This is a genomic window from Vibrio diazotrophicus (genome assembly GCF_038452265.1).
GTDB classification, from domain to species: Bacteria; Pseudomonadota; Gammaproteobacteria; order Enterobacterales; family Vibrionaceae; genus Vibrio; species Vibrio diazotrophicus.
Map to the genome: position 1 here is coordinate 749,731 of NZ_CP151842.1, position 57,671 is coordinate 807,401.

Sequence of the window (57,671 nt, forward strand, 5' to 3'; positions counted from 1 at the left end):
CGCAATGAATTGGTCGGGCACCTTAAAACGGCTTGGCAAGAAGCGATAGAAAAGCACTACAGCGGCGAAGCGCGGTCATTGGTGTTTCTCAATGACCGAGGCAATTATGGGGTGGGGACTCGTTGTCGTAGCAAAGACGTCAACATAAAGAACACTGTCTTCCACCGCATGAGCAGTCTTGCTGAAGCGTGGGAAGAAAAGCGTTACTGCTTTGGCTCTAGCTTGGAATAGACCGACTGCATTTTTTTACAATGGCGGCTTATCACATGGGTATATACAAAGCAGGAGACGATTCCCAGTGAAAATGAAATTTCTACGACTTAAAGACGTGATGTCACTAACAGGGCTAGGCCGCTCCACTATCTACAAGTTCATGGCTGATGAAACCGATTTTCCGAAGAGTGTCCCACTCGGTGGACGTGCCGTGGCTTGGGTCGAAAGTGAAATCGAGGAATGGATGGAGCAACGTCTAGCACTGCGAGACAACCAAGAATCCTTTCAGTAACACAAACATCAATGGGGCGCTGGCTAAGCAAAGTCATGAGCCCTTTTGCAATTAGAGAGAGATAAAAAATGAGTTATTCAATTTACGTAGACGGCGCGGCACCAAACAACCAACACGTCTGTATGCGAGGTGGCATCGGGCTGGTGGTGATGGATGAAGACAATGAGATTGTTCATGAAGAAGGTATCACTATTGACCGCAAAACTGACAGTGCTGAGCTGGAACTACTGGCCTTAGTTGAGGCGTTGGAGTACGCAGAAGATGGGGACGTGATTTACTCAGATAGTGATTACTGTGTAAAAGGTTTCAACATCTGGATGGACGATTGGAAAGACCGAGGTTGGCGCCGTGCGGATAAGAAACCCGTCAAAAATCGTCACTTGTGGCAACAAGTAGATGAGCTGAGTTCTAGGAAGTATGTTGAAGTTGAAAAGGTAAAAGCACACTCCGGTGTTGAAGGGAATGAGAGAGCAGACTTGTTAGCGGTTGAAGCCGCGGCAATATAAGGTCAGTGGCACGCAGCTTGTGGGATGTACACCACAAGCTGTTATTCTTATTTATCATTGGTATTGATGGTTTCGACAGTTTCTCTTAACGTGCGGGTATTGTCTGAGGAACTAGTTATCTCTAATGATCAACGAAAAGTTTAGAATGCCCGTTATCAAGTTGCGCAACCCATTTCTACCTTCGCCTGATGAAGTCTCAGAGTTTTTGGGACTCCCTGTTTCTCCAAGAGAAAAAATAAAGTGGTTAAATGCATCAGTGGTAAAGAGCAAGCTGCCGACAGACCGCGCGCTGGATAATACTAGCAAGGAGAGAATACGATGGAAATCGATACGTCAGTTTGCTTGGCAATTGGCGAAAGTGTTTGCTATACCAAGAGCGTTTAAGTTGTATGACTAGCGAAGCGCTGATGTTTGCTATTTCATCTTAAGTTGGGAGCTTGCTAGGTCAATCTCCGGGCGTTCGCCTGTAAATAGCGTTCAAAGTCACATAGCGATAAAGGCGGACTATAGTAATAGCCTTGGTGCGTATCACATCCGTGCTCTCGAAGAAAGGTTTCTTGAACTTGTGTCTCAACGCCTTCAGCGATGACATCGATACCCAATGCTTTGGCCATGGCAATGGTCGCGGTGACAATGGATTGGTCGTTAGGGTTATCTTCAAGATCTGAGACAAAGGAGCGATCGATTTTAATCTGACTTATAGGCAGACGCTTGAGATACTGCAAAGAGGAATAGCCCGTACCAAAATCGTCTAATGAAAAAATGATGCCACGCACTTTTAAGGCCTGCATGTGGGCGATAGTCAGTTCAATGTCATCGACTAGCAGGGTTTCAGTGAGCTCGAGCTTTAACGTGCCAGGTAAAATCGGATAACGTTCAAGAACCGATTCAACTTTCGCCACGAAATCCGAGTGCGTGAACTGTTTGTAGCTCACATTGACAGACAAAGTCAGATATTGGAAGTCAGATTGCCAACGCGAGAGTTGAAGGCAAGCTTGTTCTAGTACCCAATCCCCAATACTAATGATCAGTCCCGTTTCTTCCGCAAGTGGAATGAAGTCATCAGGTGCGATAAGTCCATGCTCTGGATGGAACCACCGAATCAGGGCCTCCGCGCCGACGGTCAGATGGGTGCCATGGACTTGAGGTTGATAATACAATGCCAGTTGATTGAGTTCGACGGCTTGGCGCAGTGACGACTCGAGATGGAGGCGTTGCAATACCTTGTCTTGTATCGTGCTATGGTACAAATGTGACGCATTTTTTCCGTCGAGCTTGGCGTGCGTTAACGCCATCCCAGCGCGATTAATGAGCTCCTCTGCGCCAACGGCATTATCATTAAAAAGCACCATCCCGATACTGGCACTGTTGACAAACTTATGCTCGTCGATGGTATGAGGTTGTGCCAACGTCTCTAGTAACTGAGTGCTCCATTGGCTGACTTGTTCGAGCGCTTGAGGATACTCTTCAGGTAAGCCACAGAGTATCAACATGAATTCGTCATGTCCGATGCGCGCTAACGTATCCTGGGGGCGAAGAAGCGCACAGATACGCTGTGCGATGAGTATCAGCAATGTATCACCACACGGGTGACCATGAAGGTCAATGATTTTTTTAAAGTCATCGATGTCAATATAGAGAATCGCACAGTAAGATCGACGATGTGCGAGAGAGTCACATTGCTGGGTTAACTTATCTAATAACCAACGCCGGTTTGGTAGTGACGTCAGTGGGTCAAAGTAGGCGAGTTGGGTAATGGTTTCCTCGCTCTCTTTACGACTCGTGATATCTTGAATGAATCCGGACAGTCGCTCAGGCTTGCCGGACTTGAGGTAATGCACCTGTCCACGACACTCTATCCACCGGCGCTCCCCATCGCTGAGGCGAGTGACTGGGCACTCTAGGAAGAAGTCTTCGCCAGTCTCAAAGCTGTGCTGCCGAGCGGCAATGAAGTCGGGCATGACGTCTTCATCGATGACGGATTTTAGGGTATCAAGGCCTGGGGGGCAGGACCTTTCTAATCCGAGCAAGTCATAAATTTGCGGTGACCACTGAGAACGAGTGCCCTCATAAGGGGATGACCAGTGCCCGATTTGAGCGTAATCCATGGCATCGTGAAGCCGGCGTTCACTGTCTCTAAGTCGCTCGAAGGCATGCTGGTGTGAATGCGGCTCACTGAGCATTAGGACCGCGACGTCGGCGAGGCGTTGTGAAGCGAATACCACTAACGATGTCATGGGCTCGGTTGGTGTAGACGGCTTTTGCGACGCAGAAAGCCAGCGAATCCATAAAGCGAGCGCCGCCAACAGTTGCTGTTGCTCGGTGTTCTTTTCTATAAAGGCGTTAAAGGCACGTAACGTGGAGCGGAAATCTTGATAAGCGTTGGGGGTGAGTGCCATCGCCTGCTCAGCATGCCTAAAAAAGTGGGTTAGTGCGTTTAAGAGCCGGTCATCGCGTTGCGCTTCGATAAGGCACCGAGCTACGTCATCAAAAGGGCGCGTTTGAGGTATCGTGGGGTAATCTTCAGCAGTAAGTCTGCCTTGTTGGCCCTCAAAACTTAACGAACGGTTACGATGGGACTTCGTCATAACTGCGGGGAAAACCTCTCTTGCTTCATGTCTAACATCGCTCGTATTTATGTCAATCATACTCAGGTTGTGTTGATAGTCAACGCGTCACAGGTACACACCGATTGATATCACCTTATATTGGGTAAGTTTTATGCACGACGTTTCATTTTTTGAGAGGTAGTAGTTTTATTAATCGATAGCGGTGTTAGATGATTGTCGAATGTAATTTGACCGCCTACGGTTTGTCGAAAGTAGTCAGTTTGGTACACCAAGCTAACATCGCTCGAACACATCGCAAGTTTGCGCCAGTTCTGCATCGCCAAGTACAGTCAGATTGGCATCGCATTAGTGTCGTTGATTCGCCAACGAATCGCTCTTACTAAGCGTAGACCATATTTGACAATATTACGGGCGGTCCACCTTTACTTGGTTTCGTCCGTTACGTTTTGCTTCATAGAGCGCGCGATCGGCTCTCTTCAGAACATCGGAGACTTGTGTGTCGTCAGTGTCTAGACTGGTGACGCCGATGCTGATGGTAACGGACTTCGTAACGTCTAGTGCTAGATTCGCGATGCGTGATCTCAAGGTGTTGGCGAGGTGCGAGGCACCGGTAAGGTCAGTGGACGGGCAGACAATTAAAAACTCCTCCCCACCCCAACGGCCTAACACGTCAGTTTGGCGTAGGGTGTCACGAAGTGTGTTGGCAATGGCTCGCAATGTGTTGTCGCCCACATCATGTCCATACGTATCATTGATGACCTTGAAGTGATCGATGTCGATGAGGATAACCGAAAATGGGTGCCCATAACGTTGCCCTTTTTGAAATTCTTGGTTGAGTACACGATCGAGTTCCCGACGGTTATAGATATCGGTCAGTGGATCGGTCACCGACAGCTGTCTTAACTTAGCTTCGAGTATGACTCGATCGGTAACATCCTCGATGACGGCTTGAACAGCTGGCTCTCCATCCCATTCAATCAGGTTGTCGTAGACGCGAAAGTAACGAATCTCTCCATCAAAACATCGATTTTTCACAACCGTTTTGGCCCCGGATAAACGGCCACTAATGAGTGATTGATAACGTGACTGAGCGTTGGCGTGCTCCTCCTCAGGTAGTAAAGTGAGTAAGTTGACATCACGGAGTACGGCGTCGATGGAGGGGACGCGCATCAAGTCAACCCAAGCTTGATTGACAAATATGGGTTTAAAGTCTCGGTGGACGCTAATGCCTTGCCCTGAATTGGTGATCAGCTGTTTAAATTTTTGCTCATTTTCCTGAAGTTGCTGTTGGGCTCGTTCTTGTGCTGAGAGATCGATAACCGTGACTTGTAAAGCGGGTTTTCCGTTCCACTCAATCACGTGATCGATGGCAAACACTGAGAATTCCCGACCGTGGCGATGGCGATTACGAAAGGTTCTCCCTCGGGGAAGAACGTCACCTTTGAGCGTTTGATAATAGTTGTCGATCGCTTTGGGATGGTCAGAGGGATCAATCAAGTCAAGAAAGGAGTCTATTGAGTTGAGGAGTTCTGAGGCGCTAGAGTAGCCATACAGGTGCGCGTAGTATTCATTGACGAATACGGTCTCTAAATCTTGGATAATGATGATACCCAATATGGATATGTATGGTACCAGCTTCAATAACCCCCCTCTGTATTGACTGGTGCTTGATATAGTTAACTCGCTTTTTACTGATAACATATACCTTCAAATAGATGCGTTAAGGCAAAAAAAGAATTGGGAGCAATCACGCTCTCCACTGTCGTTTTTTACTGCTGCTGTTGGCATTAACATTACTTTTTTTTATGATTTCACTGCCTTCGGGCATTGTGATGGCTGGAAAAGAAAGGCTGGCGTAGAGCCGATAAAGCAGATTAAGAATCGACGCTTATGGCAGGCAGTCGATGAGCTGCGTTCTGGCAAGTATGTCGAAGTCGAAAAGGTTAGAGCGCATTCTGGTGTCAGAGGGAATGAGATAGCGGATTCGCTAGCTGTTGATGCAGCTAGATGTGATATAGATTCATGTAACAGTGCGGCTTGTAGGTTCAATCCAACAAGCCGCTAGTATTCGTTATTTGCGTTTTTCTTAATAACATATAACTGAAGACGGATACGATAAAGATAAAAATTAGGATTCAACGTTGCCTTCTATTAAGCGGTTACCTATAGAGTTATTAAGTGGGGTTGTAACGTAAACATTTGATTTTATATCATATTTCCCTATTACAATAAAAGCCAATTGTAGATTAGGTCTATGCTATACATTGTGCTCTGTACCTGATAGTCCTTAAAACTTTAGATGCATGCAAAATTGGCAGTAATAGGACGTAATGAAAAAATAGACGCTTCATATTGCATCTTTTGGGGAGAGAAGAATTTTGCCCAGCGTTTTAGCCATCAGGGTAGAAGACGTATCCGACTTTTGTCTATGGCGGGAATGTAGATGAAATGTTTCTCGATACTCCGTCACAATCATCAAGTAACGCTCAAGGCAAAATGCGATGATAGTTAGTCTGTTATACAGTTAGTCGCATTTGTTCATGAGTACGGTATAGTTACATCGTAATGCTTGCTATTACATATTTTTTAGTTCATTTAGAATGATTATTCTTCTCTTAAAAATAGGTACAGTAATTTGTCCAGAGTGGTTGATAAGTTGAATTTGAGAAAGTTGATACTTTTTTTATGCATGTTCAGTGTAGCTATTACTTTATTGAATGCCTTTTACACGGTTTATCGCGTTCAAAAAGAATTGATTCTTAGCAATACGATGGAATCCAATTGGGTTTATGCCGAAAAAATGGCGGACATGACCGATGCTTTTATTGATACCGCGATGTCTCAGTTGAACTTCAGTGCGAATATATTGAGTAAAAAGATTGGCGATACTCAAGTGTTAGACAATGAAGTGGAACGTTTAAGATTACAGACGAATGCATTCAATTCAGTGGTAGTCGTGGATTCTAAAGGCACTATCATTGCAATATCACCTGAAACATTGGCATTGAAAGGCGTTACATTAAAGCAAGACGCCGCTCGTCAATCTTTAAACGCAAGAGCGCCTCTCATTACGGACCCTTTTGTATCACCTTCTGGCAACTATATTACGAGTATCTCCCATCCGATTTATTCTGAAGCTGGCGAATATTTAGGGTATGTCAGTGGTACTTTGTATTTGGAACGCCAAAATATTTTGACAAGACTTTTGGGTAAACATAGTCATCAAGATGGTTCGTATATGTATGTCGTCGACCGTAATAAAACCATCATTTATCATCCCGATAAGAGGAGAGTCGGGCAAGTGATACTCAATAATGAGGCTATCAACGCGGTTGTTAACCGTGAAGATGGATATGGTGACATTGTCAATTCGCAAGGTGTTGATATGTTGGCTGGTTACGCTCCAGTAAAGAACTCCGGATGGGGCGTGATAGTCCAAAAGCCAAAGAATAATGCTTTAAACAGCCTTAATGATTTAATGTTTCTTGTCTTTTGGAAAGGTTTCCCGATAGGTGTGCTGACATTGATGTTTATTTGGGGGGCATCTATTTTGATATCTCGGCCACTTTGGCAGCTCGCCAGTGCTGCTACTAAAATTGGTAATTACAAGTCGACGATATCGGATTTAAACCGTATTCATGCATGGTACTTTGAAGCGTTGCACTTAAGGCGGAGTTTTTTGAATGCTATGGGTGTCGTGTCAAATACCATTGATAAACTCCATTCAGATACGTTGACGGATGCGCTTACTGGTGCTTTAAATCGAAGAGGATTAGATAAGACGATTGAACAGTTTCAAGAGCAAAATAGACCATTTTCATTGTTGGCTTTGGACATTGACCACTTCAAGAGGGTTAATGATACATTTGGTCATCATATCGGAGACGAACTAATAAAAAGTTTATCCAAGATAATGAAAGAAGAAGCTCGAGCACAAGATGTTGTGTGCCGCTCTGGTGGTGAGGAATTTATTATTTTTCTTGCCAACACTAACCCGACTAGAGCATATGATGTAGCAGAGCGAATTCGCCGCTCAATAGAAGCCTATCATTTTGATACTGTCGGTAATGTAACAATTTCAATTGGTGTATCGCACTGGAAAGGACAAGAGGACTCTATACATGAGGCAATCAAAAATGCAGATAATGCGCTGTATAAAGCTAAGCGTAATGGGCGAAATCGCACTGAACTGTAATAGAAGGTCTTAGGTCATGGTTAGCCTCTCTTGTCAGACTATAAACTCTGGGGGAGGTAAGTTCTGTCTGGTAGACTGGCTCTGTAAGATTTCTAATAGCTCAAATGATTAAAGTTTCGATTACGCCTAGTTTAGCTACTTTGTTGTATCGAGAATCGCTACCTTCAGGGTTATTTAGCTATATACTAGGCAAGTGAACTATAGGTGACATAGGGTTCGTGAGAGTGGTTAATACAAATCTTAAAGAATATGATGATTTAGTAGATAAGTACTCAGGTGTTCTACTATCTGAATTAACAGAAGAGTTCGGAGATGAACAGACTGCACTATATGTAACAGTTTTGACTTTTGAAACTCTCTGGTTATTTCTGAAAAGTAATGCACCCCCTCACAACATTCTCAGGTGGCTACACATTCGCGCAAAATACATACAGTCGGCGAAAATTAATAGCCATTAACCCCTAGTCATTTGATTGTTCAAAGGCTCTATTAAAAAGAATTGATGTCATATTTGGACAAAGTCCCTCCACCTTCCCTTAAGGTGTTAAGTAGAGTTGTTAAGTTAAGTAATGTATGGCAATAAGTGAACGCTGAGTTTCTGTGTAAGTGCATCATAATCAAAGACACAAAAAGTCAGCAATTTTTTGGATTGCTGACTTTGCACACCCTATTTAGCACGAGGGAGCCGTCGTACTCCCATTTAGATTCATAGAGCTAGGGAACTATACTTTGAAACGTTCAACCAAAGAGGATAACTCTTTAACCTTGATATTTAAGTCTTCGCTACCACGCTTACTGTCCTGAGCGAGCTTGGAAGCATCATCGCTTTGTTCTGATATAACCACGACCCTCTGAGATATTTCTTGTCCAACTACACTTTGTTGGCTGGTCGCAGTGGCAATTAGAGCGTTCATGTCTAAAATGTCTTGCACAGATTCTTGGATTTTACGAAGAGCGGAAGTCGCTGAGTTAGCTTGAGATACAGTATCGATACTGCGTTTATGACTCTTGTCCATTACGGTAACAGCATCATCTGAAGCAGCTTTCAGCCGCTGTATGATATCGTGAATGTCTCCAGTACTGTCCTGCGTACGACTTGCTAGTTTACGGACTTCATCTGCCACTACAGCAAAGCCACGACCTTGATCTCCAGCTCGCGCAGCTTCGATGGCTGCATTCAGTGCTAACAAGTTAGTTTGCTCAGCGATCTCCTGAATAATATCAAGTGATGATGAAATGTTCTTTACATCGCCCTCAAGCTTGGATATCACAATACTTGCTTGAGCTACCTCTTCTGATAAAGCTGATACAGAACTTGCTGTAGCCACAACGACTTGATGCGCAACACTAACATTATCTTCTGCTTCCCGTGCAGAATCAGCAGCTTGACCAGCATTATTCGATATCTCTGCCGCTGTCGCTGTCATTTCTGTCATCGCTGTCGCTACTTGTTCTGTCTCTTTTTGCTGACCAGCAGAAAGTTGAGCTGAATCCGAAGCTCTCTGATTCATCGCTTTGCTCTCTTGAACAACTTGCTGACTTACATTTCTAACTTGGTTGATAATCTCTTGAAGACTCGCTACAAATGTATTGAAATCTTCACTAAGAACATTAAATTCCCTTGCTTTAAAGCTTTCCATGCGAGCTGTCAAATCAGCATCACCACTAGCGAAAGAACGGATAGAGTTACTAAAGAGTTCAAGTGGTCTCATAACGCTTCTATTCACTAGATATGCCATGAAAGCAACGCTCAGCATAACGACGACGCTAATTAGAATCAGTGTCCAAAGACTTTGATCTAATCTATCTAAAGCACTTTTTTCCATATGCATCAGTTCTTGTTCTACATCGTCGGTGTAGATACCGGCACCTAAAGTCAGATCCCATTGTGGAATATAAATAGAGTAACTAAGCTTGGGCAGTGGTGATGAACTGCCAGGTTTAGGGAAGTAATACGTTGTGAATTTTTCAGCCTTTGCATTCTTAATTAATTCTTGAACAAAATAGCTGCCATTCGAGTCCTTGAGATTATAAAAGCTTTGACCAATACCTACGTTACTTTTTCCTAGAAGTAGTCTTATGCCTTTTGAGTCATACCCAAATAGATACCCTGAATCACCGAACTTAACATTTCTCAAAAGAGAAATGGCATCTTCACGAGACGCTTTTGTTTGTTTTAGTGGAGCTAAGGCACTATCTGCGATTTCTAGGTAGGTTCGTAGCTCAGCCTTCTTCATTTCTATCATCGCTTCGTGGGCGCTAGCAATTTGATCTGAGCTTAAACGTCTGGCTTCAATTGAGGCCTCTAACATCATTGCGATAGATACAATGATCACTGGTAAGAAAGACAAAACATAAAGTCGATGTCTAATGGTCAAATTCATGACGTATTCCTTTCATTATTTGTATTCGTGCATACTAGATGAAAAGCTAACGGACATTAAAGCACTACTTGTAATGGCCGCAGTATAAAACAATGTGGTTACATGATTGGAAGCTTACAATACATGAAATATTCCGTGCAATTTAAGCTACTGACAATCTATCGCGTTAAATAAAGATCAACTCATTTTTGCTATATCTTCTCAAACATAAATTTTAAATAAGTGACGGTTAATTGTTGGTAAGAGAGACCTATGCCTGAAATTGAGTTGCTCTAACGGTTGACTTCATATGGGGCATTATTAGGAAGAACTTGTTAAGGCTGGTTATCTTGTGGTGATTTGTGATGTGCCGTTTTAAACCTAGAACAAATAGATAGCTCGACTTACCTTGCTTATCATTAGGCCCGTTTGTTGCGATTGTAGTCCTTTAACTCAAAGGCTAAACAGAATGATTATGGCGCTAAGATTCAGCTTTCTAAGGTATTGTAAAAAATTGAGCACGTGAGGTCAGTGACGCAAAAGTGAGTGGTGAGCACTAGTCACATCACCTCCCTCACGGTATTAAGCATAACTCAATTTGTATAAATAACCTACTTCACTATATTTGATTATCCAGCATCTGAATTATCAACCCTTGTCCAGATAACACGTTGATGGACCGACAGAAGCAAAAAAATGGGGAGCGTAATTGCTCCCCATTGTCGTTTTTTATCGTTGTTGGTGGTATTACTTTTCTGTGATGGCTTCACAGCCTTCAGGAACGGTGATGCTCGCTACGTCCTTACCTTCCTGCTGCGCCGCTTTTACATCCATTTTGTATTGAGTGCATTTGCCTACACTGGTATTTACGGCTCCCGAATCTGCGGATGGGTTGCCGCCCAGTGTTCCACCAGCAAAGGCGGAAGAGGTAGAGAAAACTAACGCTGTAGTGATAAGTAGAGATGACTTTTTCATAGTTTATCCTTACGAGTTGGTTGAGTGTGTTATTGAGGAATTAGGAGTTAGAAGGTGTAGACAAAGGTGCCAGCGCTGGAGGTGACTTCGATTTCTTTCACGCTGTCTACGGTGCAGTTGTTGCTGTATCCGGTGTAGGTTTGGCCGAACTGCAATGAAACGTTTCTTGATAGCTCTGAGGTTGTGCCTGCGGGTAATCGGCAGTTGCCTCGGTTAATCACCACATCGCTTATTACGGTGTTGTCGGTGATGGCTTGCAGGTCAAAGACCAATGTTCCCCAGTGAGGATTAGTTGATATCGACACTTCGATATCTGCTGTTGCTGCTTGAGTCTCTTCTTGGTCGCCACAAGCGGTGAGCCCGATAAACAGGATGGTCATAGCGGCGTATCGGAGTAGGGTGTTGATTAATGTCATAACGGTGCTCTCCTTATCGGTGAGTGAAATTCAGGACGCACTGATTCCATCGTGTTCACGCATGAACCGTTCAAGGTTGAAATCAGTCGGATAGGTAAAAGAAAACGTCGATACACTGGCCTCATCAATCAAAGGCAAAGCTAGGGTGCGTATCGTGTGTTGACCGGATAATCGAAAGAGCAGCAAGAGCGCGTCACACTGAACCGAGAGTCCCAGTGGCTCAATGAGCGCCTTCTCTTGCTGCAATACTTGGCTAGATATCTTGAGCATACGGTTGTGCAGTAATGCCGTGTGTACCGCATTCAACACTTGCCGTTGTTCGTCACTCCACTCGCGAATAGTGGGCAATGCCACATGTACTTTGGCTAACCATTCTTGCTCTTTTGAATGTGCTGAACCCTTGTGGGACAAGGGTTTGTCTCTCTCCGAGGAGGACCCTTGCCCATAATTCAGTGCATCAGGAACTAGCGGTAGTAAGTACTTGTTGGTCAGTTGCCAATAGAGCATTTCCTGCTTGTTGAGCTTCAGTAATTGCTCTGAGGTTTTGCGATAAACATGGGGCATGCTCATCGAATCACACTCCACGTTAAACACCTCCACAATGACTTCATCGAGGTAGCGTTTAATGCTGCGAGTGGTGCGGTGGATATCGAGTAGGGCTAACTGCTGCTGCAACTCCCTAACGGTAATCCATCGGTGTTGAGGAATAAGCATCAGCGTGTGCAGCAAAGCGGATAGCCCTTCAATGCTGGTTTTATTGCTCATGACTACGCTCTCAATACATCAAAGCTCCACACCGGAGTCGGACATTTAATGTCGGGAGAATAGAGGCGGGTCAGACACATAATGTCCAACGGTTAAAATGCAATCAATTCGTTTCATAAAAGTGTGAATTAATTAACATTAACGAGGTTTGTGCTTGTCACTGAGCTCGGCAATGGCTGCCAATAATCCAATCAACAGCACCACTAGAAACCCTAAGCTGGATAGGGTTCCAATAGCGCCGAAGAACGGCGAAAGGGAGAGCAGCGTAATGAGGGCAGTAACAAGTTTGATGATTTGTAGAAGAAGGGAAGTCATGATCTATTGCGGGGTGACGGCTATCTCGTTGTAAGCGTCCATATCGACATAGGCAAGAAAGTTATTCTCCCATAGCCGATACAGCTCTTTGGCATCACGGCTACCTTGCATTGGTAGCCAGCCACGATAGGCGACAAAGAACTGCCCGGCCCGAAAATCAAAATCTAAGTTGCGCTCTAGCTCTGGATAGTAATTCCCCATATAAGCAAAGTCGGTGATGTACTCAATGCTCCACGCTCCTGTTGAGGTTTGGCAAATCGCAATCTCAACCGGATGGAAACCACCTTCTTCCGCACTGTAACTTTTATCACGAAAGTTAAACACCAGATAACGACTGGTGGTCAGTGCTTCATTACCCAGCAAATGAGCGGTGAGTTGCTCACTTAACAGCTTATGCAGTTTCTTTGAAACAGGTAGTGTGGATGCCGTAAAGATTAATTTGGACATAGTGAGTCCTCCTTGTTTCAGGATTCAAATAAGAAATGAAAGATTAGGATTTAGTTGAACGTGCCGACCATCGTCAGTTGCACGTCATCAAAGACGTTTCTAAAAAGGTGACGAGCAAAGGCTTTCATCCAGACTGAGAGCAGCTCTTGTACCTCTGGGTGGGATAAATCCGTGCTCCCCGCATCGGGTTGATAGCACCAGCGATTAGCCAGATGAAAGTACAACTCAGGCTCAACGGTTGTACTGGTGTCATCGGGATAAGAGAAGCTGGCAAAGAACACCACCAGCCAAGGGCTTGATACAGACTTTCGCTTTAGTTGCACCTCTACCGGATGTAAACCTTGTCGATGTCGGTAGTAACTCATTTGGCGGCAGTTCAGCACGAGTCTCTCGGCATTCTCTGGGAGAGTGTACCGATTCATGAGTGCTTCTAGTGACTTTTGTAATGCATCATCAATAGAAAGCTCACCATAATGTTGTTCAATCATAACCACCCCCTTTCAGCAAACGAGGTGCAGGTATCGCCTGTCACGATGTGGTCAAGAACGCGGACATCCACCAGCGCTAAAGCGTCTTTGAGTCTTTCGGTTATGCGTCTATCGGCTTGAGACGGTGTTGAGTCTCCAGATGGATGGTTGTGCGCAAATATCACCGCTGCCGCATTCACTTCTAATACCGCTTTCACCACTTCACGTGGATAGACACTGGCCGCATCCACAGTTCCTTGAAACAGCTCTTTAAATTCAATCAGACGGTTTTGGTTATCTAGTAGTAATAAGGCAAACACTTCACGCTCATAGCTGCCTAACTTGCAGCGCACATACTCTTTGGTTGCATCAGGGTTGATTAGAGCATCACCACGCACGTAGCGCGTAGCCAGTATCTCCGCCGCATGCTCAAGGATTTCATTTTCCTGATAGCGTTGCTGTTTTTGGTAATCGGAAGTTTTGGTATTCATTTCAGGCTCCTGTCGGAATCAATGATGGGGTTTCACATTGATGACATATGCCTGAATATTTTTGGATTTAGGGACTGACTAGACTGAGAATGGCGATGTGGTATGACAAGAATAAAATAGAGAAGTGGCCCCCAATTGTGGGCGAATAAGCACCCTTGTTTTTTTGTTAAGGTGTTGATTTTTAATTGAGTTGGTAATTGAAAAACAGCATTATGTGAGAGTCAAAGGTGGCTGTTCGCCATCTAATTAGCGTTATACGTTTTTGGAGGATTAGACATTGGAAAAACTAGTTCAGAAATTAGCTTCAATTGATGAATTGGAAACTTGGAAGCAACATTGCCAAGGTTATAGTTCCCAAGATAAGAAGGCTGCGTTCGAGCGCGCTCAATCGTTGTGGATTGCTAGAAAAGTATCCGAAAATACTCTCTATCTTCATCCCGAAGTTATCTCAGATCTTCAAAAGCAAAACTGGATTCCAAATGATCTTCAAAAGCGCATGATATGGGCAAGTGTGTTGGCTTCTGGTGAGGGAAGCGATAGTAGACAACGTTTCAAGTCAATCAAAGCAAGCTTACTTAAGAAGCATGGTAGAGATTGGTGGGAAGACGTCTTTCAACGTCAAAAGTCTGCGTTTGCAGCTAAAGAGCGTATTCGCAATCAAACTGCTTCAAATGGTGCTGCTGTTAATATGTTGATGGCAGAAACTCACTTATTCGGTGATATTGCCAGAGATCAAATACATAGTGCATTGAGTATGGTTCCTAAGTGGTAAAAACGAATTACACATTTAAATGTAAAGCTTCACATACTTGTTCATTCGTATTGAGCTAGGTTCTTACTCAGTGACTAGTAGATAACTCCGAACAAAAAAATTGCACCACATAGAGCTAAAGAGGGGCGATCAATTCGCCTCTCTTTTTTACTAGCGTATCGCGATCTCACCTAAGGGTACGTAACGTGCTTTATTATCCTCTCTGTAAAAGTTTCTCTTTTTGACTTGCCATCCGTAACGAATGTACTTGGTATCAGTAAGGTAATAACCTTCTCCCATGGCAAAGCGCTCACGGTGTTCCACGCTTTTTTCTGGATCGTTAAGAAAAGCCGTTTCAGAGTGATTAAGACATGCTTTGCGCAGTTCTGGGAATAGGTTTCGAGAGTGTTTCGACCAAGCAAGAATGATGGTCTTTAACGTTTTGGTGTGAAACTCCCCTGCATACGACTCACTGCTTTCAGCGTCATAGTCAGTCAATGTTGCAACGATCACTCCCTTTGCCCATTGTGGTACTACTAAGGTCTCTTGAAACGTCTCCTCCGCTTGTCGATGTTCACGCCATACTTGTTCTAGCGCTTGTTCTTTTGCCTTTTCTTTCGCGGCTTCCTCGGCTTTAGCTTGCTCCTCGACTTGTTTTACCTGTAAACGTCCTAGGTCGACAAATGAGAGATCTAATTCATAAGTGTGGATGAGTTCAATTAACAGCTGGTGGTGCTTATCGTAAAGCCAAGGTTTATCGACATCCCCTTTATGTTGGCGGTAATAACGAGCCATACTTAAGCAGTGCTCAGCAAAGCCGTGGTCATTACCATCACATCCTAAATCTAGGCGGCATTCATGCTGATGCTCATTATCAAAGGTCACGGTTACTTTTGTTTTATCGTATCCGCCTAATGGGTTGCTTTTAGCCACCGCCAGAGCTTTCTTTTCAAATTCACTAAAATCATAAAGTGTTTCTTCTGTGAACTCGCGGGATTCAGACCAGTGGACAAGAACCGTGAGTGGTTTGATTTTTTTTGTCTCTAGCGTAAGTAATGAATCTGACCGGTCTATAGATGAGCTGTTTGGGTTATCTTGATGTGTTGTTTGCATAGGTTGTTCCTTTTTACGAATGAAATAAAAAGACCACCTTGTTATCAAGGTGGCCTCTAGAGTGGTGGGTGAACGTGCTTCTTGGTCGTTAAGCTGGTGGAGTAGTCGTTCCTTTTTCGATTAATGGGGTAATGCATAGTGATGAAATATATTTGAAAAAATTTGGATTCGAATTGATGGTGGGGGCATAAGGGCGAGATGCTGAATGGTGAGTTTTTTGGCTAAAACAAAAAAATCACATATGAAACCGGAGCGCGGAAAGTTTGGTTTTGCGCATTGTTGATTCTTCAATTCTCCCGTATTCTCCGTGTTTCAGAATGGATAAAGAGTTCGCGAGAGCACAATTCGGTGGTTGCTCAAATAGTTGCGGTTAAAAAAGCAGCGACATAGTTAAAGCCAGCTTAGAAAAACACTTAGGGGTTTGCCTTTTAAAAATAGGTTCCCATCTGCTTTACCGTCGGTGGTTTTTGGCGTTTAGGCGTTTAATAGTGACGTTCTCCATGCGTGGGTACAAGAGCAAGAAACTCAGCTGAACTGAGTCCCTGAACACAATATTACGAACATGTGCCGACTGTTTTCACGATGTCGGTCAATAGTTGAAATGAATTGAGTGGAATATGAATAAGCAACAATTAGCGGCAAAAATCTGGGAATCAGCAAACCAGATGCGTTCAAAGATCGAAGCAAACGAATACAAAGACTACATCTTAGGTTTCATATTTTATAAGTATCTCAGCGATCAACAGGTGGAGTTCGTCACCAAAGAAGGGATGACGCCCGATGAAATCAGAGCGCTAACAGAAGAAGATGCTGACATAGTTAAATACATTCAAGACAATCTAGGTTATTTCATCGCTTACGATAATTTGTTTTCAACATGGGTTGATCCAAAGTCTGACTTTGACGAATCTAACGTACGTGATGCGCTTTCTGCTTTTAGCCGTTTGATTTCTCCTACTTACAAAAAGTTGTTTGAAGGCATCTTTACTACTCTCGAAACAGGGTTAAGCAAACTCGGAGAAAGTGCGGGTAAGCGAACTAAAGCTATCAGCGACTTGTTGCACTTAATCAAAAGTATCCCAATGAACTCTAAGCAAGGCTATGATGTTCTGGGTTATATTTACGAGTACCTGATTGAAAAGTTTGCGGCAAATGCGGGTAAAAAAGCTGGGGAGTTTTACACGCCTCATGAGGTCTCGGTTCTCATGTCGCACATCGTTGCTCATGAACTCAAAAATAAAGATACCATTGAGATTTACGATCCAACGTCCGGCTCTGGCTCACTCCTTATCAATATCGGTGAGGCTGTTGAAAAGTACGCTAAAAACAAAGACAGCATTACCTATTATGCCCAAGAGTTAAAAGCGAACACCTATAACCTAACCCGTATGAATTTGATCATGCGTGGTATTAAAGCCAGCAACATTAAAACTCGTAATGGCGATACTTTAGAAGACGATTGGCCGTACTTCGATGAGAACGATCCACAAGGCACTTACGATGCTCTATACGTGGACGCCGTTGTTTCTAACCCACCTTATTCACAACAATGGGACCCTAGCTATAAAGATAGCGATCCTCGTTATTCGCGTTTTGGTCTCGCCCCAAAAACCAAAGCTGATTTTGCCTTTTTATTACACGATCTCTATCACCTAAAACCTGATGGCATTATGACCATTGTTTTACCTCATGGTGTGTTGTTCCGTGGTGGTGAAGAGGGGGAGATCCGCAAGCAGCTTATTGAGCAGAACCACATTGATGCCATTATTGGTTTGCCGAGTAATATCTTTTTTGGTACGGGTATTCCAACTGTGATTTTAGTACTTAAGCAAAAGCGTCAGAATACCGATGTATTGGTTGTTGATGCGTCTAAGCACTTTATTAAAGAAGGTAAAAACAACAAGCTACAAGCGAGTGATATTAAGCGTATCGTTGATGTTGTTATCAATCGTGAAAGTATCGATAAATTCTCACAAGTCGTGAGTAAAGAAACTCTGCGCAGCAATGGCTACAACTTAAACATACCACGCTATGTAGATTCTTCAGCAGCGGCTGAAAGTTGGGACTTACACGCTACCATGTTAGGCGGTATTCCTAACCGTGAAATTGATGAACTCAATGCATACTGGATTGCCTTCCCACAGCTACGCAGCGTTTTGTTTGCGGCTAAATCTTCTGCGTACAGTGAGTTAGCTATTGCTAAAGACGCTGTCAATACAAGTATTAGCAGTCATCCACAAGTAGTTGAGTTTATCGCGACTTATAAACAGGCTTTTGCTGGGTTTGATGACGACTTAAACACCAAGCTTATTAAAGGTTGGCAAGGGGTTAACCGCAATCAACAAGAGGCTTCATTAAGTGCTGATCTCTTTAACCGATTAAGTCCCATTACTTTAATCGACAAATACCAAGCCTATCAGCTTCTAAATAACCAATGGCAAATCATTAGCGCTGATTTAGAAATGATGCAAACGGAAGGTTTTGACGCAACGAAGCAAGTTGATGCAAATATCGTTATCAAAAAGAAAAACGGTAAAGATACTGAAGTACAAGATGGCTGGAAAGGTCACATCTTACCTTTTGGTTTAGTACAAAAGACTCTCTTAAGCGATGACCTAGCAGCACTGGCTAAACAAGAGAATCGTTTGGCTGAAATTGCCAGCACTCTTGAAGAGATTTTGGAGTCCCTCAGCGAAGAAGAAAAAGAGCAAGATACGGTCAAAGAAAGCAAAGACGCCTTTGCCAATGCGGAAGTCGCAAAAGCAGCTAAGGTCTTCTTAAAAGAACAAAAAGACAGCAAGGTTAAATTTGCCGAAGACAGCTTGGAGCCAGACGTCAGTTATAAGGCCAAGATTATTCGTGCGAACAAACTGATTGATGAAGAAAAAGCCTTGAAAAAAGCAGTTAAAGAAGCGGCTACTCAACTACACCTAAAAACGAAGTCAACCATCGAGGGCTTGAGCGACGAGCAAGTGAATAACTTGCTGCACCTAAAATGGATTGCACCATTAAGCAGCGAGCTTGCTGCTATACCAAATAGTGTGATTATCGAGCTCACCAGCAAGGTGCAAGCCCTTGCCGATAAATACACTGTGACTTATTCGCAAGTATCGAATGAGATTAAAACTACCGAGCAAGAACTGGCAGAAATGATGGGTGAACTCACCGGCAATGAGTTTGACCTACAAGGTTTGAGTGAGCTCACTAGATTATTGAAGGGCGCATGATATGAGTATTGAAAAGAATGTGCCTGAGATTCGGTTTGAAGGTTTCAAAGGACAATGGAGCGAGTTTTCATTAGGTGAGCTTGGTTCAGTAGCAACCAATAAGCGCATTTTTATGCACCAAACCTCATCAATCGGTGAAGTACCTTTCTTTAAGATTGGTACATTCGGCAAAGAACCACAGTTATTTATTTCTCTGGATTTGTTTGAAGATTACAAGAAGCGATTTCCTTTTCCTAATAAAGGGGATCTATTGTTTTCCGTTATAGGTAGTATCGGTAGAGTTGTCGAATACACTGGCGAAAACCAATATTTTCAAGATTCAAACATAGTGTGGCTTAAGCATGATGGAACAATTGTTAATAGCTTTCTCAAACAATTTTACTCAATTGTGGAGTGGTCTGGGCTAGAAGGAAGCACAATTAAGCATTTGTATAATAGAAATATTCTTGAAACCAAGATCAAAATGCCTTCACCGAAAGAACAGACCCAAATCGGGAACTACTTCCAAAAGCTCGACAGCCTAATCAACCAACACCAACAAAAGCATGACAAGCTCAGTAACATCAAAAAAGCCATGTTGGAAAAGATGTTCCCCAAACAAGGCGAAACCATCCCAGAAATTCGCTTTAAAGGGTTTAGTGGGGACTGGGAGGAGAAAGAACTGGGTACTGATGTTGCTGATATCATTGGTGGAGGCACTCCTAGTACCTCTATATCTGAATTTTGGAACGGTGATATCGATTGGTACTCGCCTACTGAAATTGGTGACAATGTGTATGCTGAAGGTAGCCAGAAAAAAATTACGGCTCTAGGCCTTAAAAGTTCGTCTGCAAAGATACTTCCGGCTGGTAGGACGGTTCTTTTTACTAGTAGAGCTGGTATTGGGGATATGGCTATTCTTGCTAGGTCAGGAGCCACTAATCAGGGCTTTCAATCTTTTGTTGTGAAAGACGGTTTTTCACCGTATTTCATTTATTCTATCGGTAAACAGATTAAAGAGTTTGCACTCAAACATGCATCAGGTTCGACGTTTTTAGAGATTTCGGGTAAGCAACTTGGACGTATGACGATTCTGATACCTTGTGAAAAAGAGCAAGCGGCTATTGGCAACTACTTCCAAAAGCTCGATACATTGATCGATCAATACCAACAACAGATCACTAAACTCAATAACATCAAGCAGGCCTGCTTGAGCAAAATGTTTGTCTAGCAGGGAGCGTGTATGACTATCTTTAAAACCGAAGCACAATTTGAGCAGGCTTTTATTGAAGTTCTCACCCAAAAAGGGTGGGAACCAGAAGTGCTCAAAAACAAAACGGAAGCGGAGTTGCTGCAAAACTGGGCAAACATTTTGTTTGAAAACAATCGCCAGCAAGATCGCTTAAACGATGTGCCACTGACTGCAACGGAAATGCAGCAGATTATTGAGCAGATCAAAGAGCTGAAAACACCGCTTAAACTTAATGGTTTAATCAACGGCAAAACCGTGGCCATTAAGCGAGATAACCCCGCTGATAGCTTACATCTTGGCAAAGAAGTCAGTCTAAAAATCTATGACCGCCAAGAAATCGCCGCTGGCCAAAGCCGTTACCAAATTGTGCAACAGCCTAAATTTGAACGTGGTAGCCCGTTGCGTAATGACAGACGTGGTGATGTGTTGTTACTGATTAACGGGATGCCCGTTATTCATATTGAACTAAAACGTAGTGGCGTTCCGGTAAGTCAAGCTGTCAATCAAATTGAAAAGTACTCAAAAGAAGGTATTTTTAACGGTCTGTTTTCGCTCATCCAAGTCTTTGTTGCTATGGAACCAAATGAGGCTAAATACTTTGCTAACCCCGGACTAGATGGCAAGTTTAACCCTGACTACCAATTCAATTGGGCCGATTTTAATAACGAGCCTGTGAACCATTGGAAAGATATTGCCTCGACGTTGTTATCCATCCCAATGGCGCACCAGTTGATTGGTTTTTACACCGTTGCCGATGATACTGATGGCGTGCTGAAGGTAATGCGCAGTTATCAGTACTACGCTGCGAATGCAATATCGGACCGAGTGGCAAAAACTAGCTGGAAGCAGTTAGGGGGCGTAAACAATAAAGACAGGCTTGGTGGTTATGTATGGCATACCACTGGATCTGGTAAAACTATGACCAGCTTTAAGTCAGCGCAGTTGATTGCTCAATCAAAAGACGCCGATAAAGTGATTTTCTTAATGGATCGCATAGAGCTTGGTACTCAGTCTCTAATTGAATATCAAGGGTTTGCCAGTGATGGCGAAGTGGTACAAGCCACCGAAAATACACATGTACTGGTGACCAAGCTAAAGAGCACTGCGCCAGCTGATACCTTAATTGTTAGTTCTATTCAAAAAATGAGCAATATTTTTGAAGAAACGGATAATGAGGGAGTTGCAACAAACTCGGCTGATATTGAAAAGATTCGCGCTAAGCGCTTGGTATTTATTATTGATGAGGCACACCGCTCAACGATGAGTGGAGGCAAAGAAGATAAAGAAGGCATGCTGGTAAGGGTAAAAAAAACCTTCCCTAAAGCACTTTTCTTTGGTTTTACTGGTACGCCCATTCATGAAGAAAACCAAGTCAACAGTAATACGACTACTGATGTGTTTGGGAACGAGTTGCATCGCTACAGTATTGCTGATGGTATCCGTGATGGAAACGTGTTGGGTTTTGATCCTTACAAAGTTTCCACCTTTAAGGATGGTGAACTAAGAGAAAAGATCGCCTTACAGCAAGCTAAGGCTAGCTCAGTTATTGATGCGATGGCGGAACCAGCCAAAAAGAAAAAGTTTAATCACTTTATGAATGATGTGCCGATGGCAGGTTATAAAGATGCCACAGGCAAATATCATAAAGGCATTGAAGACTATGTTCCTAAAAGCCAGTATTTGACGGATGCTCACCAAGAAAAAGTCGTCGCTGACATCTTGGATAAATGGGATGTGCTTAGCCAAGGCAGTAAATTCCACGCCATTTTTGCCACGAATAGTATCGCTGAAGCGATTGATTATTATCACCGTTTAAAAGCAGAAAAACCTGAGCTAAAAATATCAGCCCTATTTGACCCTAACATTGATAACGATGGTAGTGGCGAACGAGGCCCAACATTTAAAGGTGATGGGCTAGAAGAGATTATGGCCGATTATAACGCCCGCTATGGCCTAGAGTTTGATTTTGCCCGTCATTCGGCCTTTAAAAAAGATATCGCAGCGCGGCTTGCTCATAAAGAGCAATACAAGAATATTCACAAAGAACCTTCAAAGCAGCTGGACTTACTGATCGTGGTCGATCAAATGCTGACTGGATTTGATTCCAAGTGGGTGAATACTTTGTATTTAGATAAGGTGATCAAGTACCAGAATATCATTCAGGCTTTCTCGCGCACCAATCGTTTGTTTGGTCCCGATAAACCTCACGGTATTATTCGTTATTATCGCTATCCACATACCATGGAGCAGCACATTAACGATGCAGTCAAACTTTACTCCGGCGATAAACCTATTGGACTGTTTGTTGATAGGCTGGTAAGTAACATTGAACTTATGAATCGGTTGTCAGCGGATATCTCTGAACTGTTTGCTAGTGCGGGTATTGAAAATTTTGAAACACTGCCAGACGATGTAGAACTCTGTGCTAAGTTTACCGAATTATTTAATACCTTTAACAAGCACCTAGAAGCAGCCAAAGTACAAGGTCTGAATTGGGAGCAGCCTACCTATACTGACTCATTAGAAGGCGAGAGCGGTGTTGAGCGTGAGGTCACTCTGGCTATAGATGAACTCACTTACATGAGCTTAGTTCAGCGTTATAAAGAGCTTGCTGGTAAAAGGGACGGCAATGGTGACGGTTCAGGTAGTGATGTTCCTTTTGATATCAGTGGTTATTTAACTGAAATAGACACCGGTAAAATCGACGCCGATTACATGAATAGCCGCTTTGATAAATATCTAAAAGAGCTTAATCAACACCAAGACTCTACTAGCGTTGAAGTCACACTCAATGAGTTACATAAGACATTTGCGTCATTGAGCCAAAGCGAACAAAAGTATGCCAAGCTCTTTTTACACGATTTACAACGTGGAGATGCAAAGTTAATTGAAGGACATACTTTTAGAGACTACATCAATGACTATCAAAATCAGAAAGAACAGTTACGAATAGCCGCTATTGTTGAGGCTCTTGGTTTAGATAAGGATTTACTTCTTCAGTTGATGACTGGTGATGTGAATGAGCAGAACATTAACCGCTTTGGTCGCTTTGATACACTTAAATCAACGGTCGATAGAAGTAAGGCAAAAGTCTACTTTGAGCGTATTGAAGGCGCGACGATCCCCCCGTTCAAACTGAACATGCGCATTGATAAATACCTTCAAGAGTTTATCTTTGGGCAAGTGGAGGAATTTCTGGGAGATAGTCAAATAGACACTCATGAAGAGAGTCAAAACGTTTCCCCTAAGCCGCTTGTTTTTGGTGATATTAAGCTCTATCAAGCAAACCAAGTTCTAGAGCTTGAAAACGCTGTTGAGTTGGGTTCAGTTACCTTTAAAACAGATACCTTGTATGAAGACAATCCCGCTTCGTTATTATCCACAGGCTGCTACAGTGAGCTAAAGCAACTTGGGGTGGTGTCTTCTCATGTTTTAGATACGACTCTTACCGCACTTCTCGAACTCGAACAGGTGACAAAAGATCTTGATCTTCCCCTTTATCAAGAAGGTCAGAGTGGCATTGTTTGGGCTCTCAAAGAGGCGCGAGAAGGAAGTGTCGTTGATGAGTTCATTGCGGTTGCCATTCAATATGCAGGTGATGAAAGTTATAAACCATTTATTGATAACATAATTTACGATGGTGCCAAAAGTGCTCTGTTTGCCAGCTTTGTTGTATTGCCCAAAATGGCATACAGCAAACTAAAAGCTAAGCATGAACAACAAAAAGAGCGTAATGCTGAAAAGGCTGCAATTGAAAGTTCGCCAAACGTAATTGATTTCAAAATGAATAAGAAACTAGCTGAAAAATGGAAAGGCACTCAGCACTAGAATTGAAAATAATCGAGCACGTGCTGAATGCGTAAACCTAGGATGTTTTATTGATTGAATTAAATGACTTTCAGTTGTTTGGTACCAGTAACAGAAAGGCTGCCTTTGGCGGCCTCTTCTATATGCCCGCTCCACCAGCTCATCATAGGGCGGCGGCGTTCAAGGTAGTCTGTCCGGTTATAGGCGCTACGCACTTGGTTATCATCAACGTGTGCCAGTGACGCTTCGATCAAGTCACGGTCAAAACCTTGTTCATTGAGTGTAGTACTTGCGAGAGACCGCAGGCCGTGGCTAACCAATCTTCCTGCAAAACCCATACGTTTTAGAGCCATATTTGCCGTTTGGCTGTTACATGGTTTCTTCGGATCGCGATCTGAAGGAAATATGTATTCACGGTGGCCGCTTATCGGCTTAATTACTTCTAATAGCGCCAGCATCTGCTCTGTGAGCGGGATGCGGTGCTCTCTTCTTTTTTTCATTCTTTCGGCTGGAATGGTCCATATCTTTTCTTCCCACTCAATCTCATCCCATCTAGTGCCTGCGGCTTCAGAAGGACGAGTCATAGTGTGTAGTTGCCACTCGATTAAACAACGAGTAGTACGCTTTATACTGGCATTGGCGATAGCTCCCATGAGCTCTGGTAACTCATTTGGTGCTAGTGCAGCCATGTTTTCTTTTTTGGGCTTTTTGAAAGCGGCTCGAATACCTGTTAATGGATTAGCTTTTACAAGACCACAGTTTGCCGCGTAGTTCATTATTTCGTTTAAGCGTTGAGATAAGCGTTTAACCGTCTCTAGGCTGCCTTTTGCTTCGATAGGTCTAAGTAGATCAATAACGAGTGGGGCATCGATATCTTTTACTGGCGTATTCGCTATTTGCGGAAATACATGAAGTTCTAGTGAGCGCCAGATATCGACAGCATAGTCTGGAGTGACTTCGTGCTTTTTGAGGTTGAACCAATCTTCAGAGACTTTAGCAAAGGTATGTTCGTAGATTTCTTTGTGAACGAGTTCTTGGCGTTTTCGTTCTTCTTGAGGATCAATCCCCTGAGCTAGTAGCTCTCTGGCTGCCATTGCATTTTTACGAGCATTGGCAAGAGATAAGTCTGGGTATTTACCTAGGCTAAGGTTTGCTCGTTTTCCTGTAATCGGTTTGTAGTAGTTAAAGATCCACTGTTTTGAACCGTTAGGCTTGATACGTAATCGAAGGCCATCACCATCAAACAAGTTGTATTCTTTATCCTTGGGCTTCGCTGATTTGATATCTTTGTCTGTTAGTCGAGTAGTTATTTTTGCCATGTTGGGTACACCAGATTAACTCATTAAAACCAGTGTACCCTGTTGTGTACCCAAAGATCAAAGAAGTAGTGAGACGTCCTTGGATGCTAATGGATGCTAAGTTATTGATTTTTGGTTATTGTAAGCAAGAAAAAAGACGCCCTAGGACGTCTTTAAACTATGAATTGGTGGAGCTGGCGGGATTTGAACCCGCGTCCGAAAATCATTCACCATTGGTACTACATGCTTAGTCGATCTTTAATTTCACCACCCACCTGCGAACCGACACGCTAATGAATGACTATCCTGAATTATAATTCGCTGTTCATCTCTCAGGCGGGAGAATCCGAGCTAGCTTGTTTGGGTTTGACTCTTTGTTATTCCCCGTCTTACGAGCGGAAGCTAGGGCAAAGAGGCTCTTAGCAGGGTATTAAGCTGCTAGTGCGTAGTTTTCGTCGTTTGCGACTATTTTTTTGCGGTTTGTTAACGAGGCCTACCGCACCTCGGCATGCACCTCAGACTTCAAAATTCCCGTCGAATCCAGAATCAGCCCCAAGGTTGTTGATGCATAGTACCAGAAAAGCATTGCCTGTCTAGCGCTGTGCGTCTGTTTGGTCAAGATTAACGCAATGAGCTCTTCATTACGCGTGCTTTCTCTCTCGCCCAATCTTTTTCTTTTAAATCATCACGTTTATCGTGAAGTTTTTTACCTTTCGAAACGCCAACTTTGAGTTTTACCCAAGAGCGAGACCAGTAAAGAGACAATGCTGTTAAAGTCATACCTTCACGGTTAATTCGACCGAATAGGTTGTCGAGTTCACGACGACTTAATAGCAGTTTACGAACGCGAGTAGGGTTAGCAACAACATGCGTTGAGGCTTGTTGTAGCGGAGTAATAGTCATACCAGAAACAAAAGCTTCTCCGTCTCGCATGAAAACGTAGCTTTCAGCGATATTTGCTTTGCCTTGACGAAGAGATTTTACTTCCCAGCCTTGTAGCTCCAGCCCTGCTTCTACTTCATCTTCAATAAAGTATTCATGGCGAGCTTTTTTGTTAAGCGCGATAGTGTTGCTACCCGCTTTTGTCTTTGAATTTTTCTTTACCATAGTGGGCGCATTATACGGATTTGGTGAATAGATAGGAAATGCTTTTCTTTGCGTAGCATAAGGTTAACTGCGTTGCCTAACAAGTAGCAATGTGCGTTTACTTGAGGTGACATAAGTATGACAGTACAATCAGCGCTAACCGATATGTCCGGGCAATGATGAGGAGTAAAGATGAAACAAATTAGTCGTTCTGCGTTGGTATCGTTTAGTGCAGAGCAGATGTTTCATTTAGTTAATGATGTCGCTCGCTACCCTGAATTCTTGCCGGGTTGCTCAGGTACTCGTGTATTGGAATCATCGCCGGAGGCAATGATAGCATCTGTTGATGTGTCTAAAGCCGGTATAAGCAAAACATTTACTACATCAAACGAGTTGCGTCATGCTGAATCTATCATGATGAATTTGGTTGATGGTCCGTTTAAAACCTTACGTGGTGGCTGGCATTTTACGCCACTAGACGATCAGGCTTGTAAGGTCGAACTGAAGTTGGAGTTCGAGTTTTCGAGCAAAATGATTGAATTGGCGTTTGGTAAAATTTTTAATGAGCTGACCAGCAACATGGTTAATGCTTTCACGAAACGCGCAAAGCAGGTGTACGCATAATGAGTATTGAATCGGATATTATTCATGTTGATGTTGTTTATGCTTTGCCACATGAACAACGAGTGCTGAATCTTGTGGTAAACAAAGACATGACGGTAGAAGAGATCATTCAGACGTCTGGTATTTTGTCCATGTATCCAGAGATTGACTTGAAAGTAAACAAAGTGGGTGTGTTTAGCCGCAACGTGAAGCTTGACTCAACAGTGCGTGACAGAGACAGAATTGAAATTTACCGCCCGTTGTTGGCTGACCCGAAAGAAATTCGCCGTAAGCGAGTAGAGCAGCAAAGAGCTCAAGCAGCCAGTTCGAAATAATGTATGTGAATAAAAAAGAGCTTGTATGAAACAAGCTCTTTTTTTGCATTTAAGGTCTGAAATTCTGTAGAGAAACCTTATAAGGTAATTACTCTAATTGATGCCTTCGAAAAACGAATCACCCGCTGGAAAATCACCCGAAACGTTGGTCAACGTACCTGCTGGGTTGAAATTGACGATAAGGTTCTTTTGCTCGGAATCTTTGTGCCCTTCAGTATGGTGATAGATGTAGTACCAAGTGTCAGGGTAACCATTTTCTATCAGCATTGGTGATCCAAGAACGAAACGTACCTGCTCTTTGCTCATACCAAATTTCAATTTATTTACGGATTCTTGTTCAACATAGTTGCCTTGGTTGATGTCGATTCGATAAACCAATTTTTCTAGTAATGAGCAGCCAGACAAGGTAGTCACTGCTAGGGGAATGGCAATAAGCCATTTGGTAAACTGCATATTCAAACTTCTATAAACCGTAAAATAAAACTCGCAAGATAATAAACAAGCTCACAGCGAATGTAAAAACATCAAATCACTATGAGCTAGTTGAGACTACGAATTTTGAATTTGGTTGCAAAGCTTAGACAAAAAATCGCTAGTTTTGTGTGCTATGCAGCAATTAGCAGCTCTTTTGCGTTGGCTAGTGTCGATTCAGTAATCTGACTACCACCGAGCAGACGTGCTAATTCAGAGACTCGTTGCTCGTTGTTGAGTTTCACCATCTGTGTTTCGGTTTTACCGCCTTTGGTTTGTTTTGCAACAAACATTTGGTTATGACCGCAACCCGCAACTTGAGGTAAGTGAGTGACACAAAGAACCTGAGTAGATTCGCCCAGTTTTCTCAGCATTTTGCCAACCACAGCCGCCGTTGGACCTGAAATACCCACATCCACTTCATCGAAGATCAAGCTAGGTGTATCGACTTTCTGTGCGGTGATCACTTGGATAGCGAGTGATATACGTGATAGCTCACCACCTGATGCCACTTTCGCAATAGGTTGCAGCGGTTGACCTGCGTTGGTTGACACCAAGAAGGTCACTGAGTCGATACCTAATGGAGTTGGGTGACCCACTTGGCTATTAATATCAATTTTGAACTGGGCTTTCTCCATGCTCAATTCATGCATGCTTTGACTAATCAGTTTATCCAGCTCTTTAGCGTAGCGAATGCGAGATTTATTTAACTTCTCAGCTTGAGCAAGAAACTCTTGATACTGTTTTGCTACGTCAGCTTCCAGTTCAGCGAGCTTTTCATCAGAGCTATCAAGTTGCTCAATTTGTTTGAGTAGATCTTGATGATGCTGATACAACTCTTCAGGGAGAACGTGATGCTTACGCGAAAGCGACATGATTTTCGAGTAGCGTTCTTCTACATAAGCCATGCGCTCCGGGTCTACATCAATATGATCGAGGTATGAGCGAAGTTCGTTGTTTGCTTCTTCCAACTGAATAATCGCTTCTGCAATCATATTTGGTAGCGCCGAAAGTGAGCTGTCCATTTCTGCCAGTTCTATTAAGGTATGGCTGGTGGACTGTAATAAGCTTAGTGCGTTAACTTCTTCGCCTTCATCGATTAACGTGATTGCTTTTTGGCAATTCATAGCAAGATCGCCACTGTTAGATAAGCGCTTATGCTCTTGTTCTATTTCGCTATATTCTTCTTCACCAATTGAAAGTTCATTCAGCTCTTTAATTTGGTATTCCAAAAGTTGTAGCTGCGCTTGGTTTTGTAAGCGGTTTTCTTTGAGCTGTTTCAGTTGGCTATTCGACTGTCGCCAATTTTGGTAGCTGATACGAGTACTTTCCAACAGGCTTGTATGGTTAGCATATTGATCCAACATCGCCAGTTGTTGCTCTGGTTTCATCAGTTGTTGATGCGCATGTTGACCATGGATATTAATTAGTAACTGACCTAGCGCTTTGAGTTGAGATCCCGGAACAGGGCTGCCGTTGATAAATGCACGTGAACGACCATCTTTAGTAATGGTTCTGCGCAGTATGCAGTCTTTTCCGTCAAGCAAGTCGTTATCTTCCAGCCAACGGGTAGCGTTAATATTGTTGTCTAGGATGAATGAAGCGCTGACTTCGGTTTTATCTTCACCTTGTCGAACCATGCTCGCTTCTGAACGCCCACCAAGACATAAGCTTAGGGCGTCAATAGCAATAGATTTACCAGCGCCTGTTTCGCCAGTAATGGTCGTCATTCCTTGTGAAAGCTCAAGCTGCAAAGATTTCACGATTGCAAAGTTGTTTACGCTTAAATGAGCCAGCATTTCTCGTCACCTGTACAATTAAACAATACTGTATTTTTGAACAGTATATACTGTTTCTTTATACAGTAAAGATGGCAGTGTGAAAATTTATAGAGTTGGAAATGGTGCTGTGTTTAGTGCATTTAATGGGACTCAAGTTGAGTTGCTTGATAGCACTAGCTTTCTAGCAATATGCCTTTTGAACAATGTGAGAATCGGTTTTGAATTGATTACTAAATGTTCATTAAATAGTTTGACGAGGTTCACAAAAAAGATAGAATACGCAACCTGTATACAATGTGACAAGGTGTAGAAAATCATGAACTCAGCACTTCTTTCGCTATTAGAAAAGAAAAGCACTTCGGAAAAAAGTAAATCGCAATCGACATTGGCTGACAAACTATCAAGTGTCATGATGTTTGGCGCGACACTTGCTGTAGTTGGTGTATTAGGGCTAACGTACATTGCATAAATTCAAATAAAAAAGACGCTTTAAGCGTCTTTTTTATTATCTAGCGAATAGCGCTTACTTGGTCGCTATCACTTCAATTTCCACTTTCGCATCCATAGGCAGGCGAGCGACTTCTACGCATGAGCGTGCTGGAAAAGAGGCTTTGTGGCTTTCAAAGAACTCGCCATAGACTCTGTTTACTACTGGAAAGTCATTTAAATCTTTGACGAAAACCGTAGTCTTAACAATGTTGCTTGCACTTAAACCAGCTTCTTCAATGATAGCCAAAGCATTATTGAGTGATTGCAAGGTTTGAGCTGCAACATCTTCAGGCATCTGTTTCGTCTCTGGATTAATTGGTAATTGCCCCGAGGTAATGACCATTCCCCCCAGATTGACACCTTGTACATAAGGTCCAATTGCCAGTGGTGCTTTTGTTGTATTGAGTATTTCTGCCATCGTATATCTCGTAATTAGTGGGTTGTCATTGGTGTAGCAAATCTGACTTAACCGCTGAATGTAGGTAATAGGTTCATCATTGACATAAAGTGGAACACTGCGGTTGCGATACCAAATAAGATCAGCATGCCGATCATGGCGTTGCCACCCGGTGCCATGAATCCTTCTTGTCCACCTTCTAAAGTGCGTGATTTACGAGCCAATAAAGCTGGAATTAAACACGCCCAGATTGTTGCTGCTGCACCGGCATAGCCAATCGCCAGAACAAAGCCGAAAGGGAATAATAAAGAAAGGACGAGTGGTGGAATAAATGTTACGACCCACGTTTTAGTGCGGCCTTGTTTGTTGTCTTCAAATTTGAACAGGTCTGCCAGAAAATCAAAAACACCTAAGCCTACACCGATGAACGACGAAAGAATGGCTGCCATTGAGAAGGTGTTGATTGCGTGCGATACCTTGTCTGAATCGATCACAGAACTTAATGCAGCTAGCAGAACTTCAACGTTACCGCCTTGCTCAATCACTGGGCCGAAATTGCTGCGTGGTAGGTTACCGTAAATACTGACCATCCATAGGAAGTACAGACACAGCGCGATAACAGTACCACCGAGAATGGCGTATTTTGCGCGATGCTCACATCCGTAGTAAGAACGCATACTGGCTACTGAGTGATGATAGCCAAACGAAGTTAACGCCACAGGAAGCATAGCCATAGCGTATGGAGCGTAATTGGATTCTTCGCTGATGCGGTCGAACAGTACACTCGCATCGATGTTGACGGCTAAACCCGAAACACCAAAAACAAAACTCAGTACCATAAAGGCAATAAGAACAATTGAGATCCTGTCGACTGCTCGAGTAGAGTGCCAAACGAAAAGAGAGAAAACAGCAACAAACAGGACTGACGCGATTTTATTATTAATGCCTAAAACACCTTCCAGAATTAAACCTGAAGAAGTGATGTACGCATAAAGTAAGATACCGCCAACAAAATACACCGCTAAATTATTAATTCGGTTGACGTTATCGCCGAGAATATCTTTGGTTACAGTGTTAAAAGACACTTTAAGATCATAGCGTTTGAATGCTTCCAATAGCATCCAGCCTGAGAGTGTCATCATGATCATGGTGAAGGTAATTGCGATAAGAGACCAAGTAGTCCAAGCGCCTGCTCCTGCGCTCGGTAAACCTAACATTCCAGCCCCTACACAGACGCTTGCTATGATACAAGCTCCGCCTACTAAAGATGGATTATTGTTCATAATCGTTACTCTTGTTTAAGTTTCATGTTGAGGAAAAAAGCCCGCTAAATTTATAGATTTTGTTTTGCTCGATTTAGAGGGAAATAGCGCGCCAATTAGGCGCGCTTGATTTAGTTATTATTCAACTTCTTTTAGACGAGCGGTGAAGTGGCGTAGCACTGGTGGCTCGTAAGTGAAATCGAGTCCCTTCACGTTGTGAGCATTCTCTTTTACTTTCCCAAATGCTTCGATAACGAAGTCCATATGTGTTTGAGTGTAAGTCGCACGAGGAATGGTTAAACGTAACAACTCAGCAGGACAAGGGTGTTGTTTACCGGTTGCAGGGTCACGACCCAATAGTAGTGAACCGATTTCTACAGCACGAATGCCCGCTACTTTGTAGAGTTCACAAGCTAAAGCATGAGCTGGGAACTGATGAGAAGGGATGTGAGGTAATAGCTTTCCTGCGTCAACGAATGCAGCGTGGCCGCCAGCCTGCTGACACACAACCCCAATCGCTTCTAGGCCATCAACAAGGTACTGAACCTGACCAATTCGGTACTCTAGCCAGTCTTGACGCATACCATCGTAAAGACCGACAGCAAGGCGCTCCATTGCACCGCCTTCAAGACCACCATAGGTAGGGAAACCTTCCTGAACCACACAAAGCGTACGACACTCAGTGTAAACGTCCATCATTGATTCATCTTTGAAACACAACAGACCGCCCATTTGAACCATCGCATCTTTCTTAGCAGACATCGCTAAGCCATCTGCATATTTGTAGGTTTCACGAGTGATTTCTTCGATGGTCCAATCTTGGTAACCCGGCTCACGTCGTTGGATAAAGTAAGCATTCTCGGCAAAACGAGCTGAGTCCATGATGACTGGGATATCGTAGCGTTGAGCAATTTCGTATACCGCTTTTAAGTTAGCGATAGAGACAGGCTGACCACCTGCAGAGTTACAAGTAATCGTGCTGACAATGTAAGGTACGTTCGCAGGTCCTGCTTCTTCAATCGCCATTTCCAGTTTCGCGATATCAAAGTTACCTTTGAAATCTGCATTGACAGATGTATCGAACGCTTCTTCGGTGTAGACGTTTTTCGCTACACAGCAGTTAACCTGAGTGTGTCCCTGAGTGGTGTCGAAGAAGTAGTTAGACAACGCCACCATTTTTGAACGGTCTAGGCCTTTTTCTTTTTCACGTTTTTTAATCAGTACAGGAATATAGATTTGCTCAGCACCACGCCCTTGGTGAGTTGGGATAGTTAACTCATAACCGAAGATATCTTTCACAGCATTCGCAAGTGCATAGTAGCTGCGGCTGCCACTGTATGCTTCGTCACCCATGAGCATTGCTGCTTGCATTCTTTGTGTAATAGAACCGGTACCACTATCTGTTAAAAGGTCGATAAACACATCATCACTGTCTAGCAGGAATGGGTTCATACCCGCTTTAAGAATGGCTTCTTCACGATATTCACGAGTTGTACGTTTTACTGGCTCAACAACACGAATGCGGAATGGTTCTGGTAAGTGTTTAAAGTTTTCCATGATAATACCTTTGAATATTTTAATTTTTGTCAGGCGATATTATTCGACACCCGTTATATTTTTAGGGTGCAAAATATCGCGCTAAATAATTAGCGATAAAATTCGAGTTAAATAAATCTATTTAAGAATGACCAAGCAATAACTTTAAATTAATAAAGAGAATGCAAGTATCGAAAAACGATATAAATAGATTTAGTGTTGATGCTGATTGTTTAAAAGATTCGGAAGAATGCAGAAACAACCTAGCAGACTAGGCGTGTGCAAAAGAAGGTAAGATTGAGATTTGATAGTCGTGCGTGTACCAAGCTAGGGAGCTTGACCATAACTTATTTTGAATTTTTAGATTTTTACTCATATCTAAATCCGCTTTGAGTTATAGCTGGTTGACTGATGGATGGATTCTTAACCAAGTTTATTGGTAAGTAAATTGACGGAAATAATAATTGTGACCGAAGTCCTTAACTTGAATGTGGAATAAATCATGGCTCACAAATAAGTAGCAAGGGCTAAATAAATTTATGATGGAAAACAAATTAAAACTAAAAAAATCTATTAAATATTAATATTTTTCTATAAAAAGACCTCGGTATTATTAACCGAGGTCGATAGTGACTAGAAAGTGAAGTGGTTGGTTTAAAACAATTTACTCGACCAGCCCAACTTGCTTCTCAATACACTGTAGTAACTGTAATCCTTCGGGTGGATTAACTTGAGTACATTGGGGCTTTGATAAATGATCACTTCATCACCCGGAGATACTGGTAGTGATATTTGACCATCGCAACTGACTTCCTGAGTACCTCGGTTGTCTGGTGACACCACCAATTTAATACGGCGCTTACCATCAACCACTAATGGACGACAAGAAAGTGTGTGCGGGAACATTGGTACCAGCGTAATTGCATTGAGGCTAGGGGAGACAATAGGACCGCCACCAGAAAGAGAATAGGCTGTGGAACCTGTTGGGGTAGAGATGATCAGACCGTCTGAACGCTGAGAGAAAGCGAACTTGTCATCAATGTACACCTCGAACTCGATCATATGAGCAATTTTGCCAGGGTGAAGCACAGCTTCGTTCAAAGCCGCATTGTGGCTTTTGATTTGCCCGTGGCGGTGAACTTCCGCTTCCAGTAAGAAGCGTTCTTCTTCCATGTATTCACCTTGCAAGACCGCTTGTAGGTGTGTTTGGAAATCTTCTGGGTTCAAATCGGTCAGAAAGCCTAAGTTGCCACGATTAACACCGATCACAGAGATATCAAAGCGAGACAGGACGCGAGCGGCACCCAACATATTGCCGTCACCACCGACAACAATCGCGAGATCTGCTTGCTTGCCAAGTTCGATTAAACTTGAGAAGTGGTCTTGAGGAATATCCGTTAAAATTTCTTTGAGCCTGTCGTCAATAAATACGGAATAACCTAGAGTTGTAAGCCACTGATACAATTCTTTGTGAGTCTGAATTGCTTGTTGATCTCTAGGCTTGCCAATGATGGCGATGACTTCAAATGGTTTTTTCATAAGTTTCCAACTGAATTAGGCTTGAATCAAAATTCTTCATCCCCATAATAAGGGCAAGTTACGCTTTTATGCGAATTTTTGTGTCAAGAACGTAAAAGAGAATTCAGTTCCTTAGCGGTTATTACGTAAAAGAGATAACTGAAGGAATGCAGGAGATATCATGAGCAACGAAGAAAACAAAGTTAAAGATGAAGAGCTGAAGCCAGAAGCGGTTGAAGTTGAAGCTGAAGCTGTCGGCACTGATGCTGATATCGATTGGAATCAAGATGACGCGCAAGAAGGCGAAGTGCTTGATGAGCAAGAAGCAAAAATTGCTCAACTAGAAGCGGCATTGCTTTCGACTGAACAGCGTTTGAAAGATCAGCAAGACAGCGTATTACGCGCTAAAGCTGAAGTTGAGAACATGCGTCGTCGTTCTGAGCAAGAAATTGATAAAGCACGTAAATTTGCTTTGAACCGTTTTGCTGAAGAATTGTTGCCTGTTATCGATAACCTAGAGCGTGCGATTCAAGCGGCTGACATGGAAAACGAAGCAATTAAACCTGTGATTGAAGGTGTTGAACTAACACACAAAACGTTCATTGGTGTAATTGAGAAGTTCGGTTTGAAAGAAATCAATCCAGAAGGTGAAGCTTTCAATCCTGAATTCCATCAAGCGATGTCAATTCAAGAAAGCCCAGACCACGAGTCAAACACGGTTATGTTCGTAATGCAAAAAGGTTACGAGTTAAACGGCCGTGTAGTTCGACCAGCGATGGTAATGGTTGCTAAGTAATCTTACTGAAAAAGAACGAAAACGGGAGGCAAGAGCCTCCCGTTTACTTTGTCGAAAGACAATCGTTATCGGGTGAAACCAGGTGGTAGAGCGCTGAGTTTTTATCCAGCATCAAAAAAAACACTCGAAAAGCCGATAATTTTTATTTTTTTTCATTTTTCCCCTTGAAATGCTTTTTGGCGCCCTTATCTATGGGGCATACAAGAAGCAAACATACATGTTTAGCTTTGTAGCCCGATAAGGGCATAACAAACGAACAGAGAATTTATTTCGGAGATAGCCTGATGGGTAGAATCATTGGTATTGACTTAGGTACGACTAACTCATGTGTTGCTGTACTAGACGGCGACAAACCTCGCGTAATTGAAAACGCAGAAGGTGAGCGTACCACCCCTTCTATTATTGCATATACAGACGGCGAAACATTGGTCGGTCAACCTGCAAAACGTCAAGCTGTAACGAACCCAGAAAACACGCTATTTGCTATTAAGCGTCTTATCGGTCGTCGTTTCGAAGACGAAGAAGTTCAGCGCGATATCGAAATCATGCCATACAAAATTGTACGTGCTGATAACGGTGATGCATGGGTTGAAGCGAAAGGCCAAAAAATGGCTGCACCTCAAGTTTCAGCAGAAGTTCTGAAGAAAATGAAGAAAACTGCAGAAGACTTCCTAGGTGAAGAAGTAACTGGCGCTGTAATCACAGTTCCTGCTTACTTCAACGATGCTCAACGTCAAGCAACGAAAGATGCTGGCCGTATTGCCGGTCTAGAAGTTAAACGTATCATCAACGAACCAACTGCAGCTGCTCTAGCTTACGGTTTGGATAAGAAAGGCGGCGACCGCGTTATCGCTGTATACGACCTTGGTGGTGGTACATTCGATATTTCAATCATCGAAATCGATGAAGTTGAAGGCGAGAAGACTTTCGAAGTTCTTTCTACCAACGGTGACACTCACCTAGGTGGTGAAGACTTTGATAACCGTCTGATCAACTACTTGGTTGACGAGTTCAACAAAGAACAAGGTATCAACCTGAAGAACGATCCGCTTGCAATGCAACGTCTAAAAGAAGCGGCAGAGAAAGCGAAAATCGAACTGTCTTCAGCACAGTCAACTGACGTGAACCTACCATACATCACGGCAGATGCGACTGGTCCTAAGCACATGAACATCAAAGTTTCACGTGCGAAACTAGAATCTCTAGTTGAAGACTTAGTTCAACGTTCACTAGATCCACTAAAAGTTGCTCTAGCGGATGCTGATCTGTCTGTAGGCGACATCACTGACGTTATCCTAGTTGGTGGTCAAACTCGTATGCCTATGGTTCAGAAGAAAGTTTCTGAGTTCTTCGGTAAAGAGCCACGTAAAGACGTGAACCCTGATGAAGCAGTAGCGGTTGGTGCTGCAGTTCAAGGTGGTGTACTTGCTGGTGACGTTAAAGACGTACTTCTTCTAGACGTAACTCCGCTGTCTCTAGGTATCGAGACTATGGGTGGCGTTATGACTAAGCTAATTGAGAAAAACACAACAATTCCTACTAAAGCGAATCAAGTGTTCTCAACAGCTGAAGACAACCAAAGCGCAGTAACGATTCACGTACTACAAGGTGAGCGTAAGCAAGCGACTTACAACAAGTCTCTAGGTCAATTCAACCTAGAAGGTATTCAACCTGCACCTCGTGGTATGCCTCAAATCGAAGTTATCTTCGACCTAGATGCGGACGGTATCCTGCACGTATCTGCGAAAGATAAACAAACTGGTAAAGAGCAGAAGATCACTATCCAAGCTTCTGGCGGTTTGAGCGACGAAGAAATCGAGAAAATGGTACAAGAAGCAGAAGCTAACAAAGAAGCGGACAAGAAGTTCGAAGAGCTAGCAACTGCACGTAACCAAGCTGACCAAATGATTCACGCAACTCAAAAACAAGTTGCTGAAGCAGGTGAAGCTCTTCCAGCAGAAGACAAAGAGAAAATCGAAGCCGCTGTATCAGCACTAGAAACTGCGAAGAAAGGCGACGACAAAGCAGAAATCGACGCAAAAGTTCAAGCGTTGATGGAAGCTTCTCAAAAGCTAATGGAAATTGCTCAACAGCAAGCACAAGCACAACAAGGTGCGGGCGCTGAGCAGCAATCAGCTTCTAAAGACGACGATGTTGTTGACGCTGAATTTGAAGAAGTGAAAGACGACAAGAAATAATTTGTTGTAAACGGATGGCTTGTTTAATGACAAGTCATCTGTGTTCACGATTCATTCTATTTACTTGCGGGCGTCAGAGTTTCTCTCTCGCCCGCATGTTTCTAGTTGTAGAGTCTATCTAGATAATACTATTTGCTCGTCAACTGATAGCGTCAACATATTGATTGCTAAGTAAAACCTAAATTTGTTGTCAGTAATATTATCTAGATTGATTGATAAAAGACGGAGAAGCACTGCGCTTCTCGCTCAAAGTAATTGGTAGTATAAAACATGTCAAAACGTGATTTTTACGAAGTATTAGGCGTTAGCCGTGATGCCTCAGAGCGCGATATTAAAAAGGCGTATAAGCGCCTAGCAATGAAATTCCACCCAGACCGCAATCCGGGTGATGCGACTGCTGCGGATAAGTTTAAAGAAGTAAAAGAAGCGTACGAAATTCTGACAGATGACCAGAAAAAAGCCGCTTATGACCAATATGGTCATGCAGCCTTTGAACAAGGCGGCATGGGCGGTGGCGGCTTTGGTGGCGGCGGTGCCGATTTTGGTGACATCTTCGGTGATGTGTTTGGTGACATCTTCGGCGGTGCTCGTCGTGGCGGTGGCGGTCCTCGTGCGCAGCGTGGTGCTGACCTACGTTACAACATGGAACTGAGTCTAGAAGAAGCGGTTCGCGGTTGTAGCAAAGAAATCGAAGTACCAACACTGGTTCATTGTGATACCTGTAACGGCTCTGGTGCTAAGAAAGGCACATCGGCACAAACCTGTGGAACCTGTCATGGTCACGGCCAAGTGCAAATGCGCCAAGGTTTCTTCGCTGTACAACAAACCTGTCCTACCTGTAACGGTAAAGGCAAGATCATTAAAGATCCATGTAATGACTGCCATGGTCAAGGTCGCAAGCAGAAAACCAAGACTCTTAACGTTAAGATCCCAGCAGGTGTCGATACTGGCGATCGCATTCGTTTATCAGGCGAAGGTGAAGCGGGAGAAATGGGTGCACCAGCAGGTGATTTGTACGTACAAGTTCACGTGAAAGAGCACCATATTTTTGAACGTGATGGCAACAACCTGTACTGCGAAGTGCCTGTAAGCTTTGCTATGGCAGCACTTGGCGGTGAAGTTGAAGTCCCAACCCTTGATGGTCGTGTAAACCTTAAAGTGCCAGAAGAGACGCAAACAGGCCGTATGTTCCGTATGCGTGGTAAAGGTGTGAAGAGTGTACGCGGTGGTGCTATTGGTGACTTGCTAGTGAAGCTGGTGGTAGAAACGCCTGTGAAACTCAGCTCACGTCAAAAAGAACTGCTACGTGAACTGGAAGACTCTTTCGGTGGCGAAGCGGGACAAAAACACAAACCTAAATCAGAAGGTTTCTTCAACGGCGTTAAGAAGTTCTTTGATGATCTAACCAGCTAATATCTGGTGACTAGATATAAAGATAAGGCCAGCATTGCTGGCCTTATTTGTATTCAAAATTTTGTTACTATTTGGAATGTATCTGCGGATAAACCGAATTCCGTTCAATCAGTTCTACCGCCATGTAAGCTCGGATTCCACTAATAGTACTATGCGCTTGTTTACTGATAAGCATCGCCAATCCTTGTTTGGCCAAGTCATAGTAGTTAGAGCGGATTGTTGTGAGCTGCGGAGTAACAAGTGATGATATGGGTAAATCATCAAAGCCGATAATTGAGGTATCCGCCATTTTTTTGTTCTTCAATGCCTGCATGAGAGAGATTGCCATTAAGTCACAGATGCAGAATACCCCATCGATGTTATTAAGCAGACCGTCATCAATGATTTTTGGTAGTAGGTATTTTGCGCCAAAATCCCCTCCAGCTGTGCCATGAATGATTTTGTCGTGCAGATCGGGGTCGTGTTTTTTTGCATACTCGACTAAATCGATGATCTTACAGCTTCGTTCTGGATGAATGTCAATTTGCCTGTGTGCCCGCTGAAAGCCTAGTTGTCGGTCTATTAGTGACTGTCGAAAATTGACTGTAATAATACAGTTGTTCCTGTTTCCTGCTTCCAAGAGGTATTGGCCTGCCAAGTAACCACCGTATTCATAATCAGGTGAAATGCTTGAGAACTGCATTGAAGGGTCACTGCCATTGATAATCTGCACAGGTTTGCCGATTGATTTAAGTACATCTAGCAAGTTAGGATTTTCCATCCCGACCATAATCACCGCGTCAGCGCCTTCAAATTGATCTTCTAGCGCTTCTTTGTTTTCCCCAAGACTATCGATCAGTACGACTTCAATATCAATTTCTAACCGCTCAGCTTCGAACTTCAATCCGGACAGAACTGCATAATAAAAACTATTTGGATTAGAGAAATCGTCGTTAGTAATAACAACAATTTTGCTCAATGTTGAAAGTGGAAGGGATTTATAGACCTTTCTTTTGTAGCCTAATTGCTTGACGGCTTGTTCCACCTTTAATTTCAGATCGTCACTCACGTATCCACTGTCATTTAAAGCTCGTGATACGGTCGCAATTGAGGTGTTCGCTAATTTAGCGACGTTTTCTAGGGTAGGCTTCATGGCAAAACTTATTCGATCTGTAATTTCTATTTATCTGAACATAGTTATTTTTCAGTGAGAAGTAATTTTTACATCGATAGTGGTAATTCGCATATTTGATCACAATCTAATTTAATTTTAGCCTTAAAAATAAATTGTGAATAATTTACATAAAATGTATTTTTAAAAATAAACTCAATTAAAACAGTGTTTTAATTGTTATTTTTGATTCGTGTTATTTGCGTGAAAAGATCGGGTTGTATGTAAAATTTACATTTACCTATTTTTCCATGTGTAAGTTGATCGCACTCTCATTTTTATCATTACTGATGCCGAATAATAAGTTTGATTATGGAGATAATCGCAATAAGCCGTTTATTTAATAGATTGAATAAACATAAATACAATTCAGTAGATTGAGTTTATCTATGTCTGATCAAGTACTGGCCGTGAAAATAAATCCTGAAAAATCAAAATCTAGAAAGAGAAGAAAAGTGAGAGATATGCTTACCGCATACTCTTTTATCGCTCCAAACTTTCTAGGTTTTGCAATATTTACTCTCGGACCTATTGGATTCGCCTTCTTATTGGCTTTCATGAACTGGGATGGTTCTAATCCTATGGAGTTCGTTGGGCTTGATAATTTCTTTGCGCTATTAGAAGACCGTATTTTTAAAATTTCACTCTGGAATACGATTGTCTATACAGCCTTTTCTGTTCCTCTTACCTTAATTTCTGCACTCGCTATCGCTGTATTGCTCAATCAGAAAATTAAAGGCAGAGGTTTGTTCAGAACAGCTATGTTCTTCCCATATGTGGCATCATTGGTGGCAGTAGCAGTGGTATGGAACATGGTATTCAACCCTGATATGGGGCCTGTCAACATGCTTCTGTACAATTCAGGTGTTGATCCGCAAAACCTACCTGGCTGGTCAGCGGATAAAGACTGGGCTATGCCAACCATCATCCTATTCGGTGTTTGGAAAAACATGGGTTACTACATGGTGATCTATTTGGCTGGTTTACAAGGCATTAACTCTGAACTGTATGAAGCAGCCGATATCGATGGTGCCAATAGCTGGCAAAAGTTCATCAGAATCACAGTGCCTCAACTTACACCCACCACGTTTTTCGTTTCAGTAATGCTGATGATTCAATCCTTTAAAGTGTTTGATCATGTATTACTTCTTACTCAGGGCGGTCCGGGCAGCTCAACCATGGTATTGGGCTACCACTTGTACAACGAAGCATTTGTAAGCTGGCGTTTAGGTTACTCATCAGCGATTGCAATTGTTCTGTTTTTGCTGGTGCTTATCGTGACCATTATTCAATTCAAATACGCCAAGAAGTACGAAGAGTAATAAAATGAAAATGCAATCTAAAACTAAGCAGGAAACAATTAAAAAGTTTGTTCTCTATGCAGTAATCATTGCTATTACGCTTGTAATGATCATTCCATTTATCTGGATGCTGTCTGCTTCTCTGAAACTGAGTAGAGACGTGTTTGTATTTCCTATTGAGTGGATTCCGTCAGTGCCCAGATGGCAAAACTTTGTTGATATTTGGGAACAGATCCCACTGGCGCTATTTATCTACAACACTGCGAAATTAACCGTAATCGTAACGATTCTACAGTTGCTGACCTCAAGCTTCGCAGCTTACGCCTTTGCTAAGTTACGTTTTCCGTATCGCGATGCGTTGTTCCTTGGCTATGTAGCGACTATCAGTGTTCCTTGGATCTCTTACATGGTTCCTCAGTTCATCATGATGAGAGAGATTGGGCTCAACAACACTCACGCAGCGATCATCTGCTTGCAAGCTTTCACTGCATTCGGTGTGTTCTTAATGCGTCAGTTCTACATGAGTATTCCCGATGAACTCTGTGAAGCTGCGAGAATCGATGGCATGAACGAGTACCAGATTTGGTACAAAATTATGCTGCCACTTTCTAAGCCAGCGCTTTCCACACTGACTATCTTCACATTCGTAACGACTTGGAATGATTTCCTTGGGCCAATGATTTATCTGACAGAGACCAAGCTCAAAACTATTCAGATAGGTCTACGAATGTTCATCTCTCAATACTCGGCAGAGTACGGATTGATTATGGCAGCATCAGTAGTGAGCTTAATTCCCGTACTAATTGTTTTCTTAACACTACAGCGTTTCTTCGTAGAGGGTATTGCTTCATCAGGCTTAAAAGGTTAACTAAATGAATATCAAAACACTTTCAGAGCAGAGCCTGAATAGCGCGATCACACAGGCTGTTTCTATCGTCAAAGGAAATCTCAAGCAGTTTACCTATGACAGCCAGTTCCACTCGAGTGAGAACAATTTCTACAAACCTTGTGATAACAACTTATGGACTACGGGCTTCTGGCCGGGTGCTATCTGGTTGAGCTACGAGCTCACTCAGGACCCTGTGTTCAAGTATGCCGCTCAGATTCAGGTTCAGAGTTTCAAACATCGTATTGAAAACTTAATTGAAGTCGAACATCACGACATGGGCTTTTTGTATACGCCATCTTGTGTGTCTGCATGGATGTTAACCAAAGATGAAGATGCAAAAAAAGCAGCACTGTTAGCTGCTGACCAACTGTGCTCCCGATACCAGCCTGTAGGTGAATTCATTCAGGCTTGGGGGGAGAAAAATGCGCCGGACAACTATCGCTATATCATTGACTGCTTGATGAATGTGCCTTTGCTGTACTGGGCTTACGACCAAACTGGCGACAAAAACTACCTTGATATTGCACTGAAGCACACAGAAACCACATACCAAAACTCAGTGCGTGAAGACGGCTCTACCTACCATACCTTCTTTATGGATATGGAAACGGGCGCTCCATCGTATGGCTCTGCATGCCAAGGTTACAAAGACGATTCAACGTGGGCTCGTGGTCAAGCGTGGGGTATTTACGGTTTCGCTCTGGCATACCGTTACACCAAAGATGAGAAGTATCTTGAAGTGTTTGAGCGAGTGCTGAAGGTATATTTGGAGTTTTTGCCAGAAGACCAAATTCCATACTGGGATCTGACTTTTACTGACGGCAGCAGCGAGCCAAGAGATTCTTCTTCTGCCGCTATTACTGCCTGTGGTCTGTTGGAAATGGCGGATCTGGTTGAAGAGGGTAAAGCGAAAGAATACCGAGCGATTGCTTGCTCTATGATTCAAAGCTTAATCGACAATTACGCCGTAACAGACGCGACACAGTCGAACGGTTTGTTGCTACACGGAACCTATTCGAAGAAAAGTCCTTATAACACCTGTACTGAAGAGGGTGTTGATGAGTGTGTCTCTTGGGGAGATTACTTCTACCTTGAAGCATTGACACGTTTGACCACCAACTGGAACCCGTATTGGTAAAAGGAACAGAGACATGGCTGCTATATCACTACATAAAATTAATAAGACTTATGACGACAAACATGTTGTTGTTCCAAGCATCGACTTAGAAATTAAAGATAAAGAATTCATCATCCTAGTTGGTCCTTCCGGCTGCGGTAAATCTACTACATTACGTATGATTGCTGGCTTAGAAGACATTACCAGCGGTGAGCTAATGATCGGCGGAAAGCTGGTCAACGATGTGCCGTCAAAAGATCGCGATATCGCGATGGTTTTCCAAAACTACGCGCTTTATCCGCATATGACGGTATACCAAAACATGGCGTTTGGTTTAGAGCTGCGCAAAATCGATAGAGATATCATTGAGCAGAAAGTCCAAGATGCGGCTGACATACTCGATATTACCCATCTTCTTAATCGCAAACCGAAAGCTCTATCTGGCGGCCAACGTCAGCGTGTGGCTTTAGGTCGAGCAATGGTCCGTGATCCAGAAGTTTTCTTGCTGGATGAGCCTTTATCGAACCTAGATGCCAAGCTGCGGGGCACCATGCGCGCTGAAATAAGCAAGCTACACAAGCGTCTAAATTCAACTTTTATCTATGTAACTCATGATCAGGTTGAAGCGATGACAATGGCAGACCGAATTGTGGTCATGAAAGATGGCATTATCCAACAGGTTGATACTCCGCAAGTGCTCTACGATAACCCTGCCAATGTTTTTGTCGCGGGCTTTATTGGGGCGCCTCAAATGAACTTCATTCCAGCAAAATTGCTGCTGGATGGTAGCGATTTTAAAGTGTCGGCTCTTGGGGCAACACTGACGTTGCCAAATCGTTTCTCATCGCAAACTTTGGACTCTCAACTCAATGAAGAGTTGGTGTTAGGGATTCGTCCAGAGGATATCTACGTTAAATCACCAAAAGATGTCGATGAGAGATTGATTACGCCAATGGAGTTTGAGGTGGATCTAGCTGAACCTATGGGCTCAGAAGTACACCTAAGCCTGACCTGTAAAGGGCACAAGATGGTGGCAAAAATCACTTCACGTTTGCATGCCAAAGTGGGGGACAAGTTAATTTTATATGTCGATATGACACACGCTCATTTGTTTAACGAAAAAACGACCCAGTCGTTAATGCATTTATAAGCTAAGGAATACCATGCTCCGTGTATTTAAAGACAACAATTCTATTCTTGCCGTTATCTTTCGCGAGCTGTGGAATTTATTTGTTCTAAATATACTGATGATAGTTTCAATGATGCTGGTTGTGACTATTCCAGCCAGTTTGATTGCCACATACAAAATATGCGAGAGGATGGCTCAGGATAAAAGCGTGTCTGTTTACGCTGACTTTAAATGGCATTTTAGAAAAGTCAGCATCAAAGATTGCGCTTTCCTATGGGGGATGATTATTACTAGCGGCATCCCTGCCTACAGCAGCTACATCTATTTTCAACTTACACAGCATACCACGATTTACAGCATGCCTTTGACTGTATCAGTGCTCATGTTTGCTATGTGGGTTTCAACAATATTTCTATACCTGAATAAGAAGCCGGAGGAGGGTAACTTACAGACACTAAAACAATCCTTGCTGAAACAAATGGGTAAACCGTCGTTAATTATAAAAATAAACATAATCGTTGGCTTATTTGTATTAATTGCCGTTGCGATGTTTCCCTTATCTTTCTTATTTATTATTTCAATCATGCCTCCTCTGTGTTTGCTGTTTATAGCTAACACAATGAATAAATCCAAAAAAGCGAGAAATAGAAGGAACTTGTCATGTTAAATAAAAAACTTACAACACTCTGCCTGACATCTCTGTTATCCGTAGGCGGTGTAGTTCAAGCCGCTGACGACCCGATTACTATTAACTGGGCGCGTTGGGATGTATCAAGCGGCGTAGAATTAAACGCCATTGCAGATGCGTACATGAAAGCACATCCAAATGTGAAGGTTAACTCCGTTGATTTAGGCAGTGCGGATTACAACTCTATGCTGATGACTCAGCTCTCTGGTGGCGCGAAGAACATTGATATCGTGACCGTTAAGGATGTTCCGGGGTACACAGACCTAATTCGTTCAAACAACGTGATAGACATGACAAGTGCACCAACAGACGAATTAAAAAATAACGCTACTTATCAAGGCTTGATTGACGAGTTCACTGTTGACGGCAAACTTTATGCGCTGCCAATCCGCCTTGATTTCTGGGTGCTTTATTACAACAAAGCTTTGTTCGATAAGGCGAATACACCTTATCCAAGCAATGATATGACGCTAGAAGAGTTTGATGCGTTAGCAGAGAAAGTCACCAGCGGTTTTGGTGCGAATAAAAACTACGGAGCTTACTATCACACTTGGCGATCAACTGTTCAACTGCCTTCCCTGTTTGATGGCAAACAGACGTTGATCAGTAAAGACTACTCGTTCCTTAAACCTTATTACGAACGTGTTCTGAAACTGCAACAAGAGGGTACGGTTCCTCGTTACGCTTCGCTAAAAGCAACTAGCACTCACTACTCGGGCCCTTGGTTTAACGCAACTGTTGCAATGCTCCCTATGGGTTCTTGGTTTATCTCAAATCAAATCGCTAAGGTAAAAACTGGCGAGAGTAAAGCTAGCGAGTGGGGCATAGTGAAGATGCCACATCCTAAAGGTGTAAAAGCGGGAACAACAGCGGCAACAGTAACGAGCCTAGCGATCAACGTGAATTCTGATAAACAAGAAGCTGCGTTGGATTTCATCAAGTTCGCTGCGAGTCATCAAGGTGCTCTCGCTGTGGCTAAAGCTGGTGGTTTCCCTGCAAACCAAAACCAAGAGATCTTGAAGATAGCTGCAAATCGTGACGGTTTCCCTAAAGATGAGAAGAGTTTAGCGGCTCTTGAAATCGGCAAAACTTACCTAGAAATGCCCGTTGACTCTTTAACGCCACGTATAGAAGTGATTCTAAATCGTACACACGATGCAATCATGACGGAAAGTGAAAGTATTGATGATGCGTTGAAGATGCTTAACAAAGACGTCGCACAAGTACTTAATTAATCTGAAATGAGCCACGTTCTACGTGGCTCTGCTTTTAGGAATAACAATGGAACTGGTACAAGCGTTTACTAACGCTCGAACTCTTTCATCACTGACTCCTTTTCCAGCTTGCGACGACAGAAATGCGTGGCAAGCTTTACCGTCTTGGGTACAGTCAGTGATTGAAATGAATTTGGCTAAAGCTCACGAATCGGCGTGGACACAGCTATTGGCTTCGGATTATCTGGCTTTTTCACAGTCGGGAAATCGAGTGAATTTTGAAGCCAAATATTTTCAGCGCCGAGAAAAGCTTATTGATTTAACGCTCGGCTATTGTCTCTCCCCGGACGAGAGATTATTGGCTCAGATTGTTGATGGCATTATCTTGATATGCGAAGAGTCGGGCTGGCAGTTACCTGCTCATAACGGATATGTGCGCGACTCAATCTTATATCCATTTCCAGATACTACCCGACCTGTTATTGATCTATTTGCCGCAGAAACTGGTGCGTTGTTGTCACTGGCGCACTACTTACTTCAAGCCGATCTACAGCGCCAATATCCCTATGTGTTAGAGAGACTTAATCTGGAAGTGACTAAACGGATTGTTGAGCCTTTCCTTGATTCTCATTTTTGGTGGATGGGGAATGGCGATGAATCTATGTGTAACTGGACGCCGTGGTGCACGCAGAATGTCTTGCTGGCTTTCTTTATTCTTCCTACTTCACAAGAGTTGAAACAAAAAGCGATTGATAAAGCGGTATGCGCTCTGAACTGTTTTTTGAAGGATTATGGTGATGACGGTGCATGCAACGAAGGTGTGGTCTATTACCGACATGCAGGATTGTGCTTTTTCAACTGCATCGATATTTTGAATCAGGTGAGTGATGGCTTTTATCTCAATGTTTTTCAAGAAACGAAAGTTAAAAACATGGCGAATTTCATCACCAATAACCATATTAGCGAGCAGTGGTATTTTAACTTTGCAGACAGTGCTCCGCGCATAGACTCTTGTGATGTCAGAGAGTATTTATTTGGTGTTGCAACAGACTCTCCTGTATTGATTCAGCACGCATTGAAAGACTGGCAAAGAAGTGTGGATAGCGGCGAAAAGAGCCGTTTGGCGAACGAATATAGCCTCTATTATCAGCTACAAGGTGCATTCTTTGCGCAGGCGATGAGTGACCGAATCCAGCAGTCACTATCTGAGCGAGAGCGTGTTAAACCGGATGTATATTATCCAAGCATTGGTCAGTTTATCTCGCGTGATAATAGCTTTGCTTTGAGTGTCAAAGCTGGGCATAACGCAGATAGCCACAATCACAACGATGTCGGCAACATCATTGTTTATAAAGCCAGTAAACCAATCTTGATTGATATTGGTGTTGGCACCTATACCAAAAAGACTTTCTCTGAGCGGCGCTATGAAATATGGACCATGCAGAGTGCTTGGCACAACCTACCAACGTTTTCAGCAGTGATGCAAAACAACGGTAAAAATTTTTCCGCAACGGATGTCAATGTCGAGTTTTCAACTCAGGTGAGCTCTATTGCTATGGAACTGTCCAACGCTTATCCACCAGAGGCAAATCTCAAATCTTATCGACGCAACGTCACTCATGTTAAAGGGCAGTACATTCAAGTTGAAGAGCAGGTTGAAGGTGATAGTGAAATGGTGCTTTCACTAATTTTTTCTTCCTTCCCTCAAGTCTTTGACAAGCACATTTTAGTTGGAAACTCTCAAATTCAGTTTGATCAATCTATCCATGTCAACATTGATACCGTGGATATTGATGACGCCCGGTTGAGGCAGTGTTGGCCTGATACTTTATATCGAGCAAGAGTAAAAACAGAAAATCCTAAGTTCAGTTGGCGTATTTTTTAAGAGAAAAATCATGAGCAAAACTCAACAATTTCTGAGCAATAATCCATTAGCAACTCGCAACGATTTAGCCGCGTGCTGCCAAGAACTGCTTAAAGCTGTGGATCCTTTTTTTACTGCCGGATGCAGTGGATTAGCTTTAGGTGAAACCACCACACATTACGGAAAGAAAATCGCTGAGATGGAAGCCTTCTCGCGCCTATTATGGGGTGTGTTTCCTCTGCTTTCTGGAGACTTCAATAGCTCTAACGTTGAGTATTACTTTGATGCAATACGAGTCGGTACAGATCCAAATCATCCTCAATATTGGGGAGAGATAAACGATTTTGATCAACGAGCAGTTGAGATGGCGGTTTATGGTTACGGAATGGCTCTGCTGAGGGAAGGTTTTTGGAACTACTTTAGCGAATCAGAAGCAAACAATGTTCAGACTTGGTTAGAGCAATCGGCTTGGGCGGTTATTCCTGATAATAACTGGCATTTCTTTCCAATTATGGTGCAGATAGGTTTTCAGCTATCGGGTAAGCCTTACGATCAGAAAAGCGTAGATTTTCACTTTTCTAAAATAGAAGAGTATTACCTAGCAGACGGTTGGTATTGTGATGGTATTGGTCGACCAAGAGATTATTACATCTCTATGGGATTCCACTTCTATAGTCTGTTTTACGCCAAACTGATGAAATCTCATGACCCAGCACGTTCTGCTCTGTTTGTTGAGCGAGCCAAACTGTTTGCTAACGATTTTATATGGATGTTTGCAAAAGATGGGGACGCTATCGCATTCGGACGCAGCTTAACCTATCGATTTGCTGAAGCTGCATTTTGGAGCGCGGTCGCTTTTGTTGATGAAGATATTTACGATCTTGGAGTGGTGAAAGGATTACTGCTGCGTCATCTGCGATTCTGGTTTAAGCAGCCCATTTTTGATCATCAAGGTTTACTGACGATTGGCTACCACTATTCCAATTTAATCATGGCTGAAGATTATAATGCGCCCGGTTCAACCTATTGGGCGGCGAAAGTCTTTTTGGTGGTCGCTCTCGGGGAAGAACATCCTTTCTGGCAAGCCGACGAGAAGCCTTTGCCTGCAATGAGTGGAATACATATTCTTCCTCACGCCAATCAGATCATTACCCATAGTGATGAATCAAAGCATGTTTGGATGCTGACGTCTGGTCAGCTAGAACTCAACAATTATGTTAATACTGAGTCGAAATACACAAAGTTTGCCTATTCCAATCAATTTGGATTTACGCTTGAGCGTGGTCGCTATCAGCTTAAACACAACGCGTGTGACTCTATGTTACTGCTGACTGAAGGCGACGGTTATTACCGAGGTCGTCGAGAGTGTGAATTGGTTGAAGTGACGGATCAATACATAGTTTCAACATGGCAACCATGGAAAAACGTTGCAATAAAGACGTGGTTAATTCCTTGTTCGGACTGGCACATCCGTCTGCATTGTATTGATAGTGAGCGAGAATTGGAGGCTGTAGAAGGAGGCTTTTCTATCAAAAAGCTGCCTCAATCAGTGATTGAATCGTCGCAGACTCAATGCCGTGTGGTAACGGAAGAGTTAGAGTCACAAGTGGTCGATTTACTAAACGGCGCTAAGGAAACCCAGTGTGTTACGACACCGCCTAACTCGAATATTCTCTATACAGAACAAGCTTATGTGCCAGTTACTACATACGATATTCATGTTGGTCGTCAGTGGATTGCTTCGGCTGTATTTGCTGGCAAAAGTGGTACTCAGCAGGATTCACCAACGCTGAGTTTAAATGGAGAGGAAATCGAAATAGTTCATTTGAACGAAAGCAAAACTATCAAAATTTAATTCTAATGAAGCCAAGAAGGTTTAGTCTTCTTGGCTCTTGAGCTTAAAGCCAGCAGCTGCTGGGTAAGCTTTCTCCTGTATGTGCTAGCGTCAACTTGGTATAGGTATTCCCTAGGCAAGTGTCGTTGTTCTGCCCTTTTGTTGCTTTCGGTGTCGCTGTTATCAAATAACCTGTCTTACTGACGGTCGCCGATATCTCATATCTGTCATTATCAACTTCGCAAAAGCTGTTGCAAATACCGTTCGTCATTATGGTATCCGCTGAGTAACCATTGTCGTAGTGCTCTTCCAAATAGAGTTGCAATTTAGACATATCGGCCATTGCCTGCTTTCTATGTGCTTTCCTAATGTGGTCACTGTAGTTGGGGTAGGCGATAGAACCTAGAATTCCAATGATGGCCACAACGAGGATTAATTCGATGAGTGTCAAACCTTGATGCTTACGTGATGCTATCTTGCAGTAAAATGTACGAATCATTTCTATTACTTCTCCATATCAACCTACGCCATTTTTAGTACCTGTTAGTATCCTTGCAAGTTGATTCATATTAATTGCAAGACTTACAGAGGAATTTGGGAAATGCTTCGCGGGTTCACTTTACTAGAGATGCTCATCACGATTTCTATTATGTCGGTGTTGTTAGCTTTTGCTGCGCCGAATCTTTATCTCTACCAACAGAAACACAAAATCAGGAATTTAGCTTCTGAAATACACGGGTTTCTTGTTCAGGCTAAATCAGAAGCTGTCTTTCGTAATAAAGATCTCTGGGCTCATATTGAAATGGATAGTAATCCGACGGTAACGGGGAAGTGGTCTATACGAGTGACTGATTCTGAAACTTCAGGTGCAGGGGAAACGATACAAGTTATGGCTGGAGACAAGTATAGAAATATACATTTCCAATCCAATTACCTATCGAATCAAATTAAGTTCAATGGCATCAGAGGCAAGATAAGTAATGGCACCTTACGTTTTGCATTAACTGATCTGATAGAGAAACCATTGAATTTAAGAAGCTCGTTTGGTGCTAGTCGAATCATTGTTTGCGGAGAAGGAGGGGAGTTTTATGGTTACTCGCAGTGCAGTTCGCAAATGTAGTGGTTTCTCCATTGTTGAATTCATGGTTGCAGCTTTATTAGGAGGAATAGCATTAACGACTATTGGTAGTGTGCTCCTTTCAACGCAAAAATCTGCTAGTGAAAAAAGTAAACAAATTATGCTGTTACAGAACGTATCAAGCACATTGCATCAACTAAAAGAGGACATATTAAGAGCTGGGTTCGATGATGGATTTGATACTTCAGCGCGATTTTTGGGCGAGTCAAAGGTCACCTATGTACATAGCAAACCTAACGCATTGGGGTATGTGTATAAAGTTCGTTCAAGCACTCCTCCTGAATATAGACATGTGCTGTATTGGTTAAATAGTAAAACTTCTAGTCTGATGTTCTGCGAAAAAAGCCGGCCAACGTTGATCTCTGTTTATTCTGCTGCAACTCAATTTGGTAACTGCTATTCCGTGTTTGATCCTAACCAAATATCCGTGAACCAATTTTCCGTTACTAGCCATCAGATTGATAGTGATGATGTTGAAAGTGCCTTTGTTATTGTTCGCATGGCTGCTCATCTGACGAAAGAGCCTGAAATTAATCAATATTTAGAGATCAAAGTGACGCAGAGGAACTGGCAATGAGTAGGTGCTTACAAAAAGGTGTTACAACTTTAGCTGTCACCTCCATTTTATTGATGGTGGCATTAACGGTGACGTTGGGTACTCAGAAATCGCTTTTTTACCAAATTAAACGCTCCCAAAATGAAATTAAATCTCGGCAAAACCATTGGTTAGCGGAAGGTGCTATTGAGTGTGGTTATGCGCAGTTCCGAGCTGAAAATAAGGTTCCACAAAATATTACTGATTGTGGTTCCGGGCATGGAGTCATTGCTTCCTTTGTCCCTTCTGTTCATGGTCAGCGTGTGGTAGCACAAAGTGGTTACAGTACTGTAGAAAAAGAAATCTTGATTAAGAATAGATTGAGCTCAGGGGCAATACAGTCCAATGCGGATTTGTATTTTCATTCTAGTTTGTCATTTGCAACGCCTGATCCTGGTAAGTTCACGGAGAGAGGTTGGGAGTGTGTCGCTCTTCGTTATGGGAGACGTTTTTATTCACCATCGTTGGTTAATCAGGGAGTGGTTCACGGCAGAAAACCCTATGAAGATTTTAGTAACCCCGGTTACAAAGACTGTCTTGGTTCTCATCGCTCTTTCGGTCAATCGTGGGGACATTTAGGAAAAGATTTCGTACAAGATGCCCATTTATCTCTATTCGAACAGTTCTTTAATGTCCCTGCTCACGAACATGACAAGGTGAAAATGAGTGACAAAGTAACTGTGATGGAGGGCGTTGGGTATCCTAAGCAAGTGTATAACTGCGGCAGCGCATTGGCATCGCAAATTCGTTCTGGCAAACATTTCCTCTGGGTTGAAGGGGGATGTGAGATCAAAATGTCTGAATACAATAACTTAGTCAATGCGGCTTCTGCTACTGACGGTGTTCTAATACTTGTTCACGAAGGCGTTTTTTCAGTGATGGGTAAGCCTCCCGGTGGCTCGTCTGAGCCGTTCAAAGGTGTTTTATTCCATTTTAATCGAGAGTTTGTTGCATCTCCCATTCAATGGAGAGGCTTTGTTGCGGATAGGATTTTGAATCATCCTTCTTCTGTTGTTGAGCGATCTTTTCGAAACATAGCTTCATATTATCAATATGGTGCGTTCAGTTTATCTGGTGGGCAATACTTTGATACACCGGGGCAGTCAGCAGTATTTAATGATTCATTAGAAGTCAATTTTAATGGTGATGTCATCAATAACGTACAGGCAAATGTTAATCCACCAAGGTGGAGAGAAGGATCTTGGTATGCAGAATAGAAACAAACAGTCAGGTTTTAGTTTGGTTGAAGTGATGATCACTTTTGCTTTAATTGGGGTTAGTGCCTTAGGGCTTATCAAACTTCAAGCTTATATTGAACAACGTGCAGATTATGCCCTACACAGCATTAAAGCGTTGAATGTTGCAGAGCAGAGGCTGGAGTGGTTTCGAACTCGAGGTTCTAGAGCGGCTCATATGCGCGTTAGAACGCCTGACTATGATAGGAACATTGCTTCTTATGTATGTAACGAAGACCCTGTGTACAAAGTGAGTTGGGATGTTCATGAGCCCAATCCAACATTGGCTGTAAAAACTATCACTATGGAGGTTTCTTGGTTTGACCGAAATGGAAGTAAGCAAACTGTCTCTCTGCAAACCATGTTGTCCAAATACAGTGAGTTTAATACCTAGGTGTTTGAGCGAGCTATAAGCATCAATCGATACAAAAGCCCGCATGTCGCGGGCTTTTTGAATTGAGATAAATCATTACTCAGTTTTAAGATATTTAGCGTGAAACTCTAGGTGATCATCGATAAATGTCTGAATGAAGTAGTAGCTGTGGTCATACCCTGGCTGAATACGCAGAGTTAAGTTTGCTTTTGCTTCAATGGCTGCTGATTGCAATGTCTCTGGTTTGAGTTGCTCAGTTAAGAAACTATCCGCGTTTCCTTGGTCAACCAATATTGGCGCTGTCACTAGATGAGTTTTCATTAGCTCAACCGCATCGTACTGTAGCCATTTGCTCTTGTCTTCACCTAAGTAATTGCGAAACGCTTTTTGTCCCCATGGCACGGCCATCGGATGACATATAGGGCTAAATGCAGATATCGACGAATAAGTCGTTGGGTTCTTGATGCCAATCGTCAAGGCTCCGTGACCACCCATACTATGCCCTGAAATGGCTTTGCGCTTACTAACAGGGAAATTTGCTTCTATCAGCTGTGGCAGTTCATCAACGATGTAGCTGTACATCTGATAATGCTCCTGCCATGGCTCTTGGGTAGCATTAAGATAAAAACCTGCACCGAGGCCGAAATCGTAAGCTCCTTCCGGATCATCAGGCACACCTTCACCTCTAGGGCTAGTATCTGGAGCGACAATCGCAATCCCTAACTCTGCGGCTTTTTTAAACGCGCCCGCTTTCTGCATGAAATTTTCGTCTGTACAGGTCAGCCCTGATAACCAATACAATACAGGCACTGGTTTATCTTCGGTCGCTTCTAACGGCAGATAAATGGCAAAGCGCATTTCACAATTGAGTGTGCTGGATTGATGAATGTATTGCTTGTGCCAGCCATCGAAAACTTTCGCTTGGCTATGATTAATTAAACTCATTCTTCCTCCTATACCCAGTTTTTCGTAGTGGCTGCCCAAGTTCGCAGCCACTCGAAGTTATAGGGTATACGCTGTCTTTAGATATCGTTCTGCACTACTTATTGAAGTGAACGACAGAGCGAATACTTTCGCCAGCATGCATCAAATCGAATGCATCGTTGATCTCATCTAAGGCCATGGTGTGAGTGATAAACTCTTGCAGGCCAAACTCACCAGCAAGGTATTGCTCAACGATGCCCGGAAGTTGTGAACGACCTTTAACGCCGCCAAATGCACTACCACGCCACACACGGCCAGTGACCAACTGGAATGGGCGAGTAGAGATCTCTTGACCTGCGCCAGCAACACCGATGATAACGGATTCGCCCCAGCCCTTATGGCAGCATTCGAGCGCTTGGCGCATCACGTTGACGTTACCAATACATTCAAATGAGAAGTCCACGCCACCGTCTGTCATCTCAACAATCACTTCCTGAATCGGCTTATCGAAGTGTTGTGGATTGATACAATCTGTCGCACCAAGTTGTTTCGCTAGTTCGAATTTCTTCTCGTTGATATCGATACCTATAATGCGGCTTGCGCCGACCATGCGAGCACCGATAATCGCCGAAAGACCAATACCGCCTAAACCGAAGATAGCGACAGTGTCGCCTTTCTTCACTTTAGCGGTATTCATTACCGCGCCCATACCTGTTGTGACACCGCAACCTAATAGACAGATTTCTTCTAGTGGTGCTTCTTTATTCACTTTCGCAAGAGAAATCTCAGGCAGTACAGTGTATTCAGAGAAGGTTGAGCAACCCATGTAGTGATAAATAGGCTGACCATCTTTGTAAAAACGAGTTGTGCCGTCTGGCATCAGGCCTCTACCTTGGGTAGCGCGAACTGCTTGGCACAGGTTAGTCTTACCTGATTTACAGAACTTACACTCGCCACATTCCGCTGTGTAAAGTGGGATGACGTGATCACCGACTTCTACAGAAGTAACACCTTCGCCCACCATCTCAACAATACCGCCACCTTCGTGACCAAGAATTGATGGGAACACGCCTTCTGGGTCTTCGCCGGATAACGTGAATGCATCAGTATGACAAACACCTGATGCCACAATTCGTACTAACACTTCACCTTTACGAGGAAGCATGACATCCACTTCTTCGATTTTAAGAGGTTGGTTTGGACCCCACGCAACCGCAGCGCGTGATTTTATGAATTTGTCTTGTGACATGTGGTCATCCTTTTAATCAATAACGAGGAGTGTTTGGTGTACTCCCAACACCATCAGTAGTCTTTTAGTATAGAAGCTTCTCTTTGGTTAATAATTGGGTGAAAATGAGAATAACTTTTACACTATTGTAATAATCAAAAAGAGTTGTTGATGGCAGGTTGGGAAGGAATTAACGAGTTTATTGCGGTCGCTGAGTGTGGAAGCTTCACTCAGGCCTCGCTGCGCTTAAACACTTCGGTGGCGAATATCAGTCGCCGTGTCGCAACGCTTGAAGAGCGACTGAAAGTGAAGTTGCTGGTAAGAACGACACGTAAAGTGTCTCTGACTGAAGCAGGGCTGGTTTACTTTCAGCAATGTCGAGTGTTGGTTGAAGGTTTAGAGCAAGCAGAGCAAACCGTTACTCAGATGCAGCAAACGCCGCAAGGCAAACTCAAAGTGACTGCACCAGTGACTTACGGAGAGCAAAAAATTGCGCCTCTACTTCATCAGTTTCTTCAGCAACATGAACAGCTAAATTTAGAGTTAGTGCTCACTAACCAAAAGCTCGACTTAATTGAACAAGGTGTCGATTTGGCAATCCGTTTGGGGCAGTTAGACGATTCCAGTTTTCGGGCTAAGAAACTGAGTAATCGACAGTTATATGTTTGTGCAACGCCAGAATACCTGTCTCGCTTCGGCGTGCCTCATACATTGTCTGAGCTAAATAAACATCAATGTTTGATTGGAACTTATGATCACTGGCGTTTCAAGGAACACGGCCAGTCACGCTCTATTCGGGTGAAAGGTAATATTAACTGCAATAGCGGGATCGTTCTGTTGGATGCTGCACTGCGCGGAATGGGCATGGTTCAGCTACCGGATTACTACGTAAGTGAACACTTAGCGTCAGGAGCATTAGTCGAAGTACTTCCTTCATATCGTGATGACAGAGAAGGTGTGTGGGCGCTTTATCCCCATAATCGGCATCTATCGGCCAAAGTCCGCCTGCTGGTGGATTACCTTGCGAAAAGCTTATCAGCCGAAGCTGTTGTATAATTTCGTCCAATAAAGGGCAAACAAACCCAAGTCCAACAAGAGAGAGAATAATGACGGAATCCCAAGCGGAATTTAGCCCACAAGACGAAGACTTTATGCGCCAAGCGATGGCTTTAGCCGCTAAGGCTGAAGAGCAAGGAGAAGTTCCTGTAGGCGCGGTATTGGTTAAAGATGGGGAAATCATTGCTCAAGGCTGGAACCGTTCAATTGGCAATCATGATGCAACGGCTCACGCTGAAATTCAGGTATTACGTCAGGCGGGAGAGAAGTTAGAAAACTATCGCCTGTTAGATACAACTTTGTATGTCACGTTGGAACCTTGTCCTATGTGTGCTGGCGCTTTATTGCATAGTCGAGTAAAGCGAATTGTCTATGGTGCTCCTGACCTTAAAGCCGGTGCCGCAGGTACGGTATTGAACATCTTTGACAGCCCTGCGGCTTATCACTACGCCACGATAGAAAAAGGTTTATTAGAGGATGAGTGTCGCCAGCAGTTACAGGCCTTCTTCAAGCGTCGTCGCAAAGAAATTAAAGCATTAAAAGATGAACAGAAACGAGATCAAACGGTTGAGAAATAAAAGTAACAAGTGGGAAGTTGCGGGATAGAAC

General features: G+C 43.1%; 53 protein-coding genes, 1 other RNA gene and 1 pseudogene (1 of these 55 running past the window's edge). 31 read left to right on the top strand and 24 right to left on the bottom strand.

Annotated elements, in window-relative coordinates:
* From AAGA51_RS03400 to AAGA51_RS03415, 4 genes are all read left to right on the top strand, one after another.
* Positions 1 to 231, top strand: the 3' end of a protein-coding gene (locus tag AAGA51_RS03400; protein WP_042489130.1) for an inovirus Gp2 family protein. Its footprint begins 369 nt before the window's first position; 231 of the gene's 600 nt are visible here — the last part of the coding sequence; its start codon lies beyond the left edge, outside the window; the stop codon is at positions 229 to 231.
* Between the two features lie 73 nt (positions 232 to 304).
* The gene (locus tag AAGA51_RS03405; RefSeq protein WP_010440638.1) at positions 305 to 505 is read left to right on the top strand and encodes an AlpA family transcriptional regulator; all 201 of its coding nucleotides are present in this window, start codon (positions 305 to 307) and stop codon (positions 503 to 505) included.
* A gap of 68 nt (positions 506 to 573) precedes the next feature.
* Positions 574 to 1,011 (top strand): RNase H family protein, encoded by a 438-nt coding sequence (locus AAGA51_RS03410; RefSeq protein WP_042489125.1) that lies wholly within the window; start codon positions 574 to 576, stop codon positions 1,009 to 1,011.
* A gap of 124 nt (positions 1,012 to 1,135) precedes the next feature.
* Complete coding sequence (locus AAGA51_RS03415) at positions 1,136 to 1,408, top strand: hypothetical protein (RefSeq protein WP_042489122.1); 273 nt, start codon at positions 1,136 to 1,138, stop codon at positions 1,406 to 1,408.
* Positions 1,409 to 1,451: 43 nt separating this feature from the next.
* Here AAGA51_RS03415 and AAGA51_RS03420 read toward each other — a convergent pair whose 3' ends face one another.
* Positions 1,452 to 3,599 carry a putative bifunctional diguanylate cyclase/phosphodiesterase gene (locus tag AAGA51_RS03420; protein WP_255209412.1) on the bottom strand — a complete coding sequence of 716 codons (2,148 nt, stop codon included), beginning with the start codon at positions 3,597 to 3,599 and terminating at the stop codon, positions 1,452 to 1,454.
* Positions 3,600 to 3,790: 191 nt separating this feature from the next.
* Between AAGA51_RS03420 and AAGA51_RS03425 the strand changes: the two genes are divergently transcribed.
* A complete protein-coding gene (locus AAGA51_RS03425) occupies positions 3,791 to 3,964 on the top strand; it encodes a hypothetical protein (RefSeq protein ID WP_156102081.1) in 174 nt (57 codons plus the stop codon).
* A 22-nt stretch (positions 3,965 to 3,986) separates the two neighbouring features.
* Here the strand turns inward: AAGA51_RS03425 and AAGA51_RS03430 are convergent, their stop codons facing one another.
* Positions 3,987 to 5,222, bottom strand: coding sequence for a sensor domain-containing diguanylate cyclase (locus tag AAGA51_RS03430; RefSeq protein WP_042489116.1), 1,236 nt, complete (start codon positions 5,220 to 5,222; stop codon positions 3,987 to 3,989).
* Positions 5,223 to 5,426: 204 nt separating this feature from the next.
* On the opposite strand from AAGA51_RS03430, the pseudogene AAGA51_RS03435 reads away from it, so the two are divergent.
* Positions 5,427 to 5,646 (top strand): annotated as a pseudogene (locus tag AAGA51_RS03435) (RNase H family protein); the annotation flags it as partial.
* A 579-nt stretch (positions 5,647 to 6,225) separates the two neighbouring features.
* A complete protein-coding gene (locus tag AAGA51_RS03440; protein WP_042489148.1) occupies positions 6,226 to 7,776 on the top strand; it encodes a sensor domain-containing diguanylate cyclase in 1,551 nt (516 codons plus the stop codon).
* A 722-nt stretch (positions 7,777 to 8,498) separates the two neighbouring features.
* Here the strand turns inward: AAGA51_RS03440 and AAGA51_RS03445 are convergent.
* The 8 genes from AAGA51_RS03445 to radC all read right to left on the bottom strand — a co-directional run bounded on the left by AAGA51_RS03445 (position 8,499) and on the right by radC (position 14,015).
* Complete coding sequence (locus AAGA51_RS03445) at positions 8,499 to 10,160, bottom strand: methyl-accepting chemotaxis protein (RefSeq protein ID WP_042489109.1); 1,662 nt, start codon at positions 10,158 to 10,160, stop codon at positions 8,499 to 8,501.
* Between the two features lie 726 nt (positions 10,161 to 10,886).
* Positions 10,887 to 11,114 (bottom strand): hypothetical protein, encoded by a 228-nt coding sequence (locus tag AAGA51_RS03450; RefSeq protein WP_042489107.1) that lies wholly within the window; start codon positions 11,112 to 11,114, stop codon positions 10,887 to 10,889.
* 47 nt (positions 11,115 to 11,161) lie between these two features.
* Positions 11,162 to 11,530 carry a hypothetical protein gene (locus tag AAGA51_RS03455; protein ID WP_042489104.1) on the bottom strand — a complete coding sequence of 123 codons (369 nt, stop codon included), beginning with the start codon at positions 11,528 to 11,530 and terminating at the stop codon, positions 11,162 to 11,164.
* A 30-nt stretch (positions 11,531 to 11,560) separates the two neighbouring features.
* Entirely contained in the window at positions 11,561 to 12,295 is a 735-nt protein-coding gene (locus tag AAGA51_RS03460) for a WYL domain-containing protein (protein WP_042489101.1), read from the bottom strand.
* 138 nt (positions 12,296 to 12,433) lie between these two features.
* Positions 12,434 to 12,610, bottom strand: coding sequence for a hypothetical protein (locus tag AAGA51_RS03465; protein ID WP_140387862.1), 177 nt, complete (start codon positions 12,608 to 12,610; stop codon positions 12,434 to 12,436).
* Between the two features lie 3 nt (positions 12,611 to 12,613).
* Positions 12,614 to 13,057, bottom strand: coding sequence for a DUF2787 domain-containing protein (locus tag AAGA51_RS03470; protein ID WP_042489099.1), 444 nt, complete (start codon positions 13,055 to 13,057; stop codon positions 12,614 to 12,616).
* 50 nt (positions 13,058 to 13,107) lie between these two features.
* Positions 13,108 to 13,545, bottom strand: coding sequence for a DUF2787 domain-containing protein (locus tag AAGA51_RS03475; RefSeq protein WP_042489096.1), 438 nt, complete (start codon positions 13,543 to 13,545; stop codon positions 13,108 to 13,110).
* Positions 13,542 to 14,015 carry a RadC family protein gene (gene radC / locus AAGA51_RS03480; protein ID WP_042489093.1) on the bottom strand — a complete coding sequence of 158 codons (474 nt, stop codon included), beginning with the start codon at positions 14,013 to 14,015 and terminating at the stop codon, positions 13,542 to 13,544. The genes AAGA51_RS03475 and radC overlap by 4 nt, the downstream gene beginning before the upstream one ends.
* A gap of 277 nt (positions 14,016 to 14,292) precedes the next feature.
* Between radC and AAGA51_RS03485 the strand changes: the two genes are divergently transcribed.
* Positions 14,293 to 14,787 carry a hypothetical protein gene (locus AAGA51_RS03485; RefSeq protein WP_042489090.1) on the top strand — a complete coding sequence of 165 codons (495 nt, stop codon included), beginning with the start codon at positions 14,293 to 14,295 and terminating at the stop codon, positions 14,785 to 14,787.
* A gap of 150 nt (positions 14,788 to 14,937) precedes the next feature.
* On the opposite strand, the gene AAGA51_RS03490 is transcribed toward AAGA51_RS03485, so the two are convergent.
* Complete coding sequence (locus AAGA51_RS03490) at positions 14,938 to 15,879, bottom strand: LPD25 domain-containing protein (RefSeq protein ID WP_042489087.1); 942 nt, start codon at positions 15,877 to 15,879, stop codon at positions 14,938 to 14,940.
* 617 nt (positions 15,880 to 16,496) lie between these two features.
* On the opposite strand from AAGA51_RS03490, the gene AAGA51_RS03495 reads away from it, so the two are divergent.
* The 3 genes from AAGA51_RS03495 to AAGA51_RS03505 are packed head-to-tail and all read left to right on the top strand — an operon-like array spanning position 16,497 to position 24,165.
* The gene (locus tag AAGA51_RS03495) at positions 16,497 to 19,106 is read left to right on the top strand and encodes a type I restriction-modification system subunit M (RefSeq protein ID WP_042489084.1); all 2,610 of its coding nucleotides are present in this window, start codon (positions 16,497 to 16,499) and stop codon (positions 19,104 to 19,106) included.
* 1 nt (position 19,107) lies between these two features.
* The gene (locus AAGA51_RS03500) at positions 19,108 to 20,316 is read left to right on the top strand and encodes a restriction endonuclease subunit S (protein WP_042489082.1); all 1,209 of its coding nucleotides are present in this window, start codon (positions 19,108 to 19,110) and stop codon (positions 20,314 to 20,316) included.
* A 12-nt stretch (positions 20,317 to 20,328) separates the two neighbouring features.
* Positions 20,329 to 24,165, top strand: coding sequence for a type I restriction endonuclease subunit R, EcoR124 family (locus AAGA51_RS03505; RefSeq protein WP_042489079.1), 3,837 nt, complete (start codon positions 20,329 to 20,331; stop codon positions 24,163 to 24,165).
* Positions 24,166 to 24,224: 59 nt separating this feature from the next.
* Here AAGA51_RS03505 and AAGA51_RS03510 read toward each other — a convergent pair whose 3' ends face one another.
* The 3 genes from AAGA51_RS03510 to smpB form a co-directional block, all read right to left on the bottom strand.
* Positions 24,225 to 25,463, bottom strand: a complete 1,239-nt coding sequence (locus AAGA51_RS03510) for an integrase domain-containing protein (RefSeq protein ID WP_042489076.1) — start codon at positions 25,461 to 25,463, stop codon at positions 24,225 to 24,227.
* A gap of 165 nt (positions 25,464 to 25,628) precedes the next feature.
* Positions 25,629 to 25,996: a transfer-messenger RNA gene (ssrA, locus tag AAGA51_RS03515) on the bottom strand.
* 67 nt (positions 25,997 to 26,063) lie between these two features.
* Entirely contained in the window at positions 26,064 to 26,549 is a 486-nt protein-coding gene (gene smpB / locus AAGA51_RS03520) for an SsrA-binding protein SmpB (RefSeq protein WP_042489074.1), read from the bottom strand.
* Positions 26,550 to 26,720: 171 nt separating this feature from the next.
* On the opposite strand from smpB, the gene AAGA51_RS03525 reads away from it, so the two are divergent.
* Both AAGA51_RS03525 and AAGA51_RS03530 read left to right on the top strand, forming a co-directional pair.
* The gene (locus tag AAGA51_RS03525; RefSeq protein WP_042489071.1) at positions 26,721 to 27,152 is read left to right on the top strand and encodes an SRPBCC family protein; all 432 of its coding nucleotides are present in this window, start codon (positions 26,721 to 26,723) and stop codon (positions 27,150 to 27,152) included.
* Positions 27,152 to 27,466 (top strand): RnfH family protein, encoded by a 315-nt coding sequence (locus AAGA51_RS03530; protein WP_042489069.1) that lies wholly within the window; start codon positions 27,152 to 27,154, stop codon positions 27,464 to 27,466. The genes AAGA51_RS03525 and AAGA51_RS03530 overlap by 1 nt, the downstream gene beginning before the upstream one ends.
* Before the next feature lie 93 nt (positions 27,467 to 27,559).
* On the opposite strand, the gene bamE is transcribed toward AAGA51_RS03530, so the two are convergent.
* Entirely contained in the window at positions 27,560 to 27,919 is a 360-nt protein-coding gene (gene bamE, locus AAGA51_RS03535) for an outer membrane protein assembly factor BamE (protein ID WP_042489066.1), read from the bottom strand.
* A 152-nt stretch (positions 27,920 to 28,071) separates the two neighbouring features.
* Positions 28,072 to 29,736 carry a DNA repair protein RecN gene (recN, locus tag AAGA51_RS03540; RefSeq protein WP_042489063.1) on the bottom strand — a complete coding sequence of 555 codons (1,665 nt, stop codon included), beginning with the start codon at positions 29,734 to 29,736 and terminating at the stop codon, positions 28,072 to 28,074.
* A 298-nt stretch (positions 29,737 to 30,034) separates the two neighbouring features.
* On the opposite strand from recN, the gene AAGA51_RS03545 reads away from it, so the two are divergent.
* Positions 30,035 to 30,187 carry a hypothetical protein gene (locus tag AAGA51_RS03545; RefSeq protein ID WP_156102079.1) on the top strand — a complete coding sequence of 51 codons (153 nt, stop codon included), beginning with the start codon at positions 30,035 to 30,037 and terminating at the stop codon, positions 30,185 to 30,187.
* A 54-nt stretch (positions 30,188 to 30,241) separates the two neighbouring features.
* Here AAGA51_RS03545 and AAGA51_RS03550 read toward each other — a convergent pair whose 3' ends face one another.
* The 4 genes from AAGA51_RS03550 to nadK form a co-directional block, all read right to left on the bottom strand.
* Positions 30,242 to 30,625 carry a Rid family detoxifying hydrolase gene (locus AAGA51_RS03550; RefSeq protein ID WP_042489061.1) on the bottom strand — a complete coding sequence of 128 codons (384 nt, stop codon included), beginning with the start codon at positions 30,623 to 30,625 and terminating at the stop codon, positions 30,242 to 30,244.
* A 47-nt stretch (positions 30,626 to 30,672) separates the two neighbouring features.
* Complete coding sequence (locus tag AAGA51_RS03555) at positions 30,673 to 31,887, bottom strand: aromatic amino acid transporter (RefSeq protein ID WP_042489058.1); 1,215 nt, start codon at positions 31,885 to 31,887, stop codon at positions 30,673 to 30,675.
* A 117-nt stretch (positions 31,888 to 32,004) separates the two neighbouring features.
* Positions 32,005 to 33,423, bottom strand: coding sequence for a tryptophanase (tnaA, locus tag AAGA51_RS03560; RefSeq protein ID WP_042489055.1), 1,419 nt, complete (start codon positions 33,421 to 33,423; stop codon positions 32,005 to 32,007).
* Between the two features lie 633 nt (positions 33,424 to 34,056).
* Positions 34,057 to 34,941, bottom strand: coding sequence for an NAD(+) kinase (gene nadK, locus AAGA51_RS03565; protein ID WP_042489052.1), 885 nt, complete (start codon positions 34,939 to 34,941; stop codon positions 34,057 to 34,059).
* Between the two features lie 160 nt (positions 34,942 to 35,101).
* Here nadK and grpE point away from each other — a divergent pair, with 160 nt between their 5' ends.
* From grpE to dnaJ, 3 genes are all read left to right on the top strand, one after another.
* Positions 35,102 to 35,716, top strand: coding sequence for a nucleotide exchange factor GrpE (gene grpE, locus AAGA51_RS03570; RefSeq protein WP_042489049.1), 615 nt, complete (start codon positions 35,102 to 35,104; stop codon positions 35,714 to 35,716).
* Positions 35,717 to 36,000: 284 nt separating this feature from the next.
* Positions 36,001 to 37,914 carry a molecular chaperone DnaK gene (dnaK, locus tag AAGA51_RS03575; RefSeq protein ID WP_042489046.1) on the top strand — a complete coding sequence of 638 codons (1,914 nt, stop codon included), beginning with the start codon at positions 36,001 to 36,003 and terminating at the stop codon, positions 37,912 to 37,914.
* A gap of 270 nt (positions 37,915 to 38,184) precedes the next feature.
* Positions 38,185 to 39,327 carry a molecular chaperone DnaJ gene (gene dnaJ, locus AAGA51_RS03580; RefSeq protein WP_042489044.1) on the top strand — a complete coding sequence of 381 codons (1,143 nt, stop codon included), beginning with the start codon at positions 38,185 to 38,187 and terminating at the stop codon, positions 39,325 to 39,327.
* A 67-nt stretch (positions 39,328 to 39,394) separates the two neighbouring features.
* On the opposite strand, the gene AAGA51_RS03585 is transcribed toward dnaJ, so the two are convergent.
* A complete protein-coding gene (locus AAGA51_RS03585; protein WP_042489042.1) occupies positions 39,395 to 40,459 on the bottom strand; it encodes a LacI family DNA-binding transcriptional regulator in 1,065 nt (354 codons plus the stop codon).
* 407 nt (positions 40,460 to 40,866) lie between these two features.
* On the opposite strand from AAGA51_RS03585, the gene AAGA51_RS03590 reads away from it, so the two are divergent.
* The 8 genes from AAGA51_RS03590 to AAGA51_RS03625 are packed head-to-tail and all read left to right on the top strand — an operon-like array spanning position 40,867 to position 50,534.
* Positions 40,867 to 41,799 (top strand): carbohydrate ABC transporter permease, encoded by a 933-nt coding sequence (locus AAGA51_RS03590; RefSeq protein ID WP_042489038.1) that lies wholly within the window; start codon positions 40,867 to 40,869, stop codon positions 41,797 to 41,799.
* Between the two features lie 4 nt (positions 41,800 to 41,803).
* Positions 41,804 to 42,646 carry a carbohydrate ABC transporter permease gene (locus AAGA51_RS03595; RefSeq protein WP_156102078.1) on the top strand — a complete coding sequence of 281 codons (843 nt, stop codon included), beginning with the start codon at positions 41,804 to 41,806 and terminating at the stop codon, positions 42,644 to 42,646.
* 4 nt (positions 42,647 to 42,650) lie between these two features.
* Positions 42,651 to 43,805 carry a glycoside hydrolase family 88 protein gene (locus AAGA51_RS03600; RefSeq protein ID WP_042489035.1) on the top strand — a complete coding sequence of 385 codons (1,155 nt, stop codon included), beginning with the start codon at positions 42,651 to 42,653 and terminating at the stop codon, positions 43,803 to 43,805.
* A gap of 13 nt (positions 43,806 to 43,818) precedes the next feature.
* Entirely contained in the window at positions 43,819 to 44,934 is a 1,116-nt protein-coding gene (locus AAGA51_RS03605; RefSeq protein WP_042489033.1) for an ABC transporter ATP-binding protein, read from the top strand.
* Between the two features lie 13 nt (positions 44,935 to 44,947).
* Entirely contained in the window at positions 44,948 to 45,580 is a 633-nt protein-coding gene (locus tag AAGA51_RS03610) for a hypothetical protein (protein ID WP_042489032.1), read from the top strand.
* Positions 45,574 to 46,836, top strand: a complete 1,263-nt coding sequence (locus AAGA51_RS03615; RefSeq protein WP_042489030.1) for an extracellular solute-binding protein — start codon at positions 45,574 to 45,576, stop codon at positions 46,834 to 46,836. Before AAGA51_RS03610 ends, AAGA51_RS03615 begins: the two co-directional genes overlap by 7 nt.
* Positions 46,837 to 46,882: 46 nt before the next feature.
* Positions 46,883 to 48,700 (top strand): heparinase II/III domain-containing protein, encoded by a 1,818-nt coding sequence (locus AAGA51_RS03620; protein WP_042489028.1) that lies wholly within the window; start codon positions 46,883 to 46,885, stop codon positions 48,698 to 48,700.
* A gap of 10 nt (positions 48,701 to 48,710) precedes the next feature.
* Positions 48,711 to 50,534 (top strand): DUF2264 domain-containing protein, encoded by a 1,824-nt coding sequence (locus AAGA51_RS03625; protein ID WP_042489026.1) that lies wholly within the window; start codon positions 48,711 to 48,713, stop codon positions 50,532 to 50,534.
* A 43-nt stretch (positions 50,535 to 50,577) separates the two neighbouring features.
* On the opposite strand, the gene AAGA51_RS03630 is transcribed toward AAGA51_RS03625, so the two are convergent.
* On the bottom strand, positions 50,578 to 51,018 hold the full coding sequence (locus AAGA51_RS03630) for a type IV pilin protein (protein ID WP_042489024.1): 441 nt from the start codon (positions 51,016 to 51,018) through the stop codon (positions 50,578 to 50,580).
* A gap of 96 nt (positions 51,019 to 51,114) precedes the next feature.
* Here AAGA51_RS03630 and AAGA51_RS03635 point away from each other — a divergent pair, with 96 nt between their 5' ends.
* The 4 genes from AAGA51_RS03635 to AAGA51_RS03650 are packed head-to-tail and all read left to right on the top strand — an operon-like array spanning position 51,115 to position 53,875.
* Positions 51,115 to 51,633: a GspH/FimT family pseudopilin gene (locus AAGA51_RS03635; protein WP_042489021.1), complete on the top strand. Its 519-nt coding sequence runs from the start codon at positions 51,115 to 51,117 to the stop codon at positions 51,631 to 51,633.
* Positions 51,602 to 52,228 carry a hypothetical protein gene (locus AAGA51_RS03640; RefSeq protein WP_042489018.1) on the top strand — a complete coding sequence of 209 codons (627 nt, stop codon included), beginning with the start codon at positions 51,602 to 51,604 and terminating at the stop codon, positions 52,226 to 52,228. Before AAGA51_RS03635 ends, AAGA51_RS03640 begins: the two co-directional genes overlap by 32 nt.
* Positions 52,225 to 53,463, top strand: coding sequence for a hypothetical protein (locus tag AAGA51_RS03645; RefSeq protein WP_042489015.1), 1,239 nt, complete (start codon positions 52,225 to 52,227; stop codon positions 53,461 to 53,463). Before AAGA51_RS03640 ends, AAGA51_RS03645 begins: the two co-directional genes overlap by 4 nt.
* Positions 53,453 to 53,875 carry a type IV pilus modification PilV family protein gene (locus AAGA51_RS03650; protein ID WP_042489013.1) on the top strand — a complete coding sequence of 141 codons (423 nt, stop codon included), beginning with the start codon at positions 53,453 to 53,455 and terminating at the stop codon, positions 53,873 to 53,875. Before AAGA51_RS03645 ends, AAGA51_RS03650 begins: the two co-directional genes overlap by 11 nt.
* A 75-nt stretch (positions 53,876 to 53,950) precedes the next feature.
* Here the strand turns inward: AAGA51_RS03650 and fghA are convergent, their stop codons facing one another.
* Both fghA and AAGA51_RS03660 read right to left on the bottom strand, forming a co-directional pair.
* Complete coding sequence (fghA, locus tag AAGA51_RS03655) at positions 53,951 to 54,799, bottom strand: S-formylglutathione hydrolase (protein WP_042489009.1); 849 nt, start codon at positions 54,797 to 54,799, stop codon at positions 53,951 to 53,953.
* A gap of 94 nt (positions 54,800 to 54,893) precedes the next feature.
* Positions 54,894 to 56,027, bottom strand: a complete 1,134-nt coding sequence (locus tag AAGA51_RS03660; RefSeq protein ID WP_042489006.1) for an S-(hydroxymethyl)glutathione dehydrogenase/class III alcohol dehydrogenase — start codon at positions 56,025 to 56,027, stop codon at positions 54,894 to 54,896.
* 150 nt (positions 56,028 to 56,177) lie between these two features.
* On the opposite strand from AAGA51_RS03660, the gene AAGA51_RS03665 reads away from it, so the two are divergent.
* Together AAGA51_RS03665 and tadA are read left to right on the top strand one after the other, a co-directional pair.
* Positions 56,178 to 57,062, top strand: coding sequence for a LysR family transcriptional regulator (locus tag AAGA51_RS03665; protein ID WP_042489003.1), 885 nt, complete (start codon positions 56,178 to 56,180; stop codon positions 57,060 to 57,062).
* A gap of 50 nt (positions 57,063 to 57,112) precedes the next feature.
* Positions 57,113 to 57,640, top strand: a complete 528-nt coding sequence (gene tadA, locus AAGA51_RS03670) for a tRNA adenosine(34) deaminase TadA (protein ID WP_042488999.1) — start codon at positions 57,113 to 57,115, stop codon at positions 57,638 to 57,640.
* Positions 57,641 to 57,671: the final 31 nt, after the last annotated feature.

Bases quoted from the DNA above. Each gene is read 5' to 3' on its own strand.
- AAGA51_RS03555 (WP_042489058.1), bottom strand. From the start codon at position 31,887: ATGAACAATAATCCATCTTTAGTAGGCGGAGCTTGTATCATAGCAAGC.
- AAGA51_RS03465 (WP_140387862.1), bottom strand. From the start codon at position 12,610: ATGACTTCCCTTCTTCTACAAATCATCAAACTTGTTACTGCCCTCATT.
- AAGA51_RS03645 (WP_042489015.1), top strand. From the start codon at position 52,225: ATGAGTAGGTGCTTACAAAAAGGTGTTACAACTTTAGCTGTCACCTCC.
- AAGA51_RS03490 (WP_042489087.1), bottom strand. From the start codon at position 15,879: ATGCAAACAACACATCAAGATAACCCAAACAGCTCATCTATAGACCGG.
- AAGA51_RS03420 (WP_255209412.1), bottom strand. From the start codon at position 3,599: ATGACGAAGTCCCATCGTAACCGTTCGTTAAGTTTTGAGGGCCAACAA.
- AAGA51_RS03450 (WP_042489107.1), bottom strand. From the start codon at position 11,114: ATGAAAAAGTCATCTCTACTTATCACTACAGCGTTAGTTTTCTCTACC.
- dnaJ (WP_042489044.1), top strand. From the start codon at position 38,185: ATGTCAAAACGTGATTTTTACGAAGTATTAGGCGTTAGCCGTGATGCC.
- AAGA51_RS03640 (WP_042489018.1), top strand. From the start codon at position 51,602: ATGGTTACTCGCAGTGCAGTTCGCAAATGTAGTGGTTTCTCCATTGTT.
- AAGA51_RS03590 (WP_042489038.1), top strand. From the start codon at position 40,867: ATGTCTGATCAAGTACTGGCCGTGAAAATAAATCCTGAAAAATCAAAA.
- AAGA51_RS03545 (WP_156102079.1), top strand. From the start codon at position 30,035: ATGAACTCAGCACTTCTTTCGCTATTAGAAAAGAAAAGCACTTCGGAA.
- AAGA51_RS03550 (WP_042489061.1), bottom strand. From the start codon at position 30,625: ATGGCAGAAATACTCAATACAACAAAAGCACCACTGGCAATTGGACCT.
- tnaA (WP_042489055.1), bottom strand. From the start codon at position 33,423: ATGGAAAACTTTAAACACTTACCAGAACCATTCCGCATTCGTGTTGTT.
- tadA (WP_042488999.1), top strand. From the start codon at position 57,113: ATGACGGAATCCCAAGCGGAATTTAGCCCACAAGACGAAGACTTTATG.
- AAGA51_RS03510 (WP_042489076.1), bottom strand. From the start codon at position 25,463: ATGGCAAAAATAACTACTCGACTAACAGACAAAGATATCAAATCAGCG.
- AAGA51_RS03460 (WP_042489101.1), bottom strand. From the start codon at position 12,295: ATGAGCAATAAAACCAGCATTGAAGGGCTATCCGCTTTGCTGCACACG.
- AAGA51_RS03425 (WP_156102081.1), top strand. From the start codon at position 3,791: ATGATTGTCGAATGTAATTTGACCGCCTACGGTTTGTCGAAAGTAGTC.
- grpE (WP_042489049.1), top strand. From the start codon at position 35,102: ATGAGCAACGAAGAAAACAAAGTTAAAGATGAAGAGCTGAAGCCAGAA.
- AAGA51_RS03625 (WP_042489026.1), top strand. From the start codon at position 48,711: ATGAGCAAAACTCAACAATTTCTGAGCAATAATCCATTAGCAACTCGC.
- recN (WP_042489063.1), bottom strand. From the start codon at position 29,736: ATGCTGGCTCATTTAAGCGTAAACAACTTTGCAATCGTGAAATCTTTG.
- AAGA51_RS03665 (WP_042489003.1), top strand. From the start codon at position 56,178: ATGGCAGGTTGGGAAGGAATTAACGAGTTTATTGCGGTCGCTGAGTGT.
- bamE (WP_042489066.1), bottom strand. From the start codon at position 27,919: ATGCAGTTTACCAAATGGCTTATTGCCATTCCCCTAGCAGTGACTACC.
- radC (WP_042489093.1), bottom strand. From the start codon at position 14,015: ATGAATACCAAAACTTCCGATTACCAAAAACAGCAACGCTATCAGGAA.
- AAGA51_RS03600 (WP_042489035.1), top strand. From the start codon at position 42,651: ATGAATATCAAAACACTTTCAGAGCAGAGCCTGAATAGCGCGATCACA.
- AAGA51_RS03405 (WP_010440638.1), top strand. From the start codon at position 305: ATGAAATTTCTACGACTTAAAGACGTGATGTCACTAACAGGGCTAGGC.
- AAGA51_RS03620 (WP_042489028.1), top strand. From the start codon at position 46,883: ATGGAACTGGTACAAGCGTTTACTAACGCTCGAACTCTTTCATCACTG.
- nadK (WP_042489052.1), bottom strand. From the start codon at position 34,941: ATGAAAAAACCATTTGAAGTCATCGCCATCATTGGCAAGCCTAGAGAT.
- AAGA51_RS03495 (WP_042489084.1), top strand. From the start codon at position 16,497: ATGAATAAGCAACAATTAGCGGCAAAAATCTGGGAATCAGCAAACCAG.
- AAGA51_RS03610 (WP_042489032.1), top strand. From the start codon at position 44,948: ATGCTCCGTGTATTTAAAGACAACAATTCTATTCTTGCCGTTATCTTT.
- AAGA51_RS03585 (WP_042489042.1), bottom strand. From the start codon at position 40,459: ATGAAGCCTACCCTAGAAAACGTCGCTAAATTAGCGAACACCTCAATT.
- AAGA51_RS03525 (WP_042489071.1), top strand. From the start codon at position 26,721: ATGAAACAAATTAGTCGTTCTGCGTTGGTATCGTTTAGTGCAGAGCAG.
- AAGA51_RS03660 (WP_042489006.1), bottom strand. From the start codon at position 56,027: ATGTCACAAGACAAATTCATAAAATCACGCGCTGCGGTTGCGTGGGGT.
- AAGA51_RS03500 (WP_042489082.1), top strand. From the start codon at position 19,108: ATGAGTATTGAAAAGAATGTGCCTGAGATTCGGTTTGAAGGTTTCAAA.
- AAGA51_RS03595 (WP_156102078.1), top strand. From the start codon at position 41,804: ATGAAAATGCAATCTAAAACTAAGCAGGAAACAATTAAAAAGTTTGTT.
- smpB (WP_042489074.1), bottom strand. From the start codon at position 26,549: ATGGTAAAGAAAAATTCAAAGACAAAAGCGGGTAGCAACACTATCGCG.
- AAGA51_RS03415 (WP_042489122.1), top strand. From the start codon at position 1,136: ATGATCAACGAAAAGTTTAGAATGCCCGTTATCAAGTTGCGCAACCCA.
- fghA (WP_042489009.1), bottom strand. From the start codon at position 54,799: ATGAGTTTAATTAATCATAGCCAAGCGAAAGTTTTCGATGGCTGGCAC.
- AAGA51_RS03505 (WP_042489079.1), top strand. From the start codon at position 20,329: ATGACTATCTTTAAAACCGAAGCACAATTTGAGCAGGCTTTTATTGAA.
- AAGA51_RS03635 (WP_042489021.1), top strand. From the start codon at position 51,115: ATGCTTCGCGGGTTCACTTTACTAGAGATGCTCATCACGATTTCTATT.
- AAGA51_RS03455 (WP_042489104.1), bottom strand. From the start codon at position 11,530: ATGACATTAATCAACACCCTACTCCGATACGCCGCTATGACCATCCTG.
- AAGA51_RS03530 (WP_042489069.1), top strand. From the start codon at position 27,152: ATGAGTATTGAATCGGATATTATTCATGTTGATGTTGTTTATGCTTTG.
- AAGA51_RS03605 (WP_042489033.1), top strand. From the start codon at position 43,819: ATGGCTGCTATATCACTACATAAAATTAATAAGACTTATGACGACAAA.
- AAGA51_RS03410 (WP_042489125.1), top strand. From the start codon at position 574: ATGAGTTATTCAATTTACGTAGACGGCGCGGCACCAAACAACCAACAC.
- AAGA51_RS03615 (WP_042489030.1), top strand. From the start codon at position 45,574: ATGTTAAATAAAAAACTTACAACACTCTGCCTGACATCTCTGTTATCC.
- AAGA51_RS03475 (WP_042489096.1), bottom strand. From the start codon at position 13,545: ATGATTGAACAACATTATGGTGAGCTTTCTATTGATGATGCATTACAA.
- AAGA51_RS03445 (WP_042489109.1), bottom strand. From the start codon at position 10,160: ATGAATTTGACCATTAGACATCGACTTTATGTTTTGTCTTTCTTACCA.
- AAGA51_RS03470 (WP_042489099.1), bottom strand. From the start codon at position 13,057: ATGTCCAAATTAATCTTTACGGCATCCACACTACCTGTTTCAAAGAAA.
- AAGA51_RS03650 (WP_042489013.1), top strand. From the start codon at position 53,453: ATGCAGAATAGAAACAAACAGTCAGGTTTTAGTTTGGTTGAAGTGATG.
- dnaK (WP_042489046.1), top strand. From the start codon at position 36,001: ATGGGTAGAATCATTGGTATTGACTTAGGTACGACTAACTCATGTGTT.